Genomic DNA, 57,671 nt, shown 5'->3' with positions numbered 1-57,671 from the left:
TTTCGCTGTAAGCTGTCTTGAACCCATGTGGTTCAAGACTTTTTACGATGGCATAGCCAAGCGCATTCCAGCTCTGGTCATTGGCGCTGCCGGGAAGCAGGATAGCCGCCTTGTCTTCGGCATTGGCAGACGTGGCGCTGAAGGCACCCGCAAAGCCTGCAGAAAGCATGATAATAGCGGTCGCTGCCGACAGACGCCGGCAACGTGAAATGATTCTGGTCATGGCGATAAACCCTCTGTGGTTCTTGCTTTTTGTTTCGTTGCAACCGGCATCGGCATAGACACCCCCGCCCGCCGGATGGAGGGAGTGCTTGGGAGAATTCAAACTTGAACGATGGCCGCGATCGGCGCTTCGCCCGGCTTGCACTGATGCTCGGTTCCCCCGGAAACGAAGATCTTTGCGTCTCCGGTGACGGATGTGATGACCGCACCCAATGCAGCACGCGCATGGCGCTCGTAATTGATATCGGCATCGGACAGCATGGTTGTGCGTGATCCACGCAGCATCCCACCAACCGGCGCCTCGGCTTTGGCAAAGATGGCCTTCACACGCTCCAAGGCAACAGGTGAACTGACATCATCGCCCGCCGCATTGGAAATGGCAGCGCGCACCGCGTCGCCGTCGACAACATCTTTCAAAACTGCATGTCCGATTCTCAAATCACCGCCAGCTTTCGCGGAATTTCCGAACAGGAGGATCTCGCAATTGCGCAACTCGCCGCCCGCTGAGGTATTTGCTACGGAAGAGTAGAGGTCCATCCGCTTGGCAATTGCATCATCGGTGAGTTCGGCTTCGTTCACCTCGCCGAGCGCGACGGCAACGCCAAGAGCAGTTGCACCTCTGGCGTAGGGCTTTGAACCGTTTGGATCATTGGTGACGAGCTTCACGCCACGACTTGCGGCATCGGCGACCAAGGCTGGCGTGAGTAGCGGGCCTTTGACCTGAACGTAATGAACGTCGTTCGCATCATCGATCCCGGCTTCGTCGAGTGCTTTGCGGACCGCATTAGCAACCTCTCGGACCTCCACCATCGTGCCCACCTCTTCCGGCAAAAAGTCTCGTGTGAGGGCAATGCCGAGGGCAAGACGCTTTCCAGCGGCGGGTGCCGCTTCAGATCGCGTAAACACTGTCGTGTGCGGACTCAGCACGCCTTCGGTCCCGCCCGACCATACAAAGGCGATGCGCCTGGTGACCTCGTCTGGAGAAAGATTGAGATAGGGAGCAAGAAGCAGTGACAGAGATTGCGTCGCGAACCCACGGGTGAAGTCGTTCGCGCCTCCATTGCCTTCCGTCTTGCCGATCATGGCGACGATCTCACGCGGATTGATGCTACCCGCCTCGATCTGCCGCTTGAGATCTGAGACGTCACCGGGATTTCCCATCTTGACCTTGTGAACACCAACTTGCATCCGCTATTCCTCGCTGACTGCCTATATCTTATGCGAGGCTAATTTCTGTGCAAGTTGATTGGAATAAATTTCACGATGTGGAATGATGGGCTCATTGAACCGCACAGCAAGGTCATAGGTCAGCGGGAATTTCCATGGAAAAGCAAAATGTTAAAGAAAGCGGCAGCGTCCAGTCCATTTATCGCGCCCTTTCCATTCTCGAGTGCCTGGGCGAGTCTGATGACGGCCTGACATTGAAGGACATCGCAGCTCAAGTCTCTCTTCCCCCTTCTAGCGCGCACCGCATCCTGACGACATTGCAGCGCCAGAGGTTTGTACGTTTTGATCCGGCAAGCATGTGCTGGAGCGTCGGCGTGCAAGCATTCCTCGTGGGAAATGCATTCGCGCGGTCTCGCGACATGGTCACAATCGCCATTCCCTTTATGCGCCGCCTGATGCTCGCGAGCGGAGAAACAGTCAACTTTTTCACGCTCGACGGATCGGAAGTTGTTTGTATGGCACAAGTCCAGAGCCAGCAAATGGTGCGGGCGATATCGAGACCTGGCGGGGGAGCGGAAATGCATCGGTCTGCCGCCGGAAAGATGATCCTCGCGCACATGAGTGCGGAGGAGGTGGCCGCCATTATCGAACGCAAAGGCATGACCCGCTACACCACCCATACCATCACGACTCTTGATGCACTCACTCAAGAGCTAGCGCTTATTCGCCAGCGCGGTTTTTCAGTCGATAACGAAGAGTTTGCCCTCGGTTTGCGATGTATCGCCGCGCCGATTTACGACGAGACGGGAAGTGTTCATGCGGCTGTCTCCATAGCCGGACCAAGCAGCCGGATTACGGAAGCCCGCACCCAGGCCATGGGCGAATTGGTCGAAATCTGTGCCAAAGGCATCACGGTTGAATTCGGCGGCTCACCCAAAGTCAAGAAAATTACATCGCGTGAAATCAACCATCTTCCCCGCTGACGAGATCTTCTAGAGAAGCTGAGCTCCTCCTTTCCAGGCAAGTGGCTGAAACTTCGATTTGTAAGAACCCGCGCCAGGCGTGTAATGCTCACCTAAATAGCCTGTCTTCAAAGGCAGGGGGAGCCGCTTCGATACCATCAACGAGACACGGCCGCCCAATTTCTAGCCATCGAGAGACCACTGCTTAGCCAATCAGCAAGTTTTTGACGCTTTTTTTAGTGTTTGCCTATCCAAATGGATAGGAAATTTGACTTTCGCCCTACCATCCTACCCGTCCAAAACAGCTTCAGGCCTATTCGCCTGAACCCTTTCGCCCAATTTGAAGCCGGTGCACCGTAAGGACATCGGATCAACCGGGATAGCGCCTGCGAGATCCGCAGCATTGACCAGCGACTCTGAAGGCTAGGTTGCCGGGCATCGGCAAAAAAGAGCCAAGGCTAGAGAAGGTATCGAAAATGCGTGACAATACCGTTCATGTTCGTGTCCTTTCGCCCCTTGTCACGCGTGGCTTTCGCAAGCTGGCGGATCTGAAAGCACTTGAGTATCCCGGTATAAGACTGTCCCATGCCCAGATCGCAACTGGCCCAGCCTCGATAGAGAGCGAGTTCGAAGTGGCTGTGTCCGTTCCAGGCACTTTGCTTGAGATCCTACGTGCCGAGAACGATGGCGTCGATGCTGTCATCCTCGATTGCATGGGTGATCCCGGCCTGCGCGCCAGTCGGGAACTCTCCAACATCCTGGTGATCGGACCATGTCAAACCGGCATGCATGTTGCCTCCATGCTCGGACACAAGTTCTCCGTGATCACCGTTATGCGGCGTTTGATACCATCGTTTGAAAATACAGCCGCCTTGTGCGGGCTTTCGACCAAGTTAGCGTCCGTGCGCAGTGTCGACATACCGGTCCTCGATCTTGAGAAAGATCTGACCACCACAGTAGATCGTTTAGTGGAGGAAGGTAGGAAAGCTGTCGAGCACGATGGTGCGCATGCGCTGATCTTTGGCTGCACCGGTTTAATGGGCTGCGCTTCAGGTCTGCGAGAGGGATTGCTGAAAAAGGGGATCGATGTTCCCGTCATCGATCCGGTTCCGACAGCCGTATGCGTCGCGGCAGGTCTTGTCAGGGCGAGCCTGACACAAAGCAGAACAACCTTTCCGGCACCGCCCGAAAAAGAATTGCTAGGCTTTGACGACTTGCGCGGAGCTATGTCGTCGTAGGTCGCCGAGTGAGACCAGAAGGACGGGAAGGAAAGATGACATCAACGGCAATAAGCTCGGCCACAGGGAAAAAAGACGAAGCGTCGGCTCTGCGTCAGCATAAAAGCGGTGTTGTGCTTCACGCAGGCCCCTGGCTGTTAATCTTGCCCGCGCTGCTGTTCTTCATCATATTCTTTGTCGTGCCGACAGCCTCGCTCTTCGGCCTTGCGTTCAACAAATCGGTTGCCGGCGTCATTAACCTTTCAAGCGCGTTTACGTTAGACAATTTTGTGCGTATTTTTACGCGCTCTATTTATTATGAATCGATCCTGCGCTCTGCGGGCATTTCGGCGGTCGTTGCCCTCATTTGCCTCTTCTTCGGATATCCCCTCGCCTATGTCATCGCCAAGACGGTAAATCCGGGACGGAATACCTTGCTCATGATCCTGGTTCTATCGTCTATGCAGCTCGATATGGTCATTCGGCTTTACGGCTTGATGGTTTTGCTCGGAGACAATGGCCTCATTAACGGCACTCTACTGCGTCTCGGTATCGTCTCGGCGCCGTTGCCGCTCATGTACAATACATTTGGCGTCATTGTAGGGCTGGTACAGATTACATTGCCCTTCATGGTGCTTTCGCTGATCGGCATCATTAAGTCCATACACCCTTCTCTAGAGGAAGCGGCGCGTTCGCTCGGCGCATCGCGCAGCAAAGCATTCTTCTCCATTGTGTTGCCGCTATCCATGCCGGGGATTCTGGCTGGGACGCTGCTCGTCTTTGCGCTCGCTATCTCGTCCTACGTCGTTCCTGCACTGATGGGTGGGTGGAAGGTCATGGTCATGCCCATCCATATCTATCAGCAGGTCGCTGAAACAGGACGCTGGCAATTCGGCGCAGCGATCGCAGTCGTGCTCTTCGTCACAAGCTTGATGGCTATCGCGGTTTATCACCGCGCTGCCATGCGCACCACGGGAGGACGCAGCTGATGCGCGAAGAGACATCTATTCCGCTGGTCTTCAAGCTTCTCTCGGCGCTGACGCTTGTCATTCTTCTAACACCCGTCGTCATCGTGATTCTGTCCGGTCTTAATTCCGGCGAATACCTGACCTTTCCGCCGCAGGGGCTTTCTCTGCGCTGGGTCTATGCCTTTCTCGCCTCACCGACGTTCCTTGCGGCCTATGGGGTGTCCTTTACGATTGCCGGCATTTCAACTATCATTTCCACCATCCTTGGGACCATGGCGGCGCTCTTCCTGACGCGCTCGACGAGCATGTTTGTCGCCCCCCTGCGTGCATTGTTCATGATGCCGATTGTGCTACCAGGCGTTGTTCTCGGTCTTGCACTCTATGTTTTCTATGTAACAACCGGCATTGGGCTCGCCCGAAGCATGATCGGGCTCGTCATCGGCCATGTCATTGTCACCTGCCCTTTTGTCATTGCAACCGTGACGGCGGCCCTGGTCGGTTTTGATCGAAGCCTGGAAGAAGCTGCCCGCTCGCTCGGCGCATCGCCCTTCACTGCCTTTCGCCTGGTCACCTTGAAAATCATCTCTCCGGCAATCTCGGCAGGCACCATCTTCGCTTTTATTATTTCCTTCGGTCAATTCGAGGTGACGCTGTTCCTGTCGACGCCCAATTTACAAACGTTGCCCATGGCGATGTATGTGGCGTTACGCTACGCCTTCGAGCCGACTGCAGCCGCCGCAGGCATATTTGCAATCATTCTCGTGGTCGTTTCGATGGTGACGACCTCCCGTCTCGTCAATCTGAAGCACATTTTCGGTGGCTAAAGCTGTCGGCAATAAACCGTATCCATAAGTTCGAACAACAAGGGGAACATGGACATGTCCAATGCAATCTTTACGCCTACACGCCGCAAGCTCCTTAAGTTGGGCGCCGCCGCGACAGCCTTGCCTCTCTTCAATATCAACCATGCCTTCTCGCAAGACGTGAAATACGATGGCTCTGTCTTCGATGCGGGCGGTGCGGTGCTGCGCGTTGGTGAATGGGGAGGTCCATGGGGCGAACTCGTCCAGAAATATCTCCTGTCCAACTTCGCGAAGGATTTTAACTGCAAGATCGAATATGACTCCACTTGGCCGTGGTTCCCAAAATTTGTCGCCAATGGCCCTAAGAAGCCGCCACTCGACATTACCAATTGGAACCTGCCGGAAATGTTCAAGACGGCCGGTGCTGGCGACTTCTTTCATACAATCGATGAGATCCTGCCCAATGTTCCGAATGGCAAGAATTTATGGCCATTCGCCACATCGAACGGCGTTGGTGTTACCTGGGCCTTCAACCAGTATGTTCACGCCTACCGTACCGATCTCGTTAATCCGCCTCCCTCGAGCTTCAAAGACATTTGGAAGCCGGATTTCGCCGGCAAACGGGGTACATACATTACCTCCAACACGCTCCAGATGGACTTTTTCCTCGTTGCCTGCTCATTGTTCGGCAAGGATCAATACGATCTGAAAGCCGGCTACGAGGCGATGAAGGCGCTGATGCCCGCGAAGATTTCCGACTTCACTGGCAATATGCAAACACTCATGGACCGCGGCGAGGTGGTGATCGCCGTGCAGAGCGACGCAGAACCGATGCAGGCGCACGACAAGGGCGCTCCTTTTGCCGTTATGTATTGGAAAGAACTTCAGCCTATCCTCACCCAAACCTATACCGTCAGCCGCTATTCGGAGCCCACCCAGAAGAAGCTTGCCTTTGCGCTGCTCAATCGGGCACTGGAGCCGTCATTCATGACCAACATGGGCAAGGAATTCTATTTGCGTCCGACCGTTTCCAATGCCGTATTACCGGACAATCTTGTGAAAGCCGGCATCGTCAACAGTGCCGACGCCATCAAGAATTTCTGGCTCCCGGACTGGAAAGCCTATCTCGAGAACGAAGACGAAATCGTAGAGACAGTGAACGAGATTTTCGCAGGCTGACCTAGATGCGAGTGGACAGCCTTCCAGGCTGTCCACTCGATGCAGACATGAAGGGCAATCGGATCAGATGTCGGATATTCAACTCAGAAACCTCGTCAAGTCCTATGGCGAAAACGTTGCGGTCGCTGGTATCGATCTGCATATCCAGCAGGGTGAATTCTTTTCACTGCTGGGGCCTTCAGGCTGCGGTAAATCCACAACATTGCGTATGATTGCTGGCTTTATTCGTCCGACCTCGGGCCAGATCTTGATTGGCTCGGACGACGTGACGCGCCTGCCGCCGGAAAAGCGCGATATTGGTATCGTTTTCCAGAACTACGCAATTTTTCCGCATATGAGTGTGGCGGAAAACATCGCATTCGGTTTGAAGCTTCGAAAAAAAAAGCCTGCCGAAATTGATACAGCGGTTGCCTTCGCGCTCAAGCAGGTCGGCTTGATGGGTTACGAAAACCGCTACCAGCGGCAATTGTCCGGCGGGGAGCAACAGCGCGTGGCGCTTGCGCGTGTGCTTGTGACCCATCCGCGTATCCTGCTTCTTGATGAGCCGCTTTCGGCGCTTGACAAGGCGCTGCGCGAGGAAATGAAATACTGGATCAAAGACCTGCAAAAGACGCTTGGCATCACCACCGTTTACGTCACACACGATCAGGACGAAGCGCTGACGATGTCGGACCGTATCGGCGTGATGCAAAAGGCACGCATTGAGCAGGTTGGAACGCCGCAGGAAATTTACGAGCGCCCGAAAACCCTCTTCGTTACGACATTCATTGGCCAGTCCAACGTCCTCAATGTAACCGTGAAAGGGCGCGAGGGAGATCGTCTTGCGATTGAATTTGGTGGAGGCACAGTGCTGACGCGTCTTCCCGCCAGTGATTTTGCGGCAGGATCCGCCGCGAAACTAGTGGTCCGTCCGGAAAATGTGATCATCGGTGAGGCCGGAACCGGTCTACCCGCCACCGTGGTCTCAGAAACCTATCAAGGCGCCCTGGTGCGGTATCGTCTTACCGTCAGCGGTCAGGACGTGGTTGCGGAAAGACAGAACCAGTCGCATGTCGCAAGGCTCTCGGTGGGACAGACCTGTGCCGTAAGCTGGGATCCTGAAAGATCGGAGGTGCTGGTGGCCTAACCGCCCGAGGCGCCCACAACGTAATCGAGCGAAACAGAAGCGCCCGCGAACCTGGCGTCGCAGGCGACGGCTTTGCTTTGTCAATCACAGGAGAAGAGAGATGCGTATTGGCATAGATGTGGGCGGGACGAACACGGACGCTGCCCTGATGGACGGCGCGGCGGTTCTTGGCGCCTGCAAAAGCCCAACAACCGCCGATGTTGGCTCCGGCATTGTAGCCGTCTTGAAAAAGCTCCTGGCGATGACCGGTGTATCGGTTTCCCAAATCCAGGCGGTTATGATCGGTACAACTCATTTCACCAATGCGGTTGTGGAACGCAAGCGCTTGCTAGAAGTGGCCGCCATTCGCCTTGGTCTCCCCGCAACCAAAGGTCTGCCGCCGCTGACAGATTGGCCGAAAGATCTCGCCGATACGTTGGGCCGACACACTTTCATGCTGCGCGGCGGCCACGAATTCGATGGTCGAACGATCGCTCCGCTGGATGAAAAAGGGCTTATGGAGGTCGCGCGTACCGTGCGCAACCTCGGCCTCAAAACGGCGGCAGTGACGTCGGTGTTCTCGCCAGTTACGCCGGAAATGGAACTGCGCGCTGCCGAGATCCTCAGAAACGAGGTTGCCGATATCTCGCTGTCCCTTAGCCACGAAATTGGCCGCGTCGGTTTTTTGGAGCGCGAAAACGCGTCGATCATGAATGCCTCACTGGCAGACCTGTCGAGAAAGGTCGTCTCTTCCTTCCGTGATGCTTTAAAAGAGCTCGATATCAAGGCGCCATTTTTCATCAGCCAGAACGATGGGACGCTGATGTCGCCAGATTATGTTGAGCGTTATCCAGTACTTACCTTTGCCTCCGGGCCTACAAATTCCATGCGCGGCGCAGCTATGCTCGCAGGCGCCAAGGAAGCGATGGTGGTGGATATCGGCGGCACCACGTCAGATGTCGGGATGCTGGTGCATGGCTTCCCGCGCGAATCCGCTGTTGCCGTCGATATCGGTGGTGTGCGCACGAACTTCCGCATGCCGGATGTGCTGGCCATAGGCCTGGGGGGCGGTTCGCTGGTCCGCGATGACGGAGAGCGAATCGGTCCGGACTCTGTGGGTTATGAGATCACCAGCAAGGCACTTGTGTTTGGAGGCGACACGCTGACGACCACGGATATTGTCGTTGCAGCAGGTCTCGAAGATATCGGTGACCGGGCCCGCGTAGCGCATATTCCGGCAAAGACAATTGAAGCGGCTCTCAACACGATGCACCGTATGGTAGATGAGGCGGTGGACCGCATGAAGACCAGCGCCGAGCCTTTGCCCGTGATTCTCGTCGGTGGTGGTTCCATTCTGGTTTCGCGCGACCTACCTTCTGCTTCAAAGGTGCTGCGACCGGAAAACGCCTCTGTTGCCAATGCGATTGGGGCTGCGATTGCGCAGGTCGGCGGCGAAGTAGACCGGATCTTCTCGCTGGAAGGCACCTCCCGAGATGCCGTTCTGGCAGGAGCCAAGGCGGAAGCATCCGAACGGGCAGTCAAGGCGGGTGCAACCGCCGCCTCCGTCAAAATCATGGATATCGAAGAAGTACCCCTCGCCTATTTGCCGGGCAGTGCCACCCGCATCCGCGTCAAGGCGGTCGGCGATCTGGTGATCGGTTAAGGGGGCCATGATGAAGCTGACGCGCGAACATTTGGCCGATCTTGCCGTCGGAGCCGCTTTTCTCGGCACCGGTGGCGGCGGTGATCCCTATGTCGGACGCCTAATGGTTCAGCAGTGCCTCGATGAGGGTTGTGAGGTGGAGGTGATCGATCCGAAGGATCTTCCCGATGACTGCCTTGTCATACCGACAGCGATGATGGGAGCTCCAACCGTTCTGGTAGAAAAGATCCCCTCTGGCGACGAGGCGGTGGCCTCACTAAGGCGGGTGGAAAAACGGCTCGGCAGGAAGGCGGCTTACACCATGCCGATCGAGATCGGTGGTATTAACTCGACAATCCCGTTGGTGGTGGGCGCGCGCCTTGGGCTACCGATCGTCGATGCAGACGGCATGGGCCGCGCCTTTCCTTTTCTTGAAATGGAGACTTTCGGCGTTTACGGCGTCGCCGGCTCACCAATGGCGGTGAGCAACGAATGGGGCGATTGTGCATTGATCGAGGCGGTCGACAATCGGCAGATGGAATGGCTGTCGCGCGCGGTGGCGATCCGCATGGGGGGCTGCGCCTATATCGCCGAATATGCCATGAGCGGCGCGGAGGTGAAGCGCACCGCAATTCCCAACACGCTCACACTCGCCATTCGTATCGGCGAAGCGCTGCGAAAGGCTCATGACCAACATCTTAACCCCATTGAAGCGCTGCTCAGTTTCCTACCATCCACGCTCTATCGGTTCGGCCGCATTATCTTCAAGGGCAAGATCGTTGATGTAATGCGCGAGACTAAGGCAGGCTTCACCATGGGTCGCGCCCTGATTGATGGTACAGCACCATTTCATTCACAAATGGAGATCGAAATTCAGAATGAAAACTTGATTGCCCGGCAAGACGGTAAAGTAAGGGCCATCGTCCCGGATCTGATCTCGATCATGAATACCGAAACCGCCGAACCGATCACCAGCGAAAACCTGCGATACGGCCAGCGTGTCACGGTCGTTGCGGTCTCTGTACCAGAAATCATGCGTACGCCCGAAGCTCTCGACGTTTTCGGACCCGCTTGCTTCGGCCTGAAAGAACCTTTTACCTCCATTGAGGAGATCGAATGAAATGGCTATCATCACTGATCAGGATATCGACGATTTAGCTGTTGGAGCGGCCGTGCTCGGCACCGGCGGTGGAGGCGATCCCTATATCGGCAAGCTTCTGGCCAAAGCGGCAATAAAACAATATGGCCCCGTTGATCTCATGACCCTTGAAGACGTGCCTGATGGCGCAGCCGTGGTTGCCTGTGGCGCTATGGGCGCGCCAACCATTCTCATCGAGAAAATTCCCTCCGGCGATGAAGGAAATCTCGCGCTCGAGACCTATGAAGATCATACGGGCATCAACGCCGATGCGATTATTCCCTTTGAGGCGGGCGGCATCAATTCCATGGTGCCGATCATCCTTGCCGCCAAGAAACGCGTTCCGGTCATCGATGCCGATGGCATGGGTCGCGCCTTTCCACAGCTCGAGATGGAAACATTCAACGTGTACGGAGTGCCCGCAAGCCCCGTTGCAGTGGCGGATGAGCGCGGCAACCGCGTGCTGATCGAAACAAAGGATGCGGCAAAGGCAGAATGGCTGGCACGCGGTGTGACGATCCGCATGGGCGGACAGGCCTATATCGTCAATTACGGCATGGACGGAAAGACGACGAAGGAAGTAGCCGTACCCGCCACCATGTCGTTGGCCATTGGAATAGGCCGGACGCTGCGCGAAGCGGCCGCGCAACACCTTAATCCTGTCGAGGCGCTTATCTCTTATTTTGCCGGCACGCATTATGGTCATGCAGAAATTATAACGTCGGGCAAAGTGTCCGATGTCGCGCGCAAGGAGCAGAATGGCTGGTCGGTGGGAATTGCAACGATCGAACCGTTCGATCCTTCGAAGCCCAAGGTCAAGATACGTATACAGAACGAAAATCTTGTGGCTGAGGATGAAGACGAACAGGTGCTTGCGATCGTACCCGATCTCATCACCATTCTGGATATCGATACGGCCGAAGCCATCACCACCGAGAGGCTGCGCTACGGACAACGCGTAAATGTGTTGGCTGTCCGGGTGCCGCCTATCATGCGCACGCCGGAGGCGCTCGCCGTGTTCGGTCCTAGTGCGTTTGGCCTTTCACAGTCCTATCGGCCGCTCGGCTCTTGACGGATGAGTGGCAACTGTCACTCATACAGCTCACCTCGCTTGCATTCAACGCTGGCAGGAGGGGACGTTCAGGGATGACGGAGAGCCGATGCCGAGCAAGGTAATACGTGACAAGTCTTTCCATGCCGTCAGAACCTTTGCGGCGTCAGGATTGCGGTTCAGCCCGCCGCGTATGCTTTTCGCCGCAATCGAGCGACCCTACTTGCTGTCAAAATTGACATCTGGACTTGCACAACAGATCGTCGTCCTGCGCGCCCCACCCGGTTTTGGCAAGACGGCATTGATGAAAGCAGCCTATGATAGGCTAGTCGCTGGAACCTTAACTCTGCCCGGGCAGCACGAGACAACGCTATCTCATTGCTCCTGGCTCGATGCATCAAACATTGCTTCTCCCGAACATTTCGTAAGCCAATTGCTTCAGTCACTTGGCCTCGGCACCATCGTCGATAAGCCCGATGGATTGATGAACGTTATGGAGACCATAGCGCGCCGCGACGGTCAGACTATTCTCTTTGTCGATAATGTGGATGGGGTTGCAGCCGATGACCGACAACGGCTGATGGAGCAGCTCATCGTATCGGCACCTGACAAGTTGCGGATCGCATTTTCGTCTTGCTCGCCGACACAACTGCCTTTGGCGCGACTGAAAGCCCGTGGTGTTCTGGCGGAACTAACTGCAAGAGACCTTGAGTTTGGGCGCTCTGACCTTCGGCGACTTTTGTCGAATAGTTCGATGACCGCATTTGCCGATCCCATCATGGAAGTCACACGAGGATGGCCCGCAATTGCCCAGCTTGCTGCCTGCATCCTTGCGAGCAACCCCACTGATGAGGAACGACGGGCACTGCTAAGCGGGACCCATCCAGACCTCACCGGCTATGTTCGTGAGACCGTTGTCAACCGCCTGTCGCCGGCACTTCTGTCGATGTTGCGCACCTTATCGCCCTTTGAGGAGTTTCGTCTCGATCTTGCATCAGACCTCGGCTTTAGCGACATGTCCGACAACGACTTGTTGATGATCGAAAGTATGCATCCAATTATAGAAAACGGGAAAAATGCTTGGCTTTCCCTTCATCCGGTCTTGCGTACCTGTCTCGAAAGGGATGCAGTGTTCGTATCAGATGAAGAGAAAAAGGCCCTTCACCGCCAGGCTGCTCTCTGGTTCGCCAATCGGACGCAACTCGAACGTGCCGTGTCGCACGCAGCCCAAAGCGGCGATTTCCATATGGCGGAGGAAATCATCGGCAAAGCAGGGGGTGTCGACATCTTCCTCAGAGCAGGCCATCAGGTTCTGGAGCATCTCATCGATAATTTCCCGCCAGATGTCCTGCATGCCTCTCCAGGATTGATGGTCTGCTACGCTGTCGTGCTGTCGAAACGCGGAAATCCAATCGCCGGGCGCGAGCGGCTCGATACGCTGAAAGAAAACGGCAAGTGGTCCACCGAGGCGCTTGCCGCCGTTGATCGTGGTGTTCTCGATCATATCGACAGCCTGATCGATGTCTACGAAGACCGCCGGATGACGAAGGAGCAGGCAGAGCGGCTCGAATATACCACCGCTGCTTTACCGCCTCACGCAACCTGGGAGTTAGGTTGGCTCTTCAATCATCTTTGCATTATCTACACACGTACTGGCGATTTGGAAAAAGCACGTCACTCTGCCCTGAAGGCTCTAGGATACTACCGGGAAGAGAAAACGCCCTATGCGCAGATCTTCATGCTTATCCATCTCGGTTTGATCAGCACCTTGAAGGGAGAATTCTCCGCTGCCCTTCAATTCTGCCAGGAAGCGGAAGGATTGGTGGAGCGGGTACATTGGACCGACAGAAATCTGCTTGCGATTGTGCGGTTGGCGACGGCCGATGCGCTCTATCTGCAGGGTGACGTAACCTATGTGGAGCAAACCCTGGCTGAATCTATGGAGCCGCTGATCCGCGGAGAAAGTTGGGTTGATCTCTTCACGCGACTTTTTTCTTTGTTAGCGCGCAGCCGCTTTCATGTCGGTGGTTTCGACGCTGCGGCAGCCGCACTGGATAAGGCAGACGAGGTCGCGGTTGAACGCAACCTGCCGAGGCTCAAGACTGCAGCGGCCATTATGCGGGTCGACCTCCTTGTCAGGAACGGCATGATAGAGTCGGCAACCCAGGCTGTGGAGTGGGTGAACATGCTCAAGGAGGCAGGCGGTCCAGACAATTGGACGTGGCGCGAAGCTTGTGATTTTGATCTCGCAAGCGCGCGTTTTGCGCTCGCGCAAGGAAATGCACCACAGGCATTGCAAGTCCTCCAGACCCTCATTGATGCCGCGCGGACTTCAGGGCGTGCCTTTCATCGCATGTCGGCCGAGATCGTGGCCGTTCAAGCGGCATGGAAGGCAAGCCGGCAACATGAGGCCTTTGTCCATCTGCAATCAGCGATTGCCCTTGCAAGGACGCACGAGGCAACACAACTTTTTGCAGATGAAGGTCACGGTTTTGCCAGCACCTTACGCGCCATCGTCCGTCGTTTCGGGCTGAAGGTGTTCAGCCCCGATGCTGTAGAATTCCTGAGCCGTATTGTTGGGCATAGCTTTGGGCGTCAACCGCGCATGACTGCGCACGCACATCTTGTTGAGGACACCTCCACGCCGGCCACTGGCCTGCTGAGCGGTCGGGAAATCACGGTCCTTAAGTTTTTGTCCGAAGGACGCAGCAACAAGGAAATCGCGCGAGGCCTCGGCCTTTCGGAGGCAACCGTGAAATTTCATCTGAAAAACATTTACTCCAAGCTCGGCGTTAGCCGCCGCGGCATGGCGGTATCAGTCAGCAAACATCTTAAGCTGACCGAATCTGAATGAGGGTTTCTGGAAGCTTCAAATTGAAAATAACGTAAGCGTTAATTTGCGGGTCTTTAGCCAGGACATGCGAGATGCTCCGTCGTTTGCAGCTTCGTATGCTACCGCGAAGTCCTCCGCGTTTACTCTTGTCGGTGGCAAAGCCCGTCGGCTAAATAGGCAATGCTTTCCAACGGCCTTATCAAGGCCTCGTATAAAAACTACAGCCCGCCAAATTGAAATATTTTCAATTTTTATTGTTTTCGGAATACTATTCCTTCCCTAAAATATAACAGGAATATTCTACTGATTACGATCGATATTTAGTATTTCATCCCTTTGACGGGCTTCGCCAACGCTCATACCGTTGAAACGCTTCAATGGGGAAGTCGAGCATGCGCAATGGGCGTCCAACAATCAGTGATGTTGCTCTCGCTGCCGGCGTTTCGGTCGGTACGGTCTCAAATTTTCTGAACGGCAACGTCCCTGTGCGCCCCGAGACGGCTGAGAGGATTCAGCAAGCAATTCAGAAACTTGCCTATCGCCCGAGCCTGTTCGCCAGAGCGCTGCCTCTTCGCGTTGCCGAACGAATGGACTTAACGCGTTCGCTCCCTCGACTTCTCGTCGTCGGACACATCTGCGTGGATTACCTGTGCCGAGTTTCGGTACTTCCACATCGCGATGACCGCACTCCAGCTGAACACATCGAAAAGGCTGTTGGCGGGCCTGCTGCGAACCTGGCAGTCGCGGCAGCGGGCGTCGGAGGAGATTATGCGTTACAGGTTGATCTCGCCACCGCCGTTGGGGACGATGCCGACAGCGAGTGGGCACTTGGCCAGTTGTTGTCTCGAGGTGTGAATGTTCTGCCTATTCGGAGAACGATCAATAACCGTCTGCCACGAGCTTTGGTTATCATCGAGGCCAATGGTAGCCGGACGATAATCCATGAGACCTTCGAGCTTAATGAGGTCGATCTGACGGCACACATGGAAATTTCGCGGCCCGAGGTCACCTCAGGTTTACATATCGAGGGGTTCCATTACGAACGAATGCTCCCCTCGATCGAACGCTTCAAGAACGCTGGCTGGCGGGTCAGTCTACATACCGCAGGTTTGCCGGCCGGGTCCAGGAATGCAGACTCCTTTCTCAAGTTGATTGGACAGGTCGATTTGACGTTCATCAACGATGAGACTCTCCGCGAAATCTTCAATATCCGCACACCACTTGCGTCGATGATCGAGGAAGCACGACAAATCTTTTCACGCATCAAAAAACGTGGCGACATCGTCGTGACGCTCGGTGAATTTGGTGCCGTGATCTTCCGAAAAGGTACGGGCACACAAATCGAAGTGCCGGCACTGCCAGTTCGTCGCATTGATGCGACGGGCGCCGGTGATGCCTTCGCAGGCGTCTTTCTAAGCCTGTGGCTACACGGCGCGACGGTGGAAGAAGCTGCGCGGCATGCGGCAATTGCCGCCAGTCTAACCACGACTGCCGAGGGGGCTCAGGGCCATGTGGCCAATGCCTCCCAACTAAAAGATTTGTTGTCTGCCGTCGAAGTGCGCCGGGCGGTCTGAATTCGAACCACCCCCGAACCATCGGGACAGAGGGAGAAGTTCCATGATAAAGAAAGTTCTGCTGGTTGGCGAAAGTTGGGTCAGCTCTGCAACCCATTATAAGGGTTTCGACCAATTTGGCAGCGTCACCTTCCATCTGGGCGCCGAACCGCTTGTTGCCGCATTGAAGGGAACTGAGTTCGAGATCGACTATCTGCCCGCGCATGAGGCCGTCGAGAAGTTCCCTTTTGCAGGAGAAGGACTGTCGTCTTATCACGCCATTATTCTCTCCGATATCGGCGCCAACTCACTGCTGTTGCCGCCGGATGTCTGGCTGCACGGCAAGCCGGTTGCAAATAGACTGAAGATTATAAGGGAATGGACGGCGAAAGGCGGCGGCCTCATCATGGCTGGCGGCTATTTCTCGTTTCAGGGCATAGACGGTAAAGCGCGCTGGCGGCGCACCCCAGTCGAGGAGGCCCTTCCTGTTGTCTGCCTTCCTTACGATGACCGTCTGGAAGTGCCGGAAGGCTTTAGGGCGGTATTAACAGCCAAATCGCACCCCATCCTGTCTGGCATCGACCGGGAATGGCCTTTGCTGCTGGGCGCCAACGAAGTCCTTGTCAAGGATGACCCAAGCGTCGAAGTGTTGGCAACCCTGCCGCAAGAAGAAGGCGCACATCCGCTCCTGGTCACGGGGTCGCACGGCGCCGGCCGTACAGTCGCCTGGACCTCCGACATCGGGCCCCACTGGTTACCAAACAGTTTCGTATCCTGGCCAGGTTATGCACAGCTGTGGCTCAACATCCTGCGCTGGGCTGTTAAGTCGATCTGAAGTACAAAAAGGGGCTTCGCGATGACAGATCCTCTGCTCAGAGCCACAGGAATAGGCAAGCGTTTTGGCGGACTGACCGCGTTGGCGGACGTCAACATCGATATTTATGCGGGTGAGGTTCTAGCACTGCTCGGCGACAACGGCGCCGGCAAATCCACCTTCGTAAAAGTCCTTGCCGGTGCATACGCGCCGACCAGGGGTGAACTACTGATCGAAGGAAAGCCAGTCAACTTCTCTTCGCCGAAGGATGCGGCAACCGCCGGCATAGCTACAATATTTCAAGAGCTTGCCCTCTCAGAAAATCTTTCGATTGCCGAAAACGTTTTTCTGGGAAGAGAACTCAAACGCTCTGTATTGGGCATTCCGTTTTTGCGTCGCCGTGAGATGCGCGAACGCGTCGATAGCCTTATCGACGAACTCGATGCGCATATTTCCGACCCGAATGCGCCTGTCGGTAGTCTATCCGGTGGACAACGCCAGGCAGTCGCCATCTGCCGGGCGCTGAATCTAAACGCCAAGCTGGTGATCATGGATGAGCCGACTGCCGCCCTCGCCGTTGCCGAAACGCGTAAGGTTTTGTCTTTGACACGTAGGCTCGCCCAGCGTGGCTGCGCAGTCGTGATCATCAGCCACAATATTTCCGATGTCTTCGAGGTCGCTGACCGCATGGTCGTCTTCCGCCGCGGACGCAAGGTTGCGGAGCGTAGGCGCGATGCAACGGATCACGAAGAGATCGTCTCTCTCATAACAGGCGCCCATCCCGACGTGCGGGCTCTTGAAAAAACAAGCTAGGAAAATGCACGTCACTTCCAGAGGATCAGAAACATGTTCAATCAGATCACGAAGACACTGACGATATCGGCGCTCACGCTGCTCACCGTCACCGCCGCTTTTGCAGCGGATAAGCCGAAAGTGGCGTTTGTCCCACAGCTGATCGGCATTCCTTATTTCAACGCCATGCAAGATGGCGGCAATCGCGCCGCAAAAGACTTGGACGTTGACTTCGTCTATACAGGCCCCGTCGATACCAACCCCGTCGATCAGCTCCAGATCGTCCAAAGCCTTATCGACAAAGGCGTCAATGCCATATCCGTCAGCGTGTTGGATGCCTCCAGCATCGCGCCAGTCGTGAAAGCTGCAGAGGCAAAGAAGATTAAGCTCTTCACCAGTGACAGCGATGCACCCGATAGCGGCCGTGCCGTCTACGTTGCCCAGGCGACAGATCAAGGTCTCGGCAGCACCATCATCGACGAACTTGTGAAGCGGGTGGGGCCTGATGCCAAGATAGGCATTGTTTCAGGTGAGGCGACGGCATCGAATTTGAATGCCTGGATCGGCTTCATGCAGGAGGAAGCCAAGGCTAAATATCCGAAGCTGACGCTTCTTTCGCCACAATATGCTGGCGGAACTGCCGAGCGCGCAGCCCAGATCGCCACCGACATGATGACTGCAAACCCCGATCTCAAGGCGATTATCGGCGTAGCCTCGTCGACGTGCCCCGGCGTTGCACAGGCAATTGAGACTGCTGGAAAGATTGGATCTGTCATCGGGACTGGCTATTGCAGTCCGAATACCGCACGCAACTATTTGAAAAGCGGCGCTTTCGGTTTCACCGTACTTTGGGATCCGGAAAAGCTCGGCTATCTGACAGTCTGGGCTGGCAAGCAGCTTATCGACGGAAAAGCTTTTGAGGCCCAAAACAAGGTTCCAAGTTTCGATCAGCCGGTTTCTTATGATGCCAAGAAGGGCATTCTTTTGCTCGGTCCACCGGCCGTCTTCACCGCAGAGAATGTTGACAAGTTCAACTTCTGAGCAAAGCGATGCGACTTTTGATCGGTAGTCAATCCGCCATGAGTGCCCGGGAGTGGTGCTTGCTCGCCGCGATCCTGGTTGCCATCGCAACCTTCTCGGTCGCATCGCCCTTCTTTGCGTCCTTCGCGAATACCAACACAATTATGCGCAACAGCGTCGAATTGTTGTTGGCGGGGCTCGGGATGACGTTAATCCTCGCCATCGGCGGAATCGATGTTTCCGTCGGTGCTGTCATGGGCCTTGCGGCAATTGTGATCGGCCGTGGGATTGGCGCTGGAGTACCTACGGTCATTGTCGCCCTGTCGGGACCTGTTATCGGCGCCCTCCTGGGCCTATTCACGGCGTCAGTCGTCGTACTTGGCCGCATACCGGCGATCGTTGCTACGCTGGGCCTGCTTGGCGTCTACCGCACCGGAATATTTGTTTTGCTGGGCGGCCAGTGGCTCTCGGGTCTGTCGAAATCCTTGACAGATTTCTTATCCGTCACGCTCGCCGGCTTGCCGCTGAACATGATCGTCATCGTAGTTGCCTACCTTGCAACATGGCTCGCGCTGCGCCGAACACCGTTCGGATTGCATTTGCTGGCAATTGGGAACTCAGAAGACAGGGCAAGGCTTTCCGGCATTGCTGTGGTGAAAGTTCGCTGCGCAGTCTTCGTCATTGCCGGAGCGCTGACAGGGCTCGCGGCGACCTTCTATGTCGGTACCTACCGCAATGTCGAGATGTCGATTGGCAGCAACTTGGCGCTAGACGCTGTTGCAGCTGTCGTACTTGGGGGCACCAGCATCCTCGGCGGAAGGTGCAGCCTAGTGGGGACTGTGCTCGGCGTACTGCTGCTCCGGATTTTGCAAAATGGTCTGTTGTTGATCGGCGTACCTTCCTTGTGGCAGCCGGTGGTGACGGGCGTGCTTCTCATCGGAACGCTAGCCTTCGAAGTCATGACGCAACATCTCAGATTCTCTGATCTGAAGTGGGCGAAGTGATGAAGAAGCGACGCACTTTGCAAGGGACCCACCTCATCCTCACCATCCTGTTGGTGCTCTGGGTCGTCCTCATCCTCGGCGTTGCTCTCCTAGAGCCAACGATGCTTAACCCATCCACAGTTACCACTATTCTGCAATTTTCGACCATTCTCGCGCTTGCCGCTCTCGGTCAGGCTCTCGTGGTCCTTGCAGGCGGGGCAGGCATCGACCTGTCGGTCGGCGGCATCGTGTCGTTGACCGCTGTCGGTGGCCTGATGCTCGTGCGCGCCGGTCTTCCACCGATTTTGCTGCCGATCATCTGTATCCTGTTCGGAACAATCCTTGGCTTGATCAATGGTTGGCTGGTCACACGCCTTGCCATCCTGCCACTGATCGCAACGCTCGGTACCTTCTTCATCTATTCGGGCTTGGCACTCGCGGTGACCGGCGGTGCTGCCCAATCGGGCGTACCGGAATGGCTGCTGTCGTGGGGGCGTGGCGCCGTCGCCGGCCTGCCACTCCCGTTCTTCACCGTCGCTCTGCCATCTTTCATCGCCACGGCAATCATTCTGAATGGCACGGCTTGGGGCCGCTGGATCTATGCCATGGGCTTCGATGAAAAATCCGCCCGGTTGGTTGGGATCGGTGTCGATCGCACGCGCATGATGATCTACGCGACAAGTGGGTTGCTTTGCGGTGCTGCTGGCTTGGTTTCCATCGCGTGGCTCGGTAGCGGCCGTCCGAATATTGGCCAGAACCTGGAACTCGCATCGCTGACCGCAGCCATGCTTGGTGGCATCCTTATCACGGGGGGACGCGGCGGTGTTGGCGGCGTCCTCGCAGCAGTTATCCTGCTCGTCACTCTGCAGACAAGCCTTTTGCAGCTTGGCGTCAATACCGTCTGGCAGCTCGGCATCGTAGGCTGCCTTCTGATCTTCGTGCTGCTTGCCGAACGCCTTTCCCAACGCTGGAGATAAAATATGACCTCACTGCAAAAGTCTATCGCCGAGCTCGTGGAAGCGCGCTCGGAACAGATCGTCGCAACTTTAAGCGATCTGATCCGCTTCCCATCTGTCGTCAAATCGAACCCTAAGGAAGCCGGTCCTGGGGAACGAGACTGCCAGCTCTACCTGCAAGAGCGGTTGAAGAAGCTCGGTTTTACCACCGATCTATGGGACCCGGATGGACCAGCACTCTATGCCAAGTATGAAGGCCGCCCAGGAGCCAACAAGGGCCGAACCTTTGAGGGCAGGCCCAACCTCGGCGGCACGCTTGCTGGTAATGGCGGAGGTCGCTCTATTATGTTGACGGGTCATATCGATATTGTCCCACCAGGCGCGATCGAACATTGGGCCACCGACCCGTTCGAACCCGTTCTCAAGGACGGCTTTCTTCATGGTCGCGGCACAGTCGATATGAAAGGCGGTGTTGCCTGCATGCTGATGGCTGTCGAAATATTGAAGGAATTGCGCGTACCCCTTGCAGGCGACATCGTGTTCACCAGTGTCGTTGATGAAGAGATCGGTGGCATGGGCTCGCTCGCCATGGTCGACCGGGGCTTTAAAGCCGATGCCGGCATCATGACCGAACCGACTGCCAACAAGATCGCGCCTCTGTGCCATGGTATCCTATGGGGCAAAATCATCATCGATGGAATTGGCGGGCATGCTGAACTCACGCCGAATGCCTGGTATTCAAGCGGGCCGGTCGATGCCATTCAGCTATGCCGCCAGATGCTCGACGGGATCGACATCCTCAACCGTCGCTGGATGTTCGATCCAAAGAAAAATCATCCGCTTATGGACCTGCCAAACCAGGTCATTGTCACTCAAATGACGGCGGGTGAACATCCCTCGTCCATGGCCGGCCGCGCGGAGATTATCATCGACGCACAATATCTTCCAAGCGAGAAAGACGAGTCTGGCCTAGGCGGGAACGTCAAGCGCGAAATAGAAAGACACGTCCAATATGTGTGCGAGGCAGATCCCTACCTACGCACACACCCGGCACGGGTCGAATGGATCCTTGATGCAGACTGTGCTGAAATACCGGCCGATAGCCCCTTTGTCGGCGTTTTTCAGAACGCTGTGAAGGTGGCCGATCTCAATCCCGTGCTTTCCGGCTTTGGCGCACATAGCGACATAGGCCTGCCCACCGGTCTTGGGAACACGCCGACCGTAAACTTCGGTCCAGGCGATCCGGCATTGTCGCACCAACCAAACGAGCGCGTTTCTGTCCGCGATCTCGTCGACTGCACCAAAGCAATTGCACTGGCGATCGAGGAATGGTGCCGATGATTAAAACGAAAAAATGAAGGACGCCTTCGGTGGGCGGCAGTGAAGACGGCCGTCCACCCGCCATACGTTCAGGTTACGTGTCTTCGGGATCGCACCGTCAGGTACGTACGCTACCCTTTGTCTTATCTGATCCCGAAACGGGTTCTTTCCCCGACTTGCTCCTTTCGGCGTCGCACCTCATTCATATGCCCAGCACAATCTGCGCGACGACGGCTTGCACCAATGAACCGTGACTGAACGGTCTCTTCAGCCTCCATTCCATCAAGACCATCTACAACAAAGACGTTCAACCGCGGTCTAGTCCGCCTGAGGAGACACAGTCATGATCCGCACCACTCTCATTGCAACTGCATTCGCCGCTCTCATTGGCATCACAGCTTCGGCACCCGTTATGGCGAACGATGTGAGCATCGAACAATATGGTTGGTCGAACTCGGCTGGCGGCGCGCAGGACGGATACAGTAACCGGATCCGAACCTACCAGAACGGTGGCCGCAACCGTTACGTTGGTCACCAATATGGAAATCGTAACCTTTCCGCCGTTGGCCAGGAAGGACGCGACAACTACGGCTCCACCTATCAGGTCGGCAACCGCAACTCGGCCGGCATTGGCCAATTTGGCTCTAACCATACGACGATCCTGACGCAGGACGGTAACGGCAATATTGCAGCCGGCGTACAGGTTGGCCGTGGCTGCAGCGCCAATGTCAGCCAAGGTGGCAACGATAACGTCGCAGCCTTTGTGCAGGCTTGCCCATAAAAAGCAGCGGCACGTGGCATGCGTTTTTAGCGATCAATATTCTACCATAAGGAAGAATTGTCATGCCCCCTCTTATCCCGTATTCACGTCGCCTCGCGGTATTCCTGCCTTTGGCTGCGGTTTGCCTTGGTAGTGTCGCGGCTGTGTCCGCAACGACAGCGCCAGAAACATCGCAGTTCTGTGAGATCACCGCAGTGCCCCAGTCCGGCATGGTGAAACTGCAAGCATTCGCGAAGGGTGACGCGAATGCGGGTGGCAGCTACTCGTTCAACGTTGAGAAAACCGGTGGCGGCGGCAGCTCGACCATAAGCCAGGGCGGCGACTTCACCCTCGGCAAGGGAGGTCCAGAACTGCTGAGCTCGGTTATGCTGGACGCGAAAGATGCTCGTTACAAAGCTGTCTTGGACATCGACCTTGGCACTAAGAGTGTCAGTTGCACAAAGCTGGTCGGTGACGATTGATCCCTTACGACCATGACATCACCAAAAGAGGGCGTCGTTTCGGCGCCCTTTTCTTTTCGTGTTTCAAAGACTCGACTGAACGACATGTGAATGAGCAATTCCAGCCTCGTTCAGTTGCGAAATGCGAGATTGGCTCATCGGTAACGCTAAGGCGCACGGAGATCGGAATGTCTCTTAATATGTTGAAATTGCTTTCTGTCAGCCTGCTTATCGGCGCCATCGCACCGGTCGGAGTTTCAACACCGGCCATGGCTGGAGGAAGCATATCCTTTGATCTGGCCACAGCCGATTCCGGTGAAGGAAACCTCTTTTCCACGGGCTTGCGCGCATACTCGCTGTATCGCGGCCTGAAAGACGCCGATATCAAGCAACTGGGTCGCGGTAACATGGCCGGTATCGCCCAGGCAGGGCGAGGCAACCTCGGCTTCATCCGCCAGAGAGGAACCGGTCATTCTGCAACCTTGCAGCAGAATGGGAATGGAAACGCCTATGGTATTTTCCAGTACGGTCGCAATACGCGAACCGATGTCGTGCAAGACGGAAACAACGGCAGCGGCTTGAGCTTTAGTTACGGATGGTAGCGAGAAACGGAAGGCGATGGAGTCAATCGTCGCCTGATCGTTACGCGACGTTCCAAGGTGCGGTTGAGACGACTGACCAAAGCCCACGTTGCTAGCTTTCACGTCTTGCCCGGAACAGGTCATAAAGCGGTGGTTGAACAGAGGCGGTTCGCTGACAATCTGCAACCAGCGGCATGGCGAGTTGGTGGACAAATAGCGTTGCGCTCACGATCCCGACTTAGGTTTGCCCCAAGTGAAGGAACTGACGGATCCGAACGGAGAGAGAAGACGGGTGTTGACCTACATCCGTTCGCCAGGAGGCGCGGATCTCCTCTTCCCTCTTCGTCCTGCTCGTCAGCAGAAGTCCGAGTTCTTCAGCGATTCCTGGCCGTTCTTTGAGAACCAAGGCGAGCCGCTCTTTCGGTATTTCATAGATGACAACGGGCGTTAGCGCCCGCACGTCGGCAAATTCGAGCGCTCCCATGAGAACACCCCTTTCTCCAAAAAAATCCCCTGGGGCAAGCCTGCCGAGCTCGATACGATTGTCTCCATCGTCTTCCTCAACGGCGACAACACCGCTGCGGATAATCATCAGGGATGTGAGTGCCGTATCTCTTTTCGCGATGAGTTCGCCCTGCCGGAATGTGAGGCGAACCATCTGCGACGCCATCTTCTCTTTTTCTTCGTCGGTCAGACCGGCGAAGAGCGTGATTGTATTCATCAACCGCATTGGCGTATTGCGCGCCTTAACATCATGCTCGCGATCAGACCGCTCAACGACGATCTGCGCCGATCCGGGTTGTGAGGCAAGCTGTATTCCCGCGGCCTCGATGTGGCGATAAACCAGATTGAACAACTCGTTGCGCGCGCTTCCCACCTTCGAGACATCCGAGACCTTGAAGCTCAGCTCAATTTCCACCGCTTCCCTATCTATCCCCAAAATCCCGGCCGATGGCGCGGGCGTCTTGAGAATGATATTACTGCTGAGGAGCACGCGCTCCATTGCATCGAGCAGTGCCGCCGGCGAACGTGTCGGCGTAAGCCGTACCTTCAGGCTTGCACCATGAACACCCTCCGGGCCGCTCATATTGGTGATCCGGCTCTTAGCAAGGAGACTGTTGGGGACGACAACGAGATCGTTGGTTCCGCTCAAAAGTTGGGTGGATCGCCAGTTGGTCTCCACCACCCTGCCCTGGACTGTCTCGTCGAGCATAATCCAATCGCCCACGGAAAGCGGACGTCCGAGATTAAGCGCGATACCTGAAAAGACGTCGTTCAGCGTACTCTGCAAGGCAAGGCCGAGGACGATTGCGAGCACGCCCGACGTGGCGATGACAGTTCCAACCGGCAGGCGGAACACATATGCAATGATGCAAAGCACCGATGTGACATAGATCAGCGCTACGACCAGGTCCTGCAACAACCGGCCCTCACGCGGCTTACGCTCGAAAATAAGGAACATCCGTACGCAGCTCGCCAGAACCATTGCGCCGCCGACCCACCAGATGGTTTTCAAAACGCCATGGCTGACGAGTTCGGGGACCGATGCCGGCTCGCTGTCCAACAAGTACGGCGGAATGCCGTGATAAAGAAGCAGTACCGTGAGTGCTGTGAAGAACACGACATTCATCACAAGTCTGCTCGACCCGCTATCCGGGGCAAAAAGTTTGGCGGCAGCCCTCAGGCCAACGAGCGCGAGGAACTGCGTCAGTGGGTTCAGCACGATATCGGTCAGGCTCAAAGTCATCGCGGCACCATAAGGGAGCCGCGAGCGCTCGCAAGAGGAATTATCTTAGGCGAACAAAGGGCGATGGGGCGATCGATAAATGAAGGCGGCAAGAGTCATTCAGCAGGTCATCGCGTGTTCCGCATCCTGTTGGAAGCTGCGACGACTGTCCTATCGGCCCCCCATCTGTCCTTAGAATTCGCTCCATTCTGCACTTACTGCGGCATTGCCATGCGATACAAACGTCTTGGCAGCGCGCTGAGGAGCAGGCTTACTAGCGACCTGCCTAGGAGCCGCATGGCTTACCGCCTTCGCATCATCGAAGCGGAATTTCTCGAGCAATTCGAAGAGCGCCTTGGCTTCTTTTGCCAATCCGTGACTTGCCGCAGTCTGTTCTTCCACCATGGCGGCATTCTGCTGCGTGCCTTGGTCGACCAAGTTGATTGCGCGGTTGATATCGTTGAGAGCCGTAGACTGCTCACGAGCGGATTCTATAATCGCGCCGATATCTTTATTGATATCTTGAACATTGCCGGCAATCTGCTGCAGAGCTTCGCCCGCTTTGCTGACTAGTGTGACGCCGCTTGCAACCTGCGTCGCCGAGGCATTGATCAGTGTCTTGATTTCCTTTGCTGCCGAAGCGGAACGCTGCGCAAGCTCGCGCACCTCTTGGGCAACGACGGCAAAGCCCTTGCCTGCCTCGCCAGCCCGCGCCGCCTCCACGCCCGCATTCAGCGCAAGCAGGTTCGTCTGGAAGGCAATCTCGTCGATCACACCGATGATGTTGGAGATCTGGCTTGATGACTGATTGATCTTGTCCATCGCAACGATGGCCTCGTTGACGACTTCCCCGGAATGTTCAGCATGCGATTTCGCACGAGCAACCAAGGTGCCCGAATCCTCTGCTCGCCTGCTGGAATCCTTCACGGTCGTCGTAATTTCCTCGAGCGCTGCAGCAGTCTCTTCAACGGAGGCTGCCTGCTGCTCTGTTCGCCTCGAAAGATCGTCGGCAGCTGTTCGGATTTCGTGCGCTCCGGCCGAAATTGCCTCCGCGTTGTTTCGCACCGTTCTCATGGCATCGCAAATTTTTGCGGATGCCGCATTGAAGTCGCGTCTCAGCCTGTCGAGCGAGGCGATAAACGGCATTTCGATCGTCTGGGAAAGGTCCCCCTCCGCAAGGCTCGTCAGAGAACTTGCGAGGCGCTCGACATTCTCGACGCGGTCTGTGACATCGGTCGCGAACTTGACGACCTTGATAACGCGTCCCTTGAAATCGAAGACAGGATTGTACGATGCCTGAATGAAGACGGCCCGTCCGCCTTTTCCGACCCTCTTGAATTCGCCGGCGACAAATTCCCCAGCGTTGAGCTTACGCCACATTTCGGCATAATCCGGGCTTGAGGCGAAAGCCTGATCGACAAACATGCTGTGGTGCCGGCCGACAATTTCCGATGACGAATATCCCAGCGCCTTTAGAAAATTCTCATTGGCTGACAGGATGGTGCCGTCCGTTTTGAATTCGATGACGGCCTGAGCTCTCGTGATTGCGTCGATTTTCGCGCTAGTATCGATGCCGTGCAACTTGGTCTGCGTGATGTCGTTGGCAAATTTGACGATCTTGAGCACCTTGCCGGAGCTGTTCTTAATCGGATTGTAATTGCCGCGGATAAAAATCTCCGACCCGTTCTTGGCGAGCCGTGTAAACTCGCTGCAGACAAATTCTCCGCCGCGCAGCTTGTTCCAGAAAGCCTTGTATTCCGCAGACTTGGCATAGTCCTGATCCAGGAAGATCTGGTGATGCTTTCCGAGAAGCTCTGCCTCCGTATAGCCCATAAGGTCACAGAAGTTCTTATTTGCCTTGAGGATGTTGCCGTCCACGTCAAACTCGATGATGGCAAAGGAAAGATCCAGTGCATCGAGGACTTTTACGGAATTGAAGTTCAGGAAGCTTGCCATCGGTGGGTTCCAAAAACGTGCGGTTTCGATAACCCTAGCGAAGCCAAGTTAATAATTGCGAAAACCTGGGGAAAGCACACGTCAGATAATCACTGGCGGCACGCCCTCCTTCGTTGTTTTCCCAGATGACTGCCGACCGAATTTGGAAACAGGGTATAGGGACTCAGCGGCCTGAGGCGAACAGGTTGCCCGAAAAAACATCCGACTTATTGCGACCTTCAAGCGCTTTATACTTTCCAGTACCAGTAGAGCAAATTTTCCTATCGGCTTTATATTACGTGCACTTCTTTCATCTTTGCGTCGAAAAACAGAAATCCTTTCGGCGTCCAGCCTTGCTCCAGGATCTAAAGTGTACGGTACCTGACGAACCTCAACTTGAATCGTTTCGAGCCGACCATGCGATCCAAACATGATCCTTCGCCCAAGACAAACCCGATCGGCAAAGTGGAATGGCAAACGGTCTTGCTGGCGTTGGTTATTTATGCCAGCTTTCTTGCTGTCACGTGGTTTTGGCGCTCTTTGCCGCTTCCCATCCTCGTCTTGTTCGGCGGCTGGCTGATCGCATGGCATGGATCGCTGCAGCATGAAGCAATTCACGGACACCCAACTCGTAAGCAAGCCGTCAACGACGCGATCGCCTGGCCTCCACTGTCACTTTGGCTTCCTTACGCGATTTACCGTCAGTCTCATCTTGTCCATCATCGCGACGAACATCTGACAGATCCAATCGAAGATCCGGAATCTTCCTATCTCACCCAAACGGCGTGGGAGCGCCTGGGACGCACTGGAAGAATAGTCGCCGAGTTGAACATGACACTGCTGGGGCGGTTGACGATTGGCCCTTTCGTCATGATAGCGAGTTTTCTGGCTGGAGAAGCCATTCACCTGGCGAGTGGCGATAAAGAGAGAAGATTGGTTTGGTTTCGCCATCTACTCGGCGTAACCGTCATCCTCTGGTGGACGATTTTCATCTGCAAAATGCCGATATGGCTCTATTTTCTCGGCTTTGTCTATGTTGGTGCGGCATTGACGCGGCTGCGATCCTACGCCGAACATCGATATGCGGATGAACAAGATGAGCGCACCGCTATTGTCGAAAATAGCCCGGTTTTCGGTCTTCTTTTTCTCTACAACAACCTTCATGTCGTTCATCATCAGCGACCGGCCATTCCGTGGTACCGGATACGCTCCTATTATGCTGCCAACCGGGCTAATTTGCTGAAGTTGAACGGCGGTTTGGTCTATGACGGCTATTTGGAGATTGCCCGCAAATTTCTCTTAAAGCCACATGATGATCCTCGCCACCCCGCGCATGCACCTATCGCACAAGCGGCGACATCAAAGCAGAGCATACATGACGTGGACGCAAACAGCTTTGCCTTCGAAACGTTGAAACAGGAAAAATTCGTCGAGGTCTAGAGCGTTCATTACCCTCTGGAAGGAAGCGTGGAAACGCAGCCTTGGTTTTCCTGCAACTCAACAACACCATGATCAAAAATCATGAAAGCCGCTTTGATGCGCCCGCTCGGCGAGTGCTTGAAGTGGCTCATAGTCGCTGTCAGACAGAATTTCAAAACCGATGAGACCCAGCGTATCGCGAACACCATCGAGAGCGGAAGCATCAATCGATGCAAACAGCGCTTGTCTAAGACGTTCAACCTGCAGATCATTCGCCTGCCCTTTTGTGATAAAGGGAAGACCGGGTCCAGATATAGTCTCGTCGAGAATAACGATCCTCTCCAGAGCTTGCGGATCAAATCGCTTGATGTTGGCAAAGGTGATGCAATCGATCGCAGCACAATCGGCGCTGCCATCGACAACAGCATCGATACTGGCGCGATGGCCACCGGTCGTTATCACGCGCTCAAAGAAGGGCTTGCCAGCGGCCAGCGGCGCCATGGATGCGCGAAAAAGATTGGCCCCCGAATTGCTGTCATGACTGTTGATCGCAGCAACAGTGCCTCTGAGGTCTTCAAGACGACGAAGACCTAACGCGCGGCGCGTGATGATGAAGCTTCGCATCGACGGACCCGAGCAACCCGGATAACGATAGATTGGTGTTGCCACCAGCCGAACACGACCACGCAGAGAGGTTACATAGGGGTAACCGCAGGTTTGGGAGAGCAAGAGATCTGGCCGCAGCCAAGCTTCATCATGTGCAATGTCCAAACTGAGATGATCTGGAACATCAGACTGCCCCTGAGCACGCAACGCCTTACTGAGAAAAGACCACAGTTTTGAAGTGGCATCGGCAAGCTCGCGAGGCGAAGTGTACATTCTGATACTTGCAATGCTCATGAGCCCGTCTTTCTCGCGTCGATGTGTGTCTTCCGACAAAAAACGGCAGACCACTTATCGGCACTTTACACGAGAGGTCGAAGACCGGCGAGGCGCTTCAGGCTTCGAGACTTTACGCGATTACAGCACTTTTGCCTCCGACCGCAGGCTTTGTGATGGCATCGCCGGTTTCTGCACGAAAGAGATGACAGCGGTGAGGCCGGACGAGAAGCTTTGGGACTGCACGATTCTTGATAGCAATGTGGTCCGGCAGATGGACGATCGTCGCTGTCTCGTTGCCCTCAGCCTTAAAGGAGGGGCTCTGGCGGGCTGCTACCCGAAGTGGTCGCTTGCGCGAGTTTCCTGTGATCAGCGCTTACCTTGCGATCATTGCCTGGCTTTTTGCTCTGTTGGAGACCGGTTCGAATTGTAGCGACGAATGCCCCAACCGATGGGCTTGCGGCGATTGCCGGGCAAAGATGGATCTGCACCCCAGATCGCCTGATAGGTGTCGATGCACATTCCACGTTTTTGCAGGACGACAAACGCAAACGTCAGCAAACTCCACCAGGTCAGAATGACGAGCGGCATCCATCTGGGGGCATCTGCGAGGAAAAGGCCGAGCATGGTCGCCACGAATGTGAGCGGCATGCTAAGCCAGCCAACACTCTTGTGGAATCTTTCAAACATAACGCGTCGGCGCGTCATGAAGTAGTGGTCGCCTTTGAAAACGGCTGCAGTCGGGCCTCCCTTCGTCCCGCGCAGCCGACCGCTCAGGATCTGCGCCAAACCTGCAACCAAAAGAGCCCAGCCCGCGGTCGCATGTGCAGTTGCAACCGGCCCCTCCGGAAGGGTAGGCCCAAAAAACAAGAGTAGAGCCAGCGCGACGATCGCAAGCGCAAAACCAGTCTGTTGCATAAAAAGATGGCAGTGCCACCATGCCTTGTTATCGAGATGCTGCGGCCAGTTCTGCCGTGGCGCAATCTTGAAAAAGCGCGCGATCAAGACGCCAAATGGCACAAGAATATTCCAGCCCGCAACCATCAAGCGTCCGTGCCAAGCCACCGCTCCTGCGATGACATGCTCCATCTGTCCAGAGAGCGGTGTCAGCAACCACTGCCATAAAGCGCTCCAAGCCAAGGCCTCTCCTCCTCAAGGTTTCATCGTCGCGCAATCGCCGAATAGGCTCAACCATAAGCAATGATATCGATAACATAAATTTATTGCAATTCCCGAAAAGATGATGATGATGCGCCTATCCATGGCAGAGGAGGCTCTGAGCGATGGGAACGTCAACAGCGATGACAGCGATTGAGCAGATTGATGTAATACCTCTGACGAGAAATCAGAAAAGCCTAATTTATCTGGTTGTTCTTGGGAATATTTCAGAATTTTTTGATATTTTTATTATCGGCTTTGCGGTGTCGAGCCTTTTGAAAGACCCGAACTGGCACTTAAAGGGGTATGAAGCGGGTTGGATTATCGCGATGTCGGGTCTCGGCACGGTCATCGGCGCGATCTTGTGGGGTCGCTTAGCCGACAAGATTGGACGTAAATCGTCCTTCTTCTGGTGTGTCCTGATCTTCACGCTCTTCACGCTTGCGGCCGTGTTCACGCCGGACGACGGATGGATCATGCTCGCGGCACTCAGGATCGTCATTGGGATCGGCGTCGGTGGGCTGAACATCACATCGATCCCCTATGTCCAGGAATTCGTTCCTGCAAAGCAGCGCGGTCTACTTTCGGGCTTGGCATCGGTGTTCATTCCACTCGGACTGTTTCTTGGATCGATGGCGCAGCTGGTAGTTGGAACACATTGGCGCGTTCTGATCGCGCTCGGCGCTCTGCCGATCCTTTTGCTGATATGGCTGCGACAGGTCCCGGAGTCGCCGCGTTTCTTGCAGTCGCAGGGACGATCTGAGGAAGCACGAGCAGCGTTTGCCTGGGCACTCCAGCTCCCCGTTGAACAGGTTGGACCCTTACCGCATATGAAGGTGACTGATACCACGTCATATCGGCTGATTTTTGCCCATTATTTGAAGCCACTTGTCATTATCACGCTTGGCTCATTCTGCTTCATCCTGGGTTCGTCGGTCATTCAAGGTTGGGGACAGTCGATCCTAGGCTCCGGCTTCAAATTCTCTGCCAGCATGGTCGGGTGGCTTTTCATGCTCGTTTCGTTCGGAGACTTTTTGGGTCGTTTGGCGTCCGCATGGTTGGCAGATATTATCGGACGCCGTTGGACGTTGCTGGGTTTCAGTGTTCTAGGAGCATGCGGGCTTATGCTGTCGGCCTGGGCTGCCGCGATGACTCATTCCGGGATGCTTGATATCGTATCTGGTGGCTGGATATTCTTCCTCGGCATCCTGATCGCAATGACATTTGGCGACGGCGCCTTTGGAATTCTCAACGCTTTCGGCGCTGAGCAATTTCCGAACAAGGCCCGCCCAACGGGTCTGGGTCTGGGCTATGGTCTTGGCGCCAGCGCGAAGGTCTTTGGACCAGCATTGCTGGGAACCTGGTTTGGCGCGACCGTGACCATTGATCTTATCCCGCTCGCATTCGGCGTTTTCGCAGCCCTGCTGGTCATTGGCGGAGCGATCTACATGTTTGCCAAGGAAACGCGGGGGATTTCGTTGGATGACATCCTGGAGACCAAGAAGGTGTAAGCTGGCGGTCATTGGCTCAAGGCAATGAATTGTGCGGCAAATGTACGGCGCGCACGGTCAGTCGGAAGCCGCATGGGAAAAAGTCAAAGACTGTGGTGCCCTAAGAGAGAGCGCTGCGACGCGACGATCCGACGGGTTTGAAATCACCTTGGCAGAGTAACTCATCCACGCTGCCGAGCGCCGCACTAGCACATCTGCCTTATTGCGGATCGATGAAATCCTCGCCTAGATCCAAGCGGGTCTTGGGTCCCGGTTGTCCAAAAGCAGCCGGCAAGACCTGACGAAGACACTAAAATGAGGAGTTTTAAGATGTCCGATGTTACGGGCGACGCTAACGCAAACCAAGCCGCCATTCGTGAGCTGGCACCCCATGAGCTTGACGAGGTAAGCGGCGGGCTTAGCGGCAGCATCCAGACGTACAATGGCAAGATCGTGGGTTTTCAGGTCCAGATCGGCAGTTTCTCGGTCGGTGAAATGGCCGTCGCTGGAGGATCCAGCTACAATTATTGGAGCACCCCATTTGGAAGCGGCAGCTACTGGGCGACAAACTAACCCCAAACATCAAAACGGTAGACACTGATCAGCGTCTGATTTGAAGAACAACCCAAGGAGACCTCCTTGGGTTGTTTCTATTTGGCGGAACATATGGCGGCTATCCGAAGCCGCCCTAAACAAGCGCCGCTAAGCCTATCCGTAGGTTCTTCAGAACTCTCACGCACTTCAACGGGCAAAGCTTCTCGGTCAAAGCAGAGAAAACATTGTCAAGCTGCCTCTTGCGAGGTCGCTGCCGGCATGAGCTGCGGAGAGTCAAGGCCACTAGGCTTTCGCTCCTGGGAGTGGGAAGCGTCTTCATGCCGATTAAGGTTATAGGGCCGCCCCATGGCGGCAAATTTGTCCTTGATCGCCATCTCGATCTCCTTCATTGTACTATTCGGTACATTATGTACTTTTCGGTACAACTCATTTGAAAGGACATCGACATGGCACGACCTCCCCTCCCACCGTTCACCCGCGAGAGCGCCATCGAAAAGGTTCGTTTGGCGGAAGACGGATGGAACTCTCGCGACGCTGCCAAGGTCGCCCTGGCATACACGCTCGACACGCGCTGGCGGAACCGGGTAGAGTTCTGCACCACGCGCGACGAGGCTCAGGCGTTCCTCACACGCAAGTGGAACAAGGAGCACGAGTACCGCTTGATCAAGGAGCTATGGGCGTTCACCGGAAACCGCATTGCGGTGCGCTATGCCTATGAATACCGTGATGATAGCGGCCGCTGGTTTCGTGCTTATGGCAACGAAAATTGGGAGTTTGCAGAGGACGGTCTGATGGCAGTGCGACATGCCAGCATCAACGAGATGCCGATTTCAGAAAGCGAGCGCCTGTTTCACTGGCCGCTTGGCCGTCGACCCGACGACCATCCAAGCTTGAGCGATCTGGGCCTTTAATATGGCGCGCATCGTTGCCGAAAGATCCGACGTCATAGCCCCATTGGCCGAAGTTTTTCGAGAACACGGCTTTGAAGGTGCCAGCCTTGCCATCATCGGCAAGGCCACGGGGCTTGGCAAAGGCAGCCTCTACCACTTCTTCCCCAACGGGAAGGAGGAAATGATGCAGGCTGTGCTCAGCGAGATCCATCAATGGTTCGAGGACGCCGTCTATGCACCTTTGCGAGCCGGACAAGATGCAAATAGTGCCATCAATGATACGCTGGACGCTGTAACCGTCTACTTCAAGTCGGGCGGACGCGTGTGCTTGGTGGGAGCTCTGGCCGTTAGCAATACGCGGGATCGGTTCTCGCTGGCGGTTCGGGAATATTTTGTACAATGGGTGGAGGCGTTGCAATCAGCGCTCGTTCGCCAAGGTCGAGCGACAAGCGAAGCGCTTAGCCTCTCCGAAGACGCCGTGCTTTCTATTCAAGGCGCAATTATCCTCTCCCGCGCCCTCAACGATCCAGCGGTATTTACGCGTGCGATCGATCAGCTTCGATATAGACTGGTCCCATCGGGAAACGTGGTATCTGGCGCGCTGAGACATGGGAAGTGAGATGCTTGAAACGCAAGCATGCACATGGCTATCTGCAAATACCCTCGTGACAACATAAGGCGTTTTAGGTGTGGCAAAGCAATTTGAAAGCATAGACGATCGGCTCAAGAACTTTATCGAGCGGCAGCACATCTTCTTCACGGCATCCGCCACGGACAGTTCTCGCGTCAATATCTCACCACGTGAAAGGGGCTGCTTGCGTGTGCTCGGCCCAAACTGCGTCATCTATCTCGACAGGACTGGCAGCGGAAACGAGACTGCTGCCCATCTGCGCGCCGATGGCCGATTGACAATGATGTTTTGCGCCGTTGAAGGTCCACCTATGATCTTGCGGCTTTATGGACACGGACGAGCGATACACCACAATAGTTCCGAGTATGAAGACATTGTGGCCCGTTATTATGGTGGATCAGAGCCATCGGGAGCGCGACAAATCATCTGGCTGGACATCGATCTCGTGCAGACCTCGTGCGGCTTCGGGGTTCCCCTTTTTGATTATAAGGCCGAGCGAAACAGTCTAGACACCTGGACCGAGGTAAAGGGACAAGACGGCCTTGAGAGCTATCGTCGAGAGAAGAACAAGTACAGCATGGACGGGCTACCGACGGGGATGTTCGATGACGCTTAGCCAAGCGCGTGGTCGAAGGCATTAACCCCCTCTCGCTGAAGCAGCAGGTGAGCCGCATCCCATTGTGCGGCATTCTTCGCAGAAAGTACTTTGAGTCATATCTATAGGCGACCTATTGAGAAAGGGCCGCTGCTGCTGCAGTTGCAAGCTGCATGTCGACCCCGCTCTTCAATTGCCCGATGGTGAGAGGAACGAGCAGGTCTGGTCGAATGCCGACACCTTCGAACGGGCGCCCGTCTGGGAAATATTCGCGCTTTGTCGATACCCGAAATGACATGCCGAACTCTGGAAAGGTCGTCATATAGGGCTGACCTGTCGATCCAAAAGTTGGCTCACCGATGACCAGGCCGCGATTGCCGTCCTTAAATGACAGTACAAAATCTTCACATGCCGAAGCACAGCCGCCATCCACGAGGATCGCCATCTTACCGGCCCACGCATCGGACGATGGGTTGGTTTGTTGAGGGCCATAACGCATCATCACAGTTGGCAATGCCTGCGGAGCTCCATCGAATGAGCCGGAAGCGTCTGCCATAGCGATTGTCATAGGTGTCGTGAACATCGAGCCGCGATAAGGTCCGGTCATAATAGCAGACAAAAGAGTATCCGGCGCGCTGCCGCCACCATTCCCACGCAAATCTAGAAGTATGACGCTCGCATCCTTTGCAGCATGAATTGCCGTGATCGCGGCTTGCTCATATTCCGGGCTTTCGAAACTCGGAATACGGATGACAACCACGCCGTCCGGTCGATGATTAGCCTCGACCGCCTTCGCGAGCAGAAAGCCCCGTTCGGCTGCGCTGGGCTCGGCCTCCAGATCAACAGATACTCGCTGACCACCTTCTATTCCGAGCACGAACTGCCTCGGGAATAGAAGAGAGTGCGCCCATATCACGCGATCGACTGCCGACAGGCTCGATTGGCCGATATATTCCCTCACAGCTTCGAGCCAATCGTCAACAGCCTTATCGTCAACCGTAACAATGACATCAGCTGGCTGTAGTTCGGGAAGCCTCGACGTCACCACGACCCATAGCCCGTCAATCCGGCGAACAGTGAAGGGCATAGATCTAGATCGCTTGTTTAAAAGCTCATCGGTGAAAGACGTGTGGCCGTTCTTAAGGCTCGCAAACAGCCGCATTGTCATAAGCGAAAAGCTTTTTCGATCGGGAGCGCTTATTGCTTGCCGAAGATAAGCCCGATACTGCAACTCGAAATCGTAACTGGTTGGCAATCCTTCAGCATGGGCAAAGTAACGTTTAATGACATGGTAGGCTGTTGAAGCGATATAAGCGCGTTCGCTAATATCAGGGTCCCGGAAAGTAGGAATGTGAACTTCGTCCGTCGCTCTCATGGTTTTTGGTACCAGAACAAAGTAGAGAAAACGCTGCGTATTCAAAAGTGGGAAGAAGGTTTGGAGCGCATTGCAAGCTATGATCGCAAGATCGAATTACGTCTTAAAATATTCGATACCGTCTAAATGACAGGATTAAATAATGGCATGATGAAAAGGATTTGACCACGCCTTGATGGCCGATCACATCTCGCCGATGACGATGACTGGAACCCCGCTTCTTTAAACTGAACTCGCCGGATCGCGCCGTAAGCCCGTAAGATATCGGAGCCGCCACCGCATTACAGTCGTCAGCTTTGTAGAACGACTTAAGTCCAAGCCATAATCAGATGAGCATCGAAGTAAGGCAGGAAGGCTCGATTCCCGTTGGAGTTCGGTTTCTATCGCAAGACTTTCCTAAGCTTGCCGATTCATCAGATCTCAAAGATCCTGTGAGAATTTAGTGCCCGGCAGGCGAGCATCGTCTGACCTTGGCATTGGAGATGGTGATGCTCGCATTTGTTGAGCGGCAGATACAACAGGCATGCGCCAGCGATCGATTTGAGACTAGGAGCAAGGTCCTGTCGTTTGCTTTGCGCGTGACGTTCTGCGTAACCGCTACCGCTGATATTTTAAATTTCGTCGCACATCATCTTCTCAATACATTCGGACTTTTACCATATGCGGTTGCGCCGGCAGTTACGGTTGGATTGATCATCTCGACGATCGTCGCATCTTCCCTCACCTTCTCGATCGTCTATCTCGTCGGGCTCGCCATCCATCATCTGTCGATATCGAGAGCCGAATTCGAACGTCTTAGTCGCACCGACATGCTGTCAGGTCTACTGAACAGACGGGCGTTCATGGAGGAGGTCGCCAAAGCACCAGGCGATGCATCACTGATCCTGTTCGACATTGATCGCTTCAAGCAAATAAATGACGAATTTGGCCACGACGCCGGAGATCATGCCATCATCGCGGTCGCCAAACACTTACTTTCTACTTTTACCGAGCCGCATGTGGTGGCCCGCATCGGAGGCGAGGAGTTTGCCATTCTTGCGGTGAAGATCAGTGCACCGGAGCGGCTTGCCCTTGCGCAAAGATGCCGCGAAATGGTGGCCGCTCGGCCAGTGGAGGTTAAGGATAGGCTGGTGCATATCACCGTCTCAGGCGGAATTGCCGAGAAAGACGCGTATAGCTCCTTCGAGGATCTCTTCAGCGCCTGCGATAAGGCTCTTTATCAGGCGAAATCGTCAGGTCGCAATCTCCTGTTCCACACCCGCGATATCCTGGCAAACAATGTGCCCGCCAGAGCAGCGGGATGAACCACAGTTGAAATCAACCCGAATGCATTGATAGTGGGCTGACCACAGAGAAGCGATTATGCACGTCATCTCTCAGCGCGAACGATCGGGGCTGACCGAAGATGTTAAGTTCAGGATCAGCGCAGGTCCGCTGTTAGCAGTTATCCAGCAACCCGGCGGTTCCCGCTGGGTTTTTGCGGTCTTTTCGAATGGTCGGGATTTGTTATAGGCCCCTCGTTCGACCCCTTGCTTCCCAAACGCGGCCGCGGTTCACCTCTGTACAAGACAACTTGGTCGCGACCGCTGCCTTTTGCAGTGTAAAGGGCCTGATCCGCTTGGTCCTGAAGCGACTGAAGATCGCCTGCCCCTCTCCAAAAGGCAACGCCGATGCTGGCGCTTGTCTTTACAGGCATGGCATGCGTAGAAAATGACAGCGCATTGATAGCTTGCCGGAGCTGTTCGGCCTTTGCGAGGGCAATTTTTTCGGTTTGATTGGTCAAGAGGAGCGCGAATTCTTCGCCACCAAGCCGGCCAAAAGCGGTTTCTTTCCCGGCGATGGCCGCAAGAGTTTGAGCAACGCCGATGAGCACCGTATCCCCCATTCGGTGACCGTGCATGTCGTTGATCCTCTTGAAATGATCGATATCGATCATGATGAAGGCGTCCCCTGTCTGAGGCGCGCGCTCGAGACAGGCAAGAAAATGCTGCCGATTCGGGATACCCGTAAGGGCATCGGTACCGGCAAGCTGCCTCAACTGCGATTCAGTGCGCTCCTGAACAAAGACAACGACGAACAATGCCAAGGAGAAGTGGCAAATTATCAGGAGGAAGAAGGCGTAGCGTGGTTCAATTTGCGCGTAAGCCGGAAAGGTCATTCCAAGAGCAACCAGGGCACAAAATGCCGCCGCAGCGACTAACGCAAAGAACAGACCAAGCCTCGAAGGCAGCCTGTCCTTCCAAAAGTCCGCTAAAATTTTTAGGCCGGAAAGGCCGAGGAAGGCGCTGACGGCAATATTAAAGATTGCTCCACGCGTCTCATTATCTTCATACCAGTCCATCTGGAAGACAAGGGCTGACAAGAGAAGTGCTGCGACGGGCAGGCCCCAGTCAGACAGTTTTTGGTTGCGGCGACTGAGACGAAGTAATCCCGCGGCCAAAAGAGAATAACCCGTGATACCGATCGAAAAACTTCCGAAAGCCCAAAGGACAAGAGCAAGCGTACCTTGCTCGCCCATGCCAGCCAAGGTCGATGCGGCGGACAATAGAAAACAGCTAACCGCAAGAAAATCCAGACCAACTTCTCGTGAACGCCATCTTACGTAACAGAAGCTAATCGCCGCCACAATAAAGGAGGACTTGTGAAGAAGAAGAACTGTGGCGAGATCCATCGTCGAACCAAATACAGACCGGTACTGATCATGTAGGTAAAGAATAATACCTACTTTTGCATGAATTCGACTCTGTAGGGATACAAAACACGAGATAAGTGAATGAGTATGCCGTCAAATCAACGACGGCTTACTCATTGACGAGGACCAAGCGACGTGGCTGTCAGGAACCGACAGCGTCGCTAACGCACTTCTTCGTGTAGGACGTTTTCGCGGCGCCAACGAGAGGCTTTCCGTCCTTGCTTTTTGCAGAAGCCTCGCAAGCTGCCGTGGCGTCCTTGGTGCACTTGTTAATCGATGAGGTGAGCGCAGCCCCAACGAGCGGCTTTCCGTTCTTGTCGACGGCTTTGGTTTTGCACGTATCAGCGGCTTGCGCCAAGCCAGCCGAACAGATCAGTGCCATTGCGAACAATACCACTCTCATCATTTCCTCCCAATGCGCTAGAGATATTCTTTTCTACCAGAGCCCGCCGCGCGATGTCTATGGTCTCGCCAGCGGAGAGGCCCCATAAAACTGTCCTGAAACTACCTTAAGATGATCCGCGTGAAGCCTTGCAGCTATGGATAATCGGTTGCCGCAAAATTTCAGGCGACGACCTCGATCGCTCCTTCCATATGTCCACCCCGGCAGGGTCCTCTTCATCTAGATTGAACGGCGGTCGATCCGATTCGCACCATCATCGAGGCGGGGCCACCGGCAGCGAGTGCGTTGCGGTTTAGGAAGCCGCCGGCAACGGAAAGTGTACGCTTTCGTACATCATTCCCGGATGTACATTTTCTCCGTTGTTGCTCAAAGAGAAAGGTAGTCTCAATGGAGCGAGCCCGAGCTTGTCGACGCAGATCAATGCAATTAGCCTTACGCTTCTGCACGACGTCCTCATGGAACACGCGGCCCACTTTTATCCAGATGAAGCGCGCCAGAAGCAGCTCGTTCAACGGGTGGTTCTTGCGCTTCCTGAACTGATGCTGGATTTCAAGCCTGGACAGATTGAGCGGTCGCTTTTTCTGGCGATGCATCGTCTTGTCCAAGATGATTTGAAAGACGCCTGATGTTTTTCGCGGACAATGAGTCTCCTTCATTCTAAAAAGGCGCCGGAACGTGTCTGGGGTGAACCTCACCACTTGCTGACAAATTGACGAGCCCTCCATCGACAAAAAGGCACTAGGAACCATCAACCACTCCCGGCGTTTGCCAAGGCATACACAACACAGGAGGAAACAATGGTTTCTGCAGATCAGGTTCGCGAACACATGGATGTCATTGCAGCTGACGGCGCTCATGTCGGCACGGTCGATCATCTGGAAGGTCAGTCACGTATCAAACTCACAAAGAACGATTCCCAGGACGGCAAGCATCACCTCATTCCGCTGGAATGGGTGGATCACATCGATGAACACGTTCATCTCACCAAGAATGCAGATGACGTCCGGAGCCAATGGACGGCACTGAATTAATTTCTTCTTGAGCCGCCCCGAACAGGCGGCTCTCTTTTTCCCGTGAGCATCCCTTGGCGAATAACCTCACGCCAAGCGTTCAGGTGGGTAGACCACCATGCGAGTTATGGCGAAAGTCTTTGAAGACAAAGGGCGTCAGTAAGCGCTCAGGGACGTTCGACGCTGAACATCATGGTCGAAGAAGACCATCTTTCCTATGATCCCATTCGGCTCATCACGCCTACCATCCCTCTATATTCAAGCAATAAAGCATGTTCGGCGCAGTTCATTTCCTCATTGCTGCGTAGACATGCTTTCGCCCCTAGACAAAATAGTGGATATCATCCACTATTTTTGCGGCGCAATATGTGCCTCCCAGTGCAGACATAGTTAACGATAAAACAAGGGGAACTGATGTCTCAAACCACCACGTCGGCCGACGTGGTGCTGTCCGTTCGTAATCTCACGGTGGATCTGCCGCGAGGAATGGAACGCACCCATGCAGTAAAGGATATATCTTTCGATCTCCATAAAGGCGAGATTCTCTGCATCATTGGTGAATCCGGATCAGGAAAGTCGGTCACCGCAAATACGATTATGGGTCTTCTCTCCCCGGCCATCAAAGTCAGCGCCGGTGAGATAAATTTTAAGGGCATCGACATCCTAAAGGCCCGCGATGAGGATATCCGGCCTTTGCGCGGCCGGGCGGTCTCGATCATATTTCAAGATCCGCTGTCAGCCCTCAATCCTTTGATGACCGTCGGCGATCAAATCGCAGAGGTTCTTACGGCCCATGGCGCAGGAACCGCTGAGAGCCGCAAGGCGAAAGTTCTGGAGCTGCTGGAGGAGGTAGGGTTGCCGGAGCCCCCACTGATGCGGCTCCAATATCCGTTCCGCTTGTCCGGCGGACAGCGCCAGCGGGTGATGATCGCGATGGCGCTCGCGCTCGATCCGGACGTGCTGATCGCTGACGAGCCGACGACGGCACTCGATGTGACAACCCAAGCACAAATTCTGGATCTCATTCGTCGTCTGCAGAAGCGCAAGGGTATGAGCGTGATGTTCATTACCCACGATTTCGGCGTGGTCGCAGAAATTGCTGATCGGGTCGTTGTGATGGAAAAAGGTTATTTGGTGGAACATGGCAGGGCAGATAGCGTCCTCGTCAATCCCACCCATCCCTATACACAGCGCCTCGTTGCAGCTGTACCACGCATGCGCGCCAATGCTGACGATGTCAGCAACGAACCGCCTGTGGTGCTGGAAGTCGAAAATCTTGAGAAAGAATATCGTGGCACAGGGTCTTTGTTTTCAAAGGCGCGCACCGTTAAGGCCGTCAACGGCGTGAGCTTCCGGCTGCGCAAGGGCCAGACGTTGGGTGTCGTCGGCGAAAGTGGCTCCGGCAAGTCGTCATTGGGCAAGCTGCTTCTCAAGCTTCTGGAACCGGACGGCGGTGTCATCCGCTTCGATGGCCGCGACATCGCCAATATGACTGAACAGAGCTTTCGGTCAGTTCGGCCCTATATTCAAATGATCTTCCAAGATCCCTTCGCCTCTCTGAATCCCCGCCACACGATCGGGAAGATCCTGACGGTTGGTCCCATTGCGCACGGCGTTTCGGCACAGGAAGCACGAACAAAGGCGCTGAGGCTTCTAACCCTCGTTGGTCTCGACGAGCAGTCTTTCGACCGCTTCCCGCATGAGTTTTCGGGCGGCCAGCGCCAGCGCATCGGCATTGCCCGTGCGTTGATGTTCGACCCGGTCGTCCTCGTGGCGGACGAAGCCGTTTCGGCACTCGACGTCTCGATCCAGGCGCAAATTCTCAAGCTTCTTGCCCGCGTGCAAAAGGAAATGAAGATTGCGATGATCTTCATCACCCACGATCTGCGCGTGGCGAGCCAGATTTGCGACGAGGTTCTGGTCATGCATAAGGGAGTCGTCGTGGAGGAGGGACCGCCAACCCGGATCTTCCGCCAGCCGCAGCACGACTACACGCGAAAGCTCGTTTCCGCGATACCTGGCGCAGACTGGGAACCAGTGTCGGCCGTCGGCTGAACTAAAGGGCTGGCTGAAGCTAGCGCATAACGACCTGCCAGGCAGGCACGGCTATTACCCCTCCCTATTGACTGGCATCCCTCGATGCCGGCCCACCGAATATTTTCCATAAATTATTGATAATAAACGCAAAATCTGGAATTTTTCTTTAAAAAATAGTTGCTATTGTCCACCAATTGCACTTTCATAGCGTCACAAAAATGCAATACGGCATGGAGGCAAGACCGAAGCGACCGGGCTCTCAGAGGCTGTCGACGATCGGTTTCAGCTTTTTTCATGCAAACGGAACCTCCATGCGCAAACTGCCTGCCAAACCCTCGATCGTCCCGAAAGATATCAACATCGATGTCCTTGAGGATACGCTGAGCTTCTACATTCGCACGATCAACATTGCCGTCTCCCGGGACCTGGATGAGCGGCTGGAAGGGCTCGATGTCGCCAAAGGGACGGGTAAGATAACCACTCTTCTTCTGGTCGATGATTATCCGGGCATTCGTCCATCGGTCATCGCCCATCTTATTCTGAAAGACCGTTCCGCCATGGGCCGGCTGATCGACCAGATGGAAGACCATGAGCTCATACGGCGCGAGGTATCGCCCGACGATAGCCGCGCACAGGAGCTTTACATTACGGAAGCAGGCGCAGCGCTAGCCGTAAAAATCCGTGAGATCGTTCCGGAGCAGTCGCGCGACTTTTTCTCCTTCATTCCAAAGGACGAGCAGAGGTTAGTCATGGATATTCTCAGACGGGCGTACCGACGGATCGTGGGGCTTCCATGATAAAATCCTTGCAGGGATCTGTCGCGCTCTTGTCGGGGGCAAACCGCGGCATAGGTCAGCACATAGCTCTCGAACTCGCAAATGCGGGATGGTGCGTGTCGCTCGGCATGCGCCAGCCGGTGATGCCTGACTGGGCGGCCGGTCTTGAGGAGCGCGTCCATCTGATGGCTTATGATGCTGCCGATGCCGCGGCGGAGCAGCGATGGGTGGACGCGGCGCTGGCACGCTTCGGCCGCATCGATGCGCTTGTCGCCAATGCCGGGATCATGATCCCGAAGTCGGTGATCGAGGCCGACGATAAAGATATCGACGCCATGATGGATGTGAACGTCAAGGCGCCACGCCGGTTGGCGAAGGCCGCCTGGCATGCGCTCTGCGCCACCGGTCGAGGAAGGGTCATCATCCTCGCCTCCCTCTCGGGCAAACGCGTGAAATCTGCCGGAGCTGGCAGCTATTCATTGTCGAAGTTCGCTGCCGTGGCCCTTGCTCATGCCATTCGCCAAGCCGGATTTGATCAGGGCATTCGTGCTACCGCGGTCTGTCCCGGTTTCGTGGCTACCGCTATGGCAGCAGCCCTTACAGACAGACCCGCCGATCACCTGACACAGCCAGAAGATCTCGCCCACATCGTCTCCATGCTGCTCAGCCTGCCGAATGAGGCTTCCGTCGCCGAGTTCGCCGTCAATTGTCAACTCGAGGAGTTCTTTTAACATGCCCGGTCCATTTGTCGTTCCCGTTCACGGCGATACGGAATTGCCGAAACAGGTAGACGTCGTTGTCATCGGTGGCGGGATCATCGGAACCTCGACGGCGCTGGAACTTGCCGATGGTGGCCTTAAGGTCGCCTTGTGCGAAAAGGGCGGTATCGGTCACGAGCAGTCCAGCCGCAACTGGGGCTGGGTGCGCATCTCTCGCCGTGACCCGCGTGAAGTACCGCTTATGGCGGAATCATTACGCATCTGGGCCGATCTCAACAGACGAACCGGCAGAGAGACGGGCTTTAAGCGCTCCGGCATCGTGTTCACCTGCGCCGACGAAAAGCAGTTCGACGAGCATGAACGCTGGAACCACAATCTGGAGGGATACCAGATTGAAAGCCGAATGCTTAGCGCAGCGGAGTTCAATGATAAGTATCCTGGCAATAACATGAAAATCGCCGGCGCGCTCTATACGGCCGGCGATTGCCGTGCCGAGCCCCAAAAGGCGGCGCCGGCCATTGCAGAGGCGGCGCGTGAGCGCGGCGCCCATATCCTGACCGAGTGCGCGGTGCGCGGCCTGCAACTTTCCGGCGGGCATGTTTCAGGTGTCGTCACCGAACGCGGTGAGATTGCCTGCCAGGCAGTGGTGCTGGCAGGTGGCGCCTGGTCCAGCCTGTTCATGGGCAATAATGGTCTCGACTTGCCGCAACTTAAAGTGCTGAATTCGGTGCTGCGCACCAAGCCTCTCGAAGGCGGCCCTGACGAGGCAATCTGGGCAAGCGGTTTTGCGCTGCGCAAGAGGCAAGACGGCGGCTACACGATCGCCGACGGAACGCAGAACATTGTCGATCTCGTCCCGGCTTCATTCCGCTACGCGAAGAAGTTCATGCCGGCCTTTTCCCATGAATGGCGTTCGCTGCGCTTTCGGCTTGCGGGCCGGTTCTTCGATGAAGCGCGCATCCCGAAACGCTGGGCGCTCGATGAAGCCTCGCCCTTTGAGTATAATCGCGTGCTGGATCCTATCCCGTCCAAGGCGATGACGGACGGTGCGCTGAAACGTTTGTCTCAGGCCTTTCCTGTGTTTGCAAAGGCCGAGATAGCTCAACGCTGGGGCGGCATGATCGATGTGACGCCGGATGCCGTGCCGGTGATCGATGCGATCGACGCGATCCCGGGCTTCCATGTCGCCACTGGCTTTTCCGGTCACGGCTTCGGGATTGGTCCCGGTGCCGGTCGTTTGATGGCCGATATCGTTACCGGCCGCAGCCCGATCGTGGAGCGCCGCGATTTCCGGTTCAGTCGTTTTTCGGATGGCTCGAAGATCGAGTTGATCAGCGGCTTTTAACGCGCCTTGCGACCGGCGGCGATGCCGCCTGTCGCGCTATCATACCGGCAGGACCCCTGCCGGCGGGAGGCTTACCGCCCGCAGAGGCGGATGCAACGACGTGACATTCAAGACGATCCATCAAAAAAGGGGAACTGACCATGTCCGATCAATCCAATCCGTTTATTGCCACCACACGCCGACAGGCACTTGGCCTTCTTGCGCTCGGCGCATCCGGTGCCGCATTAAGCGGTCTTCCTAGTCTGTCGAGCGCCTTCGCAAAGGAAGCTAAAACACCCAAGGGGCAGCTCACCATCGGCTTCTCACAGGAGCCGACGGTCTTCAATCCGCATATGCCGCACATCGAAGTGGATGAAGGCATCCATTTCAGCATCTTCGATCCGCTGTTTTACGTCGACGAAAAGGGCGCCTTCATCGCTGCGCTCGCCGCGGAGGTGCCGACTGTCGAAAATGGCGGTATTTCTGCCGACGGGCTGTCCTGGAAGGTGAAACTGCGCGACGACGTCAAGTGGCATGACGGAAAGCCTTTCACCGCCGAAGACGTCAAGTTCACCCTCGAGCTGCTTGTTGACCCTAACTTCCGTTCCTGGCGTAAGACCGGCCATGAATATATTCGTGATCTCACTGTGGTGTCGCCGACGGAAATCACCTGGAAGATGGAAAAGCCCTTCGCGCCCTATCCTTCCATCCTCGCCTCAACGTTCATCACACCCAAGCATGTCCTTGGGGCTGCAGCGGACAAGAACACCGCACCCTTCAATAACGCGCCCATCGGAACCGGTCCGTTTAAGTGGAAGGAGCGTGTCGCAGGCGACTACATCCTGCTTGAAGCCAATCCGGACTACTTTGCCGACGGTCCGCACCTCAGCCAGTTGATCTACAAATACGTACCCGACCTGAACGTCATGTACACGCAGTTCAAGACTGGTGATATCGATGTCGTTGGCCTGCAGTGGATCACGCCCGATCACTATGACGAGGCAAAGGCGCTGCCTGGCAAGGTCGTCACCGTCGTCCCCGGCTCGACGGTGGAATCCTTTACTTTCAATATGGAGCGGCCGCAGTTCAAGGATCCAAAGGTCCGGGAGGCCCTTTACCACGCCATTGATAAACAATCGATCATCGATGCACTCTACTATGGACTGCCGACGCCGACCGAAAGCTATGTCCCGCAGCAGTCGTTCTATTACAATCCGGATCTGCCGAAACACGAATACTCGATGGAGAAGGCCAAGAGCCTGCTCGATGAGGCAGGCTGGAAACCCGGGGCGGACGGCATTCGGGCCAAGGATGGCGTCAAGCTTTCCTTCACCTGCTCGACGACAGCGGGCAATCATATCCGTGAACAGGTTCAGCAATATATGCAGCAGTCCTTTAAGGACCTCGGCGTGGACATGACGATTTCCAACCTGCCGCCGGCCGTTATGTGGGGCGACTACTGGATGCTATCGAAGTTTGACACCGTCATCGTCGGTCTCGATTTTCTCACCGGACCCGATCCCGATACGTCGGATTTCTTCCGCTCGAACTCCAGCCCGGCCAAAGGCGGCTCCGGACAGAACACTTGGCAGTTTGCAAACAAGGAGGTGGACGATCTTCTCGCCAAGGGCGGCAGTCTATTCGTTCCGGAACAGCGCAAGGCAGCATACCTGAAAATTCAGGAGATCATGCGCAAGGAATTGCCATTCCTGCCGCTCTTCCAATACGCAACCGTGCGTGGTCACAAACAGGGTGTCGAGAACATCGTCTTCAACATCAACACGCGAATCGACACCTGGAACGTCGGAAGCTGGCACCTCAGCTGATCATCGAAGGAGCCGGACCTCCATGAGGTCCCGGCATCCATACCATGGCGATCGGATCATGAGGCAGTTTGCATCGAGCATACCTCCAGCCGGTCGTTTTCGACGATCCCGAAGGCTTGCCCAAGAGCTGTTCCTTCCGGACGGCATCTTGGGTCGAACCGGAGTTGACCTAGATGTTCGCCTATCTTCTCAATCGCCTTTGGCAGAGCCTTATCCTCCTGGTGCTTGTTTCGATCATCGGCTTTGCGATCCTCAATCTCGCACCGGGTGGCCCGCTCTCGCAGTTCGCCCTGACACCAGGTATGACGCGCGAGGCGCTGGATCGCATCGCGCACCAGATGGGCCTCGACCGCCCCCTGCCCATCCAGTATCTCGATTGGGTCTGGCGTCTGCTGCAGGGTGACTGGGGCAAATCCTACCGTGACCAGCGACCCGTGCTCGACATCATTTCAGGGCATCTTTTTGCAACGCTTCTACTGATGGTCACGTCGACGGTGGTCTCGATTCTGATTGGGACCTGGATCGGTATCAAGGGAGCGACGAAGCGCTACTCACTCTTCGACTACACTGCCACGGTGGGCGCCATGGTGGCATTGTCCATCCCCACGTTCTGGTTTGGTCTGGTCGCCATTTATGTCTTCGCATTAAAGCTAAAATGGCTCCCTGCCGGCAATATGTACACGATCGGCGATCAGTCCCTTTACGATTATGCCATCCATCTGGTGATGCCGAGCCTCGTTCTGGCGCTTGTCAACATCGCCGTCTGGAGCCGGTACATGCGCACCGCCACGCTCGACGTCATCAACCAGGATTTCGTACGCACGGCGCGCGCCAAGGGGCTGACCGCACGCCGGGTTCTGATGAAGCACGTCGTAGGCAATGCATTGCTGCCGATGATCGCGCTGGCTGGCGTTCAACTTCCGACTATCCTCGGCGGTGCTCTGGTGACCGAGACGGTCTTCACCTGGCCGGGCATGGGGCGGCTCTTCCTCGATAGCCTCGGCTACCACGATTATCCCGTCGTAATGGGACTGCTGATGTTTTCCGCAATTCTGGTGCTGCTTGGCAGCCTGATGGCCGACCTTCTTGTCGCTCTCGTCGATCCCCGGATCAGGCTCGGATGAGGCCGCACCCGCAACAGCTGTCGCTCCCGAAAGGATAGACCATGTCTGACGCAAAGCTTTCCCTTTCCACTGATGCTGCCACTCATTGGTGGCGCAGCCGCACGGCCCGGCGCTTTATGCGTCACAAGCTCGCAGTCCTCGGGCTTGCGATGATCTCGATCATGATCTTCGCCTGTGTTGTCGGTCCCTATCTTCTGCCCTATGACCAGCTCTTTATCGATCTTCGTGCTCGCTTTGCCCCACCGTTGACGGGCGCGCATATTTTCGGCACCGATCCGCTTGGACGCGATATTGCAGCACGGCTTTTCAATGCGGGCCGGATTTCCCTGCTCGTTGGGTTTTTCGCAATGGTTTTGTCGACACTGATCGGTACCGTGATCGGCGTGGTGGCGGGCTATTATGGCGGTCGTCTCGGCGCTGCCTTGATGCGCTTTGTCGATGCGTTTTTATCTTTCCCAAGTATCTTCCTGCTTCTGGCGCTCGCCGCTTTCGTGCAGCCAAGCCCATTCATGATCACAGTGATCATCGCGATCACCAGCTGGATGGAGATCGCCCGCTTGGTGGAGACGGAGGTGCGCTCGCTGCGCGAACGCGATTTTGTGCTCGCCGCACGGATGCTGGGGCTGCCGAATGCCTGGATCATGTTTCGCGAGATCCTGCCAAACGCGATCGGCCCGATTATCGTTGCGGCAACACTGACGGTCGCGCGTGCCATTCTACTCGAAGCCTATATCAGCTTCCTTGGATACGGCATTCAGCCACCGCTGCCGAGCTGGGGCAACATGCTGAATGGGGCTCAGCAATACCTCGATAAGGCACCGTGGCTCGCTATCGTGCCAGGCGTCGCGATAACTCTTGCGGTAACGAGCTTCAACTTCATCGGTGACGGGCTGCGCGATGCGCTCGATGCACGCAGCGATCTGAACTGAAGGGGGAACGCCATGACGGTTTTTTCGCCCTTCGATGCAACTCTCTGGTATGCAACCGCTGCCCCGGCCCCGAAGACGGAACGGCTCGAAGACAGCGTGAGGGCCGATGTCTGCATCGTCGGTGCCGGCTATACGGGGCTAACGACGGCGCTGGAGCTCGCAAAGGCGGGCGTTAGCGTGGTACTTTTGGAACGCGAGGAGGCAGGTTTTGGCGGCTCAGGTCGCAATGCCGGCCACTGTACGCCGACCTTTACCCATTACAGCCTGCCGGAATTGCGGCGGATGCTTGGCGATCCGTGGGCCGAGCGGTTGATCGAGCGACAGACACGCGCCAATGACCGTGTTGGCGCGATGATCAGAGACTACCAGATCGATTGTGAGTGGGTGCAGAACGGCTATGTAATGGGCGCTCCGCACCGCCGCGCGCTCGATACCATTCGTGCAAAGGTCGAGACTTACAACGCGGTTGGTGCCCGTACGCGTTTGATCGATCGCGACGAAGTGGCCGCGATCACCGGCAGCCCTCGCTTTCATGGCGGCTGGCTGCATGAGGAAGCTGGGCACCTCAACCCACTTGGCTATGCACGCGGCCTCGCCCGCGCCGTTATCCAGGAGGGCGCGAAGATTTTCACGGGATCGGCGGCAATATCTTGCGAGCGCGAAGCTCGGGGCGGATGGAAGGTCCGCACCGCGGCCGGTCAAGTGACCGCTGACAAGGTGATCTTCACGACCGGCGCCTATACTGTCGGTGGCTGGCCGAATCTCGACAAGACCTTCAAGATCCAACTCGTCTTCGTTGCGGCAACTCAGATTCTATCCGCAGAAACGCGCACCCACGTGCTTCCAAACAACACCACGATACATGACGGCCGCGGCGACATCTATGTCTACAAATACAATGCCGAAGGCCGGATCGTCGCCTCCATGTTCCCCATGGGGCGGCGTGGACGCGATATGGCCTATACGCGACGGGTGATGAGCGAAAGGCTGAAATGGCTGCACCCGCAAATCCGTGAAGACATCCGCTGGGAGTATTTCTGGTTCGGCGAGCTCGACATGCAATATCGCACGGTGCCGCGCTTCTACAATTTGGCGCCCGGCGCTGTCGCGCTGACGGGGCTTTCCGGGCGCGGTGTGCCGACGGGCTCCATGCTCGGCTCCATTTTGTCTGAATGGGCGCTGGGCAAGCCGGAGAAAGAGCTGGCATTGAAACTAGAGCCCTTGACGGCAGCTCCCTTCTACATGAGCTTTGGGCCGGCGCTCACCTTGCGCTATCATCGCCTGCGCGACAACATCGTCACCCGGCTTTCCGGTGCACCTCTTCCGCCACACGCCTGAGAGGTCATCGATAGGACGGACGCCCAACGCTGCCTTGGCTGCGGAGCGCATCGAAAGATTTGAAGAACCGGCTGCCCGATCCTCCAATATCAGGGCATCAGCTCCTCGATCTTAGTCTCAAGCTTGAAAACGAGACCTGTGGGATGGAAAGTCATAACGGCTGTGCCGTTGAAGGTTGTTCCGAGCGCTCTCTCGATCAAGCTCGTCCCAAAACCCCTCTTTGTCGGTTCCGAAACCTCAGGACCACCCATCTCCTCCCAAACAAGCGTGAAAACCCCGTCGTCGTCACGCCATTCGATACGCACGCGTCCAGCCTCGTTGGCAAGCGCCCCGTATTTGGATGCATTTGTCGCAAGCTCATGAAGCCCGAGTGCAAGAGCGCCGTTCAGCGCATAGGTGATCGTCATATCGGGACCGAAGTAACGGATTCGGCCCCCCTCGTTGAAGGGACTGACCGCTCTTTCAATCGTTTCCCTCAGACTTGCTACGCTCCAGTTCGAACCGAGCAAAAGTTCGTGCGAGCGCGCGAGGGCATGGATCCGCTTGCCGATCGTGTCTCGCAGGTCCTGTCGCGGCAAGTCGGAGCGCAGGGATTGATTGACGATAGACTGAACCGTTGCAAGCGTGTTCTTGATGCGATGGCTCATCTCACGGCTAACGAGAAGGCGGAATGCTTCGGCCTCCTTTCGCTCCGTTATATTGATGGAGATGCCGCTCATCTCCACTGGCCGATGATCGTCACCGTAACGGGTCTGTGCCCGAACTTCGATCCAGCGTATTGATCTATCTGGAAGTAGAATCCGGTATTCGACATGCAGGTCGCCATCTTCCGCAAGGGCTTTTTGCACGGCTTCCTGCCACATCGGAAAATCTGCCGGATGAACCAGGGCCTGCAAGTCTGCATAGGTGAAGTTCTCGGTCGGCGCGATGCCGAAATTTGCTTTGCAAATCGAAGAAGCGACGAGCCTTCCTTCGGCTAGATCCAGCGTCCACGTGCCCAAGCCGCCAGCCTTCAGCGTAAACTGCAATCTGTTTTCGGCTTCGGTCAGGTCACTGATACGGCGCTCAAGCTCGGCATTGTCGGATAGAGCGGAAGCCGAGGCAATTCTTCTGTCTCTTGTAATCTCGAGCTGAGACGCAAAGAAGTAAGTCAACTCGCCGTTATCGAAGACGGGAGAGACCAAGAGCCTGTTCCAGAACCCTGAACCGTCCTTGCGATAGTTCATCAGCTCTATTTCAATGGACTCTCTCATCGCGATCGCTTCGCGGATCTTCTTGACGTCTTCTCTGCTCGTGCCCGGGCCTTGAAGAAACCTGCAATTGCGGCCCAGCGTTTCCTCGCGAGAGTAGCCAGTCAATCGCGCGAAAGCATTGTTCACAAAGACAATAGGATTATCTTTTAATCGAGGATCAGTGATGACCATCGGCATGCGGGTTGCCCGCATGGCGGCTGCAAAAGGATCCGAACCCGACTTTTCTCTTCTGATCTCCTCAGCAATACGCAGTTGATCATCGCTTTTTTCCATTGTGAGGGATCAACGCTTTCTGTTCTGGAGTATCTGGCCCTCGCGCACATTAGGCCCCCGCACCTGCACTTACAACGGGCCGTCGGGTACATTCGATGACCTGGGAATCTTTTGTGCTGGCATGAAAAGCCTGTTTCTCACGGCTTCCGATGTGCAGAAAACGCGCGCTAAAATCCCGACCTATCGGGAACGATCAGTCTGATGGAGCTGATCGCTCGCCCATCGATATGTACAAGGATCACGTCCTTGGATAGCGCAGGTTCAGGCGGAGGCAAGAAGTGCGTCGATTTCACTGCGAGATGGCATGGCCGGCGCCGTGCCCGCTCGCGTGACGGCAATGCCGGCGGTGGCGGCCGCAAAGCGTACGGCATCGATCGGCGCGCGACCTTCGGAAAGGGCCGTTGCAAACCCGCCAAGAAAAGCATCACCAGCGCCGGTCGTGTCGATAACTTGACCGGCAGCAACCGCAGGCACGAATTCGCTCTGGCCAGCCGTATGGTAGAGCGAGCCACGCCCGCCAAGCGTGATGATGGCGGTCTTTGCGCCACGCTGCAGCAGGGTATCGGCGGCTTTGACCGCCTGTTCGTCGGTATCGACGGGATGCCCCACAAGGCCAGCGGCCTCGATTTCGTTCGGCACGATGTAATCGCACAAACTATAGATGTGTTCTGGAATGACCTGTGCCGGTGCCGGATTGAAGATCGTCGTTACACCAGCCTTCTTTGCGATCTCAAGGCCATGAATGGCTGCCTCTATCGGCTGCTCCAACTGGGTCATGAAAATGGCTGCCGCTTCGATTTCGGCACGGTTGGCATCGACGTCTGCAGTGTCGATCATTCCCGCAGCGCCCGGTGCCACGATGATGGCATTGTCGCCATTGTCTTCGTTGACGAAGATGAAGGCAGCGCCCGTCGAGACGCCCTCCATCCGCATCACGTTCGCCTTGACACCAGCATCCGCGTAGGCCGCGAGCGCCATATCGCCGAAGGGGTCATTCCCGACACGCGAGATGAAGGTCACCTTCCCGCCAGACTTGGCCGCAGCAATTGCCTGATTGGATCCCTTACCGCCTGGCCCGAGGGAAAACCCCGAGCCAATGAGGGTCTCGGCAATTTGCGGCATTCGCTTTGCTTTATAAGCTGTGTCGGCCGCGAAAATACCAAGGATGACGATCGTCTTTCTTTCGCTCATCGCGCAACGTCCTCGGCTGGAATGACGCCTTTTGTCAGGATGAAGCAGCCATAAAACCGCATCTCACCGGTCGAGATGACGCAGTAGGCCTTGCGGGCGATGTCATAAAAAGCCATCCGCTCGATTGGATACATCGGCGCAGGCTTTCCTTCAGCATGATCGACAATTGCCTGCACTTCCTGCTGTACCTCTGGAATTTCATCCGGCTTGCCGATGACCTCCATGCGGCCCACGGAGGGCTGGATCGGCGTGTCGAGCGGAAAGACCGACAGGATTGCCTCGATCGCTTTTGGCGCGGAGACGTTTTCCATGGTCAAAAGACGGCCGATCAGCGAGTGCCGAGCGACGGAGTCCGACGGGAAGTTCGTATCGGACACGACGAGATAATCCCCGTGGCCCATATTGGAGAGGGCCTGCAGAATATCTCCGTTGAGTTCAGGTCTGATACCTTTGAGCATTGTCTGTTTCCTCGTGTTGACGGCTTTGCAGCCTTGCTTGTTTTACCTTGCGCTTCTTCCCAGCATGGGTGGACCGGTTGAGCCGCGCACAACGAGCGTCGCACTCATTGCCTCTTCTCCAGTCCCATCGACATTCTCAAGCAACAATTCGACCGCTCTGCTGGCGAGTTGATCCGTGGGCTGGCGCACCGTCGTCAGGCGCGGCACCACGAGATTGGCAAGTTGAATGTCGTCGAAGCCGGCAATGGACAGTTCGCTCGGCACCTCTAACCCGATGTCGCGGGCGGCGCGCAAAGCGCCGATGGCTTGCTGATCACTGGCAGCAGCGATGGCCGTTGGTCGCTTGTCCGGTGGCTGTAGCAAAAGCCTGCGGCCGATCATTTCGCCGGATTCATAATCAAACCTGCCGGAAAAAATTTCGAGCTCGATGTTCTCATCCAATTCGGAGATGCGGCTGACAAAGCCTTCGCGCCGCTTCCGGCCCGCTTCGGTATCGGTTGGGCCAGCAATATAGGCGATCTTTCTATGACCCAGCTCATAAAGATGGTCGGCGACGAGCCCAGCCGCCTCTGCATGATTGATGGAGATCAGCGGAAAATCGGCATAACGGCGATCAAGAGAAACGATGGGAACATTCAATTTTACCTGCGATGGGCAACTCAGGTTCGCCGCGACCAAGATGATGCCGCGCACCGAGCGGTCAAGAAATGCGGAGATGTGGTTCTGCTCTACCTCGCGGTCGTTGTGCGAGCTTGCCAGCATCAGCGAATGGCGATGCTTGGCGGCGGCACGCTCGGCGCTGGCTGCCATCTGCGAGAAAAACGGATTGGTGATATCAGGCACGATCAGTCCGATGACATCCGTTTTCGAGGTCCGCAAGGCGCGAGCCATGACGTTGGGTCGGTAACCGAGCGCGCTGATCGCTTCGTTGACCTGGTTACGCAAGGCTGGCTTGACGGCAAGCTCTCCTGCCAAGACGCGCGATACCGTACCGACGGAAACGCCGGCCCGCATGGCGACATCCTTGACTGTGGGTATTCGATCCATAAGGGGGCGCCGCACTATTTCACGGCGCCGGCGGTCATGCCTGCGATGATATGTTTTTCAAGCAGTATGCCGACGAAGACAAGAGGCAGAATACCGGCCGTGGACAATGCTGCCATCGACCACCAGTTGATACCCTGGCTGCCTGTTTGGCTGGCAATCATGACCGGCAGGGTATTGGTATTCGTCGATGTCAGGAGGGCGGCGAAGAAATATTCGTTCCAGCATAAAATGAGTGCCAGAATGAAAGCCGCGACCATGCCGGGAAGCACCAGCGGTACGATGATGCGGCTGAAGGCCCCCCAGATCGACAAGCCATCGACGAGGGCCGCCTCCTCCAACTCCACCGGAACGGTGGCGAACTGATCGCGCATGATCCAAACGACGATCGGCAGAACCATCAACGTGTAAACCGCAATCAGCCCACTATACGTGTCGAGCAATGCAAGCTGCTTGTAGAGCACAAGAAAAGGCAGCGCGAGTACGACCGGCGGCATGATCAGCTGGGAAAGGAAGAAGAAGGATATATCCGAATTGCGCATGTGTCCGAATTTGTAGGAAAAGCGGCTCAGTCCATAGGCTGCCAGCGATCCGAGGAAGACGGCAAGCGCTGATGCGGTCACCGAAATGATGGCGCTGTTGAACAGACGATGCATGAATTCGTCCCGCACGGTCGAGGTCTGCACGAGCGCGTCGGGTGACAGACCGAGCGAGCGCCAGCCGAGCCAGCTCGGCGTAAATTCGAGCCAGGGGATCATGTTCCCTTTCATCACGTCAGGCGCGGTTTTGAAGGACGTTGAGATGGTCCAGAAAAGCGGAAAGAAGCTCACCACCGCCCAGGTTATCAGCAGACCGTAGACGACAAAGCGCATGGCCCACCAACGAGCGCGCTGGCGACGGGCGAATTTATCCAAGTCGATGATAGCCATCAGAGCCTCCCCGTCATGCGCTTGACGATCCGATCGGTGATATTCATCAGCCCTGTCATGCCGACAACGATGATTACGAGGTAAACGAGCGCCAGAAGCGTGCCGTAACCGACATTCGAGCGATCGCGATATTCACGATAAATGAAGCTGGTCACAGAATCGGTTGCCCCGCCCGGCCCGCCTGCCGTCACGGTAATGATGATGTCTGCGAGCTTGAGTTTGAAGATGATACGGATCATGACCGCCGTCACAGAGACAGGCAGCATGAGCGGGAAGATCACTTTCCAAAAGCGTTGCCACTTCGTCGCGCCATCGACCTCAGCCGCCTCCAGCACTTCGCGCGACAACGATTGAAGGCCGGCGAGCAGCATGATCATCATGAAGGGAATGAAGGTCCAGGCATCCATCAGCATGATAGTAATCTTGGCGGTCAGCGGATTACCAAAAAAGGATGGATTTTCCCAGCCGAGCCAACGGGCAACGCGCGCAATCGGTCCAAAGCGCGTTTCGAGCATCGACTTGCCGACCATCCAGCCGACAGCAACGGGCGAAAGCATAAGGGGCATCAGAAAGACCACACGCCAGAATTTGCGGGCGACAATCTCCTGGTTGAGGAGCAAGGCAAGACCGAATGCGATGGCATATTCGACCGCGATCGCCAGCGTGTAATAGACCATGTTGAGAAGTGCGTTCAAATAGAACGGATCGGCCAGCATCTGCCGTACATTGTCGAGCCCGTTGAACTGTCGGCCGGTTGGGGAGGCGAGGTTCCAGTTGGAAAAGCCGACCCAGAGCGCAAACAGGAGCGGAAAAACCACCATTGAGACGACAAAAAGCGCTGCCGGCAGAACGAAAAGTGCCTTCTTACCCGCTTCACCGTAGATGACGACGCGTGTTACGCAAAGAACTGCAGCCCAGATGAAGTAGGCGTAAAGCACCGGCCTCCATGTGCTAAAACCTAGTTCCGTCCAACCCATGTCATGCGAGGCCTGAAGTAAAAACGAGGCAACGAACCAAGCAGCGCTGAGCCACAAAGCGGTATGGCCCCAGAACCGCCGGCTAGCAGAAATGGAAACGGTCTCGACCGTGTGCAACAGGTCGCCTTGAAGTGTCGACATAAAAGTCCCCGCCAGACCATTGAGACAACCGGCGGAGCGAAACGCCCCGCCAGCACAGTCATTTCAGACGATCACAAGCCCAGGCTCGCGCGATAAAGCTTCAACTGCTTATCTCGGCCGATCTGATCGGTAATTTTCTCCCAGGCTGCAGCGATGGCATCTGCGGTTTCTTGAGCGGACTTGTATTTTCCAGCATAACCCTTTGCCAATTCGTCTTCCGCAACCGAATAGTACTGGAAGATACCGGGAATACGCGGCTCGACAGTCCGGTTCGGGTGGTTATAGGAGCCGAACTGAGACTTCAGGTAGTTCGAGATGTATTCTTCCTTGTATCCGGCTGAGACCCATTCCTCGATCTTCGATTGACTGGTGCGGTGAACCTGGAAGCCAGATGGATACATCGCAGTCCAGATGGCGATGTCCTTGCCGCCGAGATGGGCAGCCGCGCTCCAGGCGGCACGCTGCTTCATCTTGTCGCTGTCGACGCGGGCCATGACATAGATGCCCCAGCCAAGATAGGCGCAGTTTGGTGCGTAATTGACGCCATCCTTGGCCTTCACCCACTTACCAGCTTTGCGATCGTAGACATCTTCAGAGCCCGGGAGGATATCGAACGCGACTACATCACCGACTACCGATGTGTCCGAAGTATTGGCCTGCTGGCCGATGTCGCCCCACCAGGTCACCATGGAACCCGTGCCCGCGAGAAACTGCTGGAACCCCGTCGTGCCCGGATCGGCGTTGATCTGGTCGGTCGGCTCAAAGCTCATGAGGTCCATGGCTTCCTGGATAGCGCGAACCCAGCCAGGGCTGTTGACCAACGGCTTCATGTTTTCAGGGTCGAACAGCCAGGCAGGATCGCCGGGCATCTTCACATAAGCGGTGGCGCGGTCTTCCAGGAAGTAGAAGCCAAAGCCACCCCAGCCCTTGTAAGGATCAAGATATCCGTAAGCGGAAGAGCCAGACAGCGGATCCTTCTTGCCCTTGAGGAACTTGGAGATTTCCTGGACCTGCGCCCAGGTTTTCGGCGGAGCCCACTCACCCTTA

At 55.8% G+C, this 57,671-nt stretch carries 54 protein-coding genes (2 of these 54 cut by a window edge); 37 read left to right on the top strand and 17 right to left on the bottom strand.

Annotation, left to right across the window (positions count from 1 at the left end; all coding sequences use genetic code 11):
- Both VQ830_RS16180 and atzD read right to left on the bottom strand, forming a co-directional pair.
- Window positions 1-223, bottom strand: partial view of a BMP family protein gene (locus VQ830_RS16180; protein ID WP_337269175.1) — the beginning only. The gene continues 809 nt to the left of window position 1, outside the view; the window shows 223 of its 1,032 coding nt (coding positions 1-223); it begins with the start codon at window positions 221-223; its stop codon lies off the left edge, out of view.
- A 98-nt stretch (window positions 224-321) separates the two neighbouring features.
- On the bottom strand, window positions 322-1,410 hold the full coding sequence (gene atzD / locus VQ830_RS16175; protein WP_337269174.1) for a cyanuric acid amidohydrolase: 1,089 nt from the start codon (window positions 1,408-1,410) through the stop codon (window positions 322-324).
- A 134-nt stretch (window positions 1,411-1,544) separates the two neighbouring features.
- Here atzD and VQ830_RS16170 point away from each other — a divergent pair, with 134 nt between their 5' ends.
- The 20 genes from VQ830_RS16170 (at window position 1,545) to VQ830_RS16075 (ending at window position 23,548) form a co-directional block, all read left to right on the top strand.
- Window positions 1,545-2,372: an IclR family transcriptional regulator gene (locus VQ830_RS16170; protein ID WP_337269173.1), complete on the top strand. Its 828-nt coding sequence runs from the start codon at window positions 1,545-1,547 to the stop codon at window positions 2,370-2,372.
- A gap of 455 nt (window positions 2,373-2,827) precedes the next feature.
- Window positions 2,828-3,589, top strand: a complete 762-nt coding sequence (locus VQ830_RS16165; protein WP_337269172.1) for an aspartate/glutamate racemase family protein — start codon at window positions 2,828-2,830, stop codon at window positions 3,587-3,589.
- A gap of 35 nt (window positions 3,590-3,624) precedes the next feature.
- Window positions 3,625-4,557, top strand: a complete 933-nt coding sequence (locus VQ830_RS16160; protein WP_337269171.1) for an ABC transporter permease — start codon at window positions 3,625-3,627, stop codon at window positions 4,555-4,557.
- Window positions 4,557-5,360 (top strand): ABC transporter permease, encoded by an 804-nt coding sequence (locus VQ830_RS16155; protein ID WP_337269170.1) that lies wholly within the window; start codon window positions 4,557-4,559, stop codon window positions 5,358-5,360. The genes VQ830_RS16160 and VQ830_RS16155 overlap by 1 nt, the downstream gene beginning before the upstream one ends.
- A gap of 54 nt (window positions 5,361-5,414) precedes the next feature.
- Window positions 5,415-6,518 carry an ABC transporter substrate-binding protein gene (locus VQ830_RS16150; protein WP_337269169.1) on the top strand — a complete coding sequence of 368 codons (1,104 nt, stop codon included), beginning with the start codon at window positions 5,415-5,417 and terminating at the stop codon, window positions 6,516-6,518.
- Window positions 6,519-6,585: 67 nt separating this feature from the next.
- Window positions 6,586-7,644: an ABC transporter ATP-binding protein gene (locus tag VQ830_RS16145; RefSeq protein ID WP_337269168.1), complete on the top strand. Its 1,059-nt coding sequence runs from the start codon at window positions 6,586-6,588 to the stop codon at window positions 7,642-7,644.
- Window positions 7,645-7,744: 100 nt separating this feature from the next.
- Window positions 7,745-9,286, top strand: a complete 1,542-nt coding sequence (locus VQ830_RS16140) for a hydantoinase/oxoprolinase N-terminal domain-containing protein (protein ID WP_337269167.1) — start codon at window positions 7,745-7,747, stop codon at window positions 9,284-9,286.
- 10 nt (window positions 9,287-9,296) lie between these two features.
- Entirely contained in the window at window positions 9,297-10,385 is a 1,089-nt protein-coding gene (locus VQ830_RS16135) for an S-methyl thiohydantoin desulfurase family protein (RefSeq protein WP_337269166.1), read from the top strand.
- Window position 10,386: 1 nt separating this feature from the next.
- Window positions 10,387-11,475, top strand: coding sequence for an S-methyl thiohydantoin desulfurase family protein (locus tag VQ830_RS16130; protein WP_337269165.1), 1,089 nt, complete (start codon window positions 10,387-10,389; stop codon window positions 11,473-11,475).
- 88 nt (window positions 11,476-11,563) lie between these two features.
- Window positions 11,564-14,308 (top strand): LuxR C-terminal-related transcriptional regulator, encoded by a 2,745-nt coding sequence (locus tag VQ830_RS16125; RefSeq protein WP_337269164.1) that lies wholly within the window; start codon window positions 11,564-11,566, stop codon window positions 14,306-14,308.
- Between the two features lie 371 nt (window positions 14,309-14,679).
- Window positions 14,680-15,861, top strand: a complete 1,182-nt coding sequence (locus VQ830_RS16120; RefSeq protein ID WP_337269163.1) for a carbohydrate kinase family protein — start codon at window positions 14,680-14,682, stop codon at window positions 15,859-15,861.
- A 43-nt stretch (window positions 15,862-15,904) separates the two neighbouring features.
- Complete coding sequence (locus tag VQ830_RS16115) at window positions 15,905-16,675, top strand: glutamine amidotransferase (RefSeq protein WP_337269162.1); 771 nt, start codon at window positions 15,905-15,907, stop codon at window positions 16,673-16,675.
- A 21-nt stretch (window positions 16,676-16,696) separates the two neighbouring features.
- Window positions 16,697-17,467 (top strand): ATP-binding cassette domain-containing protein, encoded by a 771-nt coding sequence (locus VQ830_RS16110; protein WP_337269161.1) that lies wholly within the window; start codon window positions 16,697-16,699, stop codon window positions 17,465-17,467.
- 33 nt (window positions 17,468-17,500) lie between these two features.
- A complete protein-coding gene (locus VQ830_RS16105; protein WP_337269160.1) occupies window positions 17,501-18,487 on the top strand; it encodes an autoinducer 2 ABC transporter substrate-binding protein in 987 nt (328 codons plus the stop codon).
- An 8-nt stretch (window positions 18,488-18,495) separates the two neighbouring features.
- Window positions 18,496-19,470: an ABC transporter permease gene (locus VQ830_RS16100; RefSeq protein ID WP_337269159.1), complete on the top strand. Its 975-nt coding sequence runs from the start codon at window positions 18,496-18,498 to the stop codon at window positions 19,468-19,470.
- Window positions 19,470-20,426 carry an ABC transporter permease gene (locus VQ830_RS16095; protein ID WP_337269158.1) on the top strand — a complete coding sequence of 319 codons (957 nt, stop codon included), beginning with the start codon at window positions 19,470-19,472 and terminating at the stop codon, window positions 20,424-20,426. Before VQ830_RS16100 ends, VQ830_RS16095 begins: the two co-directional genes overlap by 1 nt.
- A gap of 3 nt (window positions 20,427-20,429) precedes the next feature.
- Window positions 20,430-21,746, top strand: a complete 1,317-nt coding sequence (locus VQ830_RS16090) for a M20 family metallopeptidase (protein WP_337269157.1) — start codon at window positions 20,430-20,432, stop codon at window positions 21,744-21,746.
- 322 nt (window positions 21,747-22,068) lie between these two features.
- On the top strand, window positions 22,069-22,506 hold the full coding sequence (locus VQ830_RS16085) for a curlin (protein WP_337269156.1): 438 nt from the start codon (window positions 22,069-22,071) through the stop codon (window positions 22,504-22,506).
- Window positions 22,507-22,568: 62 nt separating this feature from the next.
- Entirely contained in the window at window positions 22,569-22,967 is a 399-nt protein-coding gene (csgH, locus tag VQ830_RS16080) for a curli-like amyloid fiber formation chaperone CsgH (protein ID WP_337269155.1), read from the top strand.
- Between the two features lie 167 nt (window positions 22,968-23,134).
- Window positions 23,135-23,548: a curlin gene (locus tag VQ830_RS16075; protein ID WP_337269154.1), complete on the top strand. Its 414-nt coding sequence runs from the start codon at window positions 23,135-23,137 to the stop codon at window positions 23,546-23,548.
- 217 nt (window positions 23,549-23,765) lie between these two features.
- On the opposite strand, the gene VQ830_RS16070 is transcribed toward VQ830_RS16075, so the two are convergent.
- Window positions 23,766-25,274, bottom strand: coding sequence for a cyclic nucleotide-binding domain-containing protein (locus VQ830_RS16070; protein WP_337269153.1), 1,509 nt, complete (start codon window positions 25,272-25,274; stop codon window positions 23,766-23,768).
- A gap of 171 nt (window positions 25,275-25,445) precedes the next feature.
- On the bottom strand, window positions 25,446-27,209 hold the full coding sequence (locus VQ830_RS16065; RefSeq protein WP_337269152.1) for a methyl-accepting chemotaxis protein: 1,764 nt from the start codon (window positions 27,207-27,209) through the stop codon (window positions 25,446-25,448).
- A gap of 396 nt (window positions 27,210-27,605) precedes the next feature.
- On the opposite strand from VQ830_RS16065, the gene VQ830_RS16060 reads away from it, so the two are divergent.
- Window positions 27,606-28,628 carry a fatty acid desaturase gene (locus VQ830_RS16060; RefSeq protein WP_337269151.1) on the top strand — a complete coding sequence of 341 codons (1,023 nt, stop codon included), beginning with the start codon at window positions 27,606-27,608 and terminating at the stop codon, window positions 28,626-28,628.
- Window positions 28,629-28,700: 72 nt separating this feature from the next.
- Here VQ830_RS16060 and VQ830_RS16055 read toward each other — a convergent pair whose 3' ends face one another.
- Window positions 28,701-29,507: a phosphate/phosphite/phosphonate ABC transporter substrate-binding protein gene (locus VQ830_RS16055; RefSeq protein WP_337269150.1), complete on the bottom strand. Its 807-nt coding sequence runs from the start codon at window positions 29,505-29,507 to the stop codon at window positions 28,701-28,703.
- Window positions 29,508-29,873: 366 nt separating this feature from the next.
- Window positions 29,874-30,626, bottom strand: coding sequence for a cytochrome b561 domain-containing protein (locus VQ830_RS16050; RefSeq protein WP_337269149.1), 753 nt, complete (start codon window positions 30,624-30,626; stop codon window positions 29,874-29,876).
- 143 nt (window positions 30,627-30,769) lie between these two features.
- On the opposite strand from VQ830_RS16050, the gene VQ830_RS16045 reads away from it, so the two are divergent.
- Complete coding sequence (locus VQ830_RS16045) at window positions 30,770-32,155, top strand: MFS transporter (protein WP_337269148.1); 1,386 nt, start codon at window positions 30,770-30,772, stop codon at window positions 32,153-32,155.
- A 309-nt stretch (window positions 32,156-32,464) separates the two neighbouring features.
- A complete protein-coding gene (locus VQ830_RS16040) occupies window positions 32,465-32,707 on the top strand; it encodes a hypothetical protein (RefSeq protein ID WP_337269147.1) in 243 nt (80 codons plus the stop codon).
- Between the two features lie 209 nt (window positions 32,708-32,916).
- On the opposite strand, the gene VQ830_RS16035 is transcribed toward VQ830_RS16040, so the two are convergent.
- Entirely contained in the window at window positions 32,917-33,063 is a 147-nt protein-coding gene (locus VQ830_RS16035) for a hypothetical protein (RefSeq protein WP_337269146.1), read from the bottom strand.
- A 72-nt stretch (window positions 33,064-33,135) separates the two neighbouring features.
- Here VQ830_RS16035 and VQ830_RS16030 point away from each other — a divergent pair, with 72 nt between their 5' ends.
- From VQ830_RS16030 to VQ830_RS16020, 3 genes are all read left to right on the top strand, one after another.
- The gene (locus tag VQ830_RS16030; RefSeq protein ID WP_337269145.1) at window positions 33,136-33,600 is read left to right on the top strand and encodes a nuclear transport factor 2 family protein; all 465 of its coding nucleotides are present in this window, start codon (window positions 33,136-33,138) and stop codon (window positions 33,598-33,600) included.
- A 1-nt stretch (window position 33,601) separates the two neighbouring features.
- Window positions 33,602-34,198, top strand: a complete 597-nt coding sequence (locus VQ830_RS16025; RefSeq protein ID WP_337269144.1) for a TetR/AcrR family transcriptional regulator — start codon at window positions 33,602-33,604, stop codon at window positions 34,196-34,198.
- A 70-nt stretch (window positions 34,199-34,268) separates the two neighbouring features.
- Entirely contained in the window at window positions 34,269-34,826 is a 558-nt protein-coding gene (locus tag VQ830_RS16020) for a pyridoxamine 5'-phosphate oxidase family protein (protein ID WP_337269143.1), read from the top strand.
- 112 nt (window positions 34,827-34,938) lie between these two features.
- Here VQ830_RS16020 and VQ830_RS16015 read toward each other — a convergent pair whose 3' ends face one another.
- Window positions 34,939-35,892: a S41 family peptidase gene (locus VQ830_RS16015; protein WP_337269142.1), complete on the bottom strand. Its 954-nt coding sequence runs from the start codon at window positions 35,890-35,892 to the stop codon at window positions 34,939-34,941.
- Between the two features lie 776 nt (window positions 35,893-36,668).
- Between VQ830_RS16015 and VQ830_RS16010 the strand changes: the two genes are divergently transcribed.
- Entirely contained in the window at window positions 36,669-37,484 is an 816-nt protein-coding gene (locus tag VQ830_RS16010; RefSeq protein WP_337269141.1) for a GGDEF domain-containing protein, read from the top strand.
- A gap of 140 nt (window positions 37,485-37,624) precedes the next feature.
- Here the strand turns inward: VQ830_RS16010 and VQ830_RS16005 are convergent, their stop codons facing one another.
- On the bottom strand, window positions 37,625-38,725 hold the full coding sequence (locus tag VQ830_RS16005; protein WP_337269140.1) for a GGDEF domain-containing protein: 1,101 nt from the start codon (window positions 38,723-38,725) through the stop codon (window positions 37,625-37,627).
- Window positions 38,726-39,014: 289 nt separating this feature from the next.
- A complete protein-coding gene (locus VQ830_RS16000; RefSeq protein WP_337269139.1) occupies window positions 39,015-39,275 on the bottom strand; it encodes a hypothetical protein in 261 nt (86 codons plus the stop codon).
- A 404-nt stretch (window positions 39,276-39,679) separates the two neighbouring features.
- Here VQ830_RS16000 and VQ830_RS15995 point away from each other — a divergent pair, with 404 nt between their 5' ends.
- The 10 genes from VQ830_RS15995 to VQ830_RS15950 all read left to right on the top strand — a co-directional run bounded on the left by VQ830_RS15995 (window position 39,680) and on the right by VQ830_RS15950 (window position 50,358).
- A complete protein-coding gene (locus VQ830_RS15995) occupies window positions 39,680-39,901 on the top strand; it encodes a hypothetical protein (protein ID WP_337269138.1) in 222 nt (73 codons plus the stop codon).
- A 171-nt stretch (window positions 39,902-40,072) separates the two neighbouring features.
- A complete protein-coding gene (locus tag VQ830_RS15990) occupies window positions 40,073-40,306 on the top strand; it encodes a DUF2171 domain-containing protein (RefSeq protein WP_337269137.1) in 234 nt (77 codons plus the stop codon).
- 393 nt (window positions 40,307-40,699) lie between these two features.
- On the top strand, window positions 40,700-42,340 hold the full coding sequence (locus tag VQ830_RS15985) for a dipeptide ABC transporter ATP-binding protein (protein ID WP_337269136.1): 1,641 nt from the start codon (window positions 40,700-40,702) through the stop codon (window positions 42,338-42,340).
- 293 nt (window positions 42,341-42,633) lie between these two features.
- Window positions 42,634-43,119, top strand: coding sequence for a MarR family winged helix-turn-helix transcriptional regulator (locus tag VQ830_RS15980; RefSeq protein WP_337269135.1), 486 nt, complete (start codon window positions 42,634-42,636; stop codon window positions 43,117-43,119).
- Entirely contained in the window at window positions 43,116-43,829 is a 714-nt protein-coding gene (locus tag VQ830_RS15975; RefSeq protein ID WP_337269134.1) for an SDR family NAD(P)-dependent oxidoreductase, read from the top strand. The genes VQ830_RS15980 and VQ830_RS15975 overlap by 4 nt, the downstream gene beginning before the upstream one ends.
- A 1-nt stretch (window position 43,830) precedes the next feature.
- Entirely contained in the window at window positions 43,831-45,162 is a 1,332-nt protein-coding gene (locus VQ830_RS15970) for an NAD(P)/FAD-dependent oxidoreductase (protein WP_337269133.1), read from the top strand.
- Window positions 45,163-45,302: 140 nt separating this feature from the next.
- On the top strand, window positions 45,303-46,967 hold the full coding sequence (locus tag VQ830_RS15965; protein ID WP_337269132.1) for a peptide ABC transporter substrate-binding protein: 1,665 nt from the start codon (window positions 45,303-45,305) through the stop codon (window positions 46,965-46,967).
- A 173-nt stretch (window positions 46,968-47,140) separates the two neighbouring features.
- Window positions 47,141-48,091, top strand: coding sequence for an ABC transporter permease (locus tag VQ830_RS15960; RefSeq protein ID WP_337269131.1), 951 nt, complete (start codon window positions 47,141-47,143; stop codon window positions 48,089-48,091).
- A gap of 41 nt (window positions 48,092-48,132) precedes the next feature.
- A complete protein-coding gene (locus VQ830_RS15955; RefSeq protein ID WP_337269130.1) occupies window positions 48,133-49,020 on the top strand; it encodes an ABC transporter permease in 888 nt (295 codons plus the stop codon).
- 12 nt (window positions 49,021-49,032) lie between these two features.
- Window positions 49,033-50,358, top strand: a complete 1,326-nt coding sequence (locus VQ830_RS15950) for an NAD(P)/FAD-dependent oxidoreductase (protein ID WP_337269129.1) — start codon at window positions 49,033-49,035, stop codon at window positions 50,356-50,358.
- Between the two features lie 89 nt (window positions 50,359-50,447).
- Here VQ830_RS15950 and VQ830_RS15945 read toward each other — a convergent pair whose 3' ends face one another.
- The 7 genes from VQ830_RS15945 to VQ830_RS15915 all read right to left on the bottom strand — a co-directional run.
- The gene (locus tag VQ830_RS15945) at window positions 50,448-51,884 is read right to left on the bottom strand and encodes an HWE histidine kinase domain-containing protein (RefSeq protein ID WP_337269128.1); all 1,437 of its coding nucleotides are present in this window, start codon (window positions 51,882-51,884) and stop codon (window positions 50,448-50,450) included.
- A gap of 261 nt (window positions 51,885-52,145) precedes the next feature.
- Window positions 52,146-53,075 (bottom strand): ribokinase, encoded by a 930-nt coding sequence (gene rbsK / locus VQ830_RS15940; RefSeq protein ID WP_337269127.1) that lies wholly within the window; start codon window positions 53,073-53,075, stop codon window positions 52,146-52,148.
- Window positions 53,072-53,533 (bottom strand): RbsD/FucU family protein, encoded by a 462-nt coding sequence (locus VQ830_RS15935; protein ID WP_337269126.1) that lies wholly within the window; start codon window positions 53,531-53,533, stop codon window positions 53,072-53,074. Before VQ830_RS15935 ends, rbsK begins: the two co-directional genes overlap by 4 nt.
- A 42-nt stretch (window positions 53,534-53,575) precedes the next feature.
- A complete protein-coding gene (locus VQ830_RS15930; RefSeq protein ID WP_337269125.1) occupies window positions 53,576-54,580 on the bottom strand; it encodes a LacI family DNA-binding transcriptional regulator in 1,005 nt (334 codons plus the stop codon).
- Window positions 54,581-54,594: 14 nt separating this feature from the next.
- On the bottom strand, window positions 54,595-55,506 hold the full coding sequence (locus VQ830_RS15925; RefSeq protein ID WP_337269124.1) for a carbohydrate ABC transporter permease: 912 nt from the start codon (window positions 55,504-55,506) through the stop codon (window positions 54,595-54,597).
- On the bottom strand, window positions 55,506-56,624 hold the full coding sequence (locus VQ830_RS15920; RefSeq protein ID WP_337269123.1) for a carbohydrate ABC transporter permease: 1,119 nt from the start codon (window positions 56,622-56,624) through the stop codon (window positions 55,506-55,508). Before VQ830_RS15920 ends, VQ830_RS15925 begins: the two co-directional genes overlap by 1 nt.
- A gap of 71 nt (window positions 56,625-56,695) precedes the next feature.
- Window positions 56,696-57,671: the 3' portion of a type 2 periplasmic-binding domain-containing protein gene (locus tag VQ830_RS15915; protein ID WP_337269122.1), read on the bottom strand. Its footprint extends 695 nt past the window's final position; only the last 976 of its 1,671 coding nucleotides appear in the window; the start codon falls outside the window, past its right edge — the gene reads right to left on this strand; the stop codon is at window positions 56,696-56,698.

The sequence above is a fragment of the Oryzifoliimicrobium ureilyticum genome, assembly GCF_037199735.1.
GTDB lineage: Bacteria > Pseudomonadota > Alphaproteobacteria > Rhizobiales > Rhizobiaceae > Rhizobium > Rhizobium ureilyticus.
Note: the sequence above shows the minus strand (reverse complement) of the source record. Positions and strands in the feature narration are given on the sequence as shown.

Excerpts from the sequence above, each read along its gene's own strand:
- atzD (WP_337269174.1), bottom strand. The coding sequence starts at position 1,410 with ATGCAAGTTGGTGTTCACAAGGTCAAGATGGGAAATCCCGGTGACGTC.
- VQ830_RS16170 (WP_337269173.1), top strand. The coding sequence starts at position 1,545 with ATGGAAAAGCAAAATGTTAAAGAAAGCGGCAGCGTCCAGTCCATTTAT.
- VQ830_RS16165 (WP_337269172.1), top strand. The coding sequence starts at position 2,828 with ATGCGTGACAATACCGTTCATGTTCGTGTCCTTTCGCCCCTTGTCACG.
- VQ830_RS16160 (WP_337269171.1), top strand. The coding sequence starts at position 3,625 with ATGACATCAACGGCAATAAGCTCGGCCACAGGGAAAAAAGACGAAGCG.
- VQ830_RS16155 (WP_337269170.1), top strand. The coding sequence starts at position 4,557 with ATGCGCGAAGAGACATCTATTCCGCTGGTCTTCAAGCTTCTCTCGGCG.
- VQ830_RS16150 (WP_337269169.1), top strand. The coding sequence starts at position 5,415 with ATGTCCAATGCAATCTTTACGCCTACACGCCGCAAGCTCCTTAAGTTG.
- VQ830_RS16145 (WP_337269168.1), top strand. The coding sequence starts at position 6,586 with ATGTCGGATATTCAACTCAGAAACCTCGTCAAGTCCTATGGCGAAAAC.
- VQ830_RS16140 (WP_337269167.1), top strand. The coding sequence starts at position 7,745 with ATGCGTATTGGCATAGATGTGGGCGGGACGAACACGGACGCTGCCCTG.
- VQ830_RS16135 (WP_337269166.1), top strand. The coding sequence starts at position 9,297 with ATGAAGCTGACGCGCGAACATTTGGCCGATCTTGCCGTCGGAGCCGCT.
- VQ830_RS16130 (WP_337269165.1), top strand. The coding sequence starts at position 10,387 with ATGGCTATCATCACTGATCAGGATATCGACGATTTAGCTGTTGGAGCG.
- VQ830_RS16125 (WP_337269164.1), top strand. The coding sequence starts at position 11,564 with ATGCCGAGCAAGGTAATACGTGACAAGTCTTTCCATGCCGTCAGAACC.
- VQ830_RS16120 (WP_337269163.1), top strand. The coding sequence starts at position 14,680 with ATGCGCAATGGGCGTCCAACAATCAGTGATGTTGCTCTCGCTGCCGGC.
- VQ830_RS16115 (WP_337269162.1), top strand. The coding sequence starts at position 15,905 with ATGATAAAGAAAGTTCTGCTGGTTGGCGAAAGTTGGGTCAGCTCTGCA.
- VQ830_RS16110 (WP_337269161.1), top strand. The coding sequence starts at position 16,697 with ATGACAGATCCTCTGCTCAGAGCCACAGGAATAGGCAAGCGTTTTGGC.
- VQ830_RS16105 (WP_337269160.1), top strand. The coding sequence starts at position 17,501 with ATGTTCAATCAGATCACGAAGACACTGACGATATCGGCGCTCACGCTG.
- VQ830_RS16100 (WP_337269159.1), top strand. The coding sequence starts at position 18,496 with ATGCGACTTTTGATCGGTAGTCAATCCGCCATGAGTGCCCGGGAGTGG.
- VQ830_RS16095 (WP_337269158.1), top strand. The coding sequence starts at position 19,470 with ATGAAGAAGCGACGCACTTTGCAAGGGACCCACCTCATCCTCACCATC.
- VQ830_RS16090 (WP_337269157.1), top strand. The coding sequence starts at position 20,430 with ATGACCTCACTGCAAAAGTCTATCGCCGAGCTCGTGGAAGCGCGCTCG.
- VQ830_RS16085 (WP_337269156.1), top strand. The coding sequence starts at position 22,069 with ATGATCCGCACCACTCTCATTGCAACTGCATTCGCCGCTCTCATTGGC.
- csgH (WP_337269155.1), top strand. The coding sequence starts at position 22,569 with ATGCCCCCTCTTATCCCGTATTCACGTCGCCTCGCGGTATTCCTGCCT.
- VQ830_RS16075 (WP_337269154.1), top strand. The coding sequence starts at position 23,135 with ATGTCTCTTAATATGTTGAAATTGCTTTCTGTCAGCCTGCTTATCGGC.
- VQ830_RS16070 (WP_337269153.1), bottom strand. The coding sequence starts at position 25,274 with ATGACTTTGAGCCTGACCGATATCGTGCTGAACCCACTGACGCAGTTC.
- VQ830_RS16065 (WP_337269152.1), bottom strand. The coding sequence starts at position 27,209 with ATGGCAAGCTTCCTGAACTTCAATTCCGTAAAAGTCCTCGATGCACTG.
- VQ830_RS16060 (WP_337269151.1), top strand. The coding sequence starts at position 27,606 with ATGCGATCCAAACATGATCCTTCGCCCAAGACAAACCCGATCGGCAAA.
- VQ830_RS16055 (WP_337269150.1), bottom strand. The coding sequence starts at position 29,507 with ATGAGCATTGCAAGTATCAGAATGTACACTTCGCCTCGCGAGCTTGCC.
- VQ830_RS16045 (WP_337269148.1), top strand. The coding sequence starts at position 30,770 with ATGGGAACGTCAACAGCGATGACAGCGATTGAGCAGATTGATGTAATA.
- VQ830_RS16040 (WP_337269147.1), top strand. The coding sequence starts at position 32,465 with ATGTCCGATGTTACGGGCGACGCTAACGCAAACCAAGCCGCCATTCGT.
- VQ830_RS16035 (WP_337269146.1), bottom strand. The coding sequence starts at position 33,063 with ATGGCGATCAAGGACAAATTTGCCGCCATGGGGCGGCCCTATAACCTT.
- VQ830_RS16030 (WP_337269145.1), top strand. The coding sequence starts at position 33,136 with ATGGCACGACCTCCCCTCCCACCGTTCACCCGCGAGAGCGCCATCGAA.
- VQ830_RS16025 (WP_337269144.1), top strand. The coding sequence starts at position 33,602 with ATGGCGCGCATCGTTGCCGAAAGATCCGACGTCATAGCCCCATTGGCC.
- VQ830_RS16015 (WP_337269142.1), bottom strand. The coding sequence starts at position 35,892 with ATGCCCTTCACTGTTCGCCGGATTGACGGGCTATGGGTCGTGGTGACG.
- VQ830_RS16010 (WP_337269141.1), top strand. The coding sequence starts at position 36,669 with ATGCTCGCATTTGTTGAGCGGCAGATACAACAGGCATGCGCCAGCGAT.
- VQ830_RS16000 (WP_337269139.1), bottom strand. The coding sequence starts at position 39,275 with ATGAGAGTGGTATTGTTCGCAATGGCACTGATCTGTTCGGCTGGCTTG.
- VQ830_RS15990 (WP_337269137.1), top strand. The coding sequence starts at position 40,073 with ATGGTTTCTGCAGATCAGGTTCGCGAACACATGGATGTCATTGCAGCT.
- VQ830_RS15985 (WP_337269136.1), top strand. The coding sequence starts at position 40,700 with ATGTCTCAAACCACCACGTCGGCCGACGTGGTGCTGTCCGTTCGTAAT.
- VQ830_RS15980 (WP_337269135.1), top strand. The coding sequence starts at position 42,634 with ATGCGCAAACTGCCTGCCAAACCCTCGATCGTCCCGAAAGATATCAAC.
- VQ830_RS15975 (WP_337269134.1), top strand. The coding sequence starts at position 43,116 with ATGATAAAATCCTTGCAGGGATCTGTCGCGCTCTTGTCGGGGGCAAAC.
- VQ830_RS15970 (WP_337269133.1), top strand. The coding sequence starts at position 43,831 with ATGCCCGGTCCATTTGTCGTTCCCGTTCACGGCGATACGGAATTGCCG.
- VQ830_RS15965 (WP_337269132.1), top strand. The coding sequence starts at position 45,303 with ATGTCCGATCAATCCAATCCGTTTATTGCCACCACACGCCGACAGGCA.
- VQ830_RS15960 (WP_337269131.1), top strand. The coding sequence starts at position 47,141 with ATGTTCGCCTATCTTCTCAATCGCCTTTGGCAGAGCCTTATCCTCCTG.
- VQ830_RS15955 (WP_337269130.1), top strand. The coding sequence starts at position 48,133 with ATGTCTGACGCAAAGCTTTCCCTTTCCACTGATGCTGCCACTCATTGG.
- VQ830_RS15950 (WP_337269129.1), top strand. The coding sequence starts at position 49,033 with ATGACGGTTTTTTCGCCCTTCGATGCAACTCTCTGGTATGCAACCGCT.
- VQ830_RS15945 (WP_337269128.1), bottom strand. The coding sequence starts at position 51,884 with ATGGAAAAAAGCGATGATCAACTGCGTATTGCTGAGGAGATCAGAAGA.
- rbsK (WP_337269127.1), bottom strand. The coding sequence starts at position 53,075 with ATGAGCGAAAGAAAGACGATCGTCATCCTTGGTATTTTCGCGGCCGAC.
- VQ830_RS15935 (WP_337269126.1), bottom strand. The coding sequence starts at position 53,533 with ATGCTCAAAGGTATCAGACCTGAACTCAACGGAGATATTCTGCAGGCC.
- VQ830_RS15930 (WP_337269125.1), bottom strand. The coding sequence starts at position 54,580 with ATGGATCGAATACCCACAGTCAAGGATGTCGCCATGCGGGCCGGCGTT.
- VQ830_RS15925 (WP_337269124.1), bottom strand. The coding sequence starts at position 55,506 with ATGGCTATCATCGACTTGGATAAATTCGCCCGTCGCCAGCGCGCTCGT.
- VQ830_RS15920 (WP_337269123.1), bottom strand. The coding sequence starts at position 56,624 with ATGTCGACACTTCAAGGCGACCTGTTGCACACGGTCGAGACCGTTTCC.